A 57,671-nucleotide genomic window follows, 5' to 3' on the forward strand; every position below is an offset into this window, starting at 1 on the left:
GGCAAAGACCATCGCTAGTGCGATCGTAGCGCTGAGTCTGGTGATCATCCCCGTAGCCCACGCCTCTGACTTCGGCGGAGACTTTGAACTGCCTCAGCGCTGGAACGACGACTATACGCCTGGAACGCATTGCGCAACGCCAGGAGAGAACTCCACCTATGTCACCGCGAAGCGCCGGTGGTTCAAACAGACCGATGCCGCCAGCGTGGCAAACCATACTGCTGAACCAGTGCCGGTCAAACACACCGTCTCCAAAGCTCGAACGGAAACCACTGAGGTTTCTGCTTCCGTGCGTGGAGAAGGCGATCTAGCCAAGATTCTCACTAAGACCTATGGCTTCAATTACGTAAACGAACAGCATTGGAAGATTAACCAGGTAGTTGGGCCGTATACACTGCCTGCTAAGTCCAAAGGTAAGTTAGTATGGGGCTTCACCATGCTGGATACTGACGGCCAAGATGTACGCTGTAACCGTGATCAAGTATGGGAAACAGTAGGTAAGCCATACTCTGCCACCGTTCCTGAGGCTCGTTATTCCGAGCTACGTTTAGAGGACGCTCCGGACTGGAGTTAATCCTCAGCAATTCTCAGAATATGAGCCCAGTTCCCCTGTAAAAGCGGAGCTGGGCTCTTTTTGGGTGCATGCACTCTTTTAGGAATGCATCCCTCAAGTACACGCCCCTGCAACTAAAGCGTCCTGGGTTTAGTTCCTCTCCCAACCTGCCTGCCACAGCCTACTGGTTGTCCCACGTACCATTAACCTTCGTAAGTTTTATAGTCGATATAGCCGCGCTCGCCACCGACGTAGAAGGTGGACTCATCCGGTTCATTGAGCTCCAGACCTTCTTCCCACCGGCGAACCAGGTCCGGGTTAGCGATGAGCTGACGACCAACCACAACTGCATCGACGTGGTCCAACTCGAGCTCGCGTTCCGCGTCTTCCTTGGTAGTAACAGTGCCAAACCCATCGTTCATGAGTGCCTTGGTCACGCCATTGGCGCGGGCCTTGTTCGCCAAAGTAGAAATCAGCTCACCTTCTGGCTCTGCGTGCAAAAAGGACACATACGCCAGGTTCAATGGAGCAATCGCATCCAAAAGACCGCCATACGTGGCCACCAGGTCAGCCTCGTCATCTTCCACAATTCCCTGCACAACGTGCGCAGGTGAGAAACGAACACCTACACGGTCAGCGCCAATTTCATCAACGACGGCACGGATAACCATCTCTGGCAGGCGTCGGCGATTTTCCGGGCTGCCACCAAATTCGTCGTCACGCTGATTGGCATTCGGAGCCATAAACTCATGCAACAAGTATCCGTTAGCATTGTGGATCTCTACACCGTCAACTCCCGCGACGATAGCCCGGCGCGCAGCGGCACGGAATTCTTCGACGATGCGTGGGAGTTCTTCTGCCTCCAACGCACGCGGTACTGGCGCCACCATCTTGCCGGAAAAACCACGGACGTCACCGTCCCAATCCAGCGCGCTTGGAGCTTCTGCTTGGGCACCATCGATAAGATCCGGGTGACTCGTGCGTCCACCATGCATGATCTGCATGAACAACACACCATCAGCGGCGTGCACCTCATTGGCTACTTCGCGCCAACCGGCTGTCTGCTCATCATCGACGATGCCGGCCTGGCCCGGGAACGCGCGATTCGTCCACGCAGGGAAAGTCCCCTCCGTGACCACAAGACCGGCGCTGGCGCGCTGGGAATAGTACTTCTTGTGCAGTTCACTCGGTACACCGCTGTGGCCTGCCCGCTGACGGGTCAACGGCGCCATGGTCACGCGGTTCTTCAAGGTATAACGACCAAGTTCCAAAGGACTAAATAAAGTTGCCATGACAACTACAACAGCATGCGTCATAGCTTCATTCCAACCCGCAGGTGTGTTTCTCAACGAACACCTACGGGACCTTCGGGTGGGCTAATTACGCGGGGCACTAGGCCAGGCAGCAGAACTGGTTAGCTAGTGCTGCACTTGCGAGAAAATGAAGCCTAGGCCAGCTGCACGGCAACACTCACGCCGTCGAGCACGCGGGAGACATTGGCACTGCTATCACCACTATTACTGTCGCTGTCGCTATCCAGCGGCTCAGTGACAACCTGCAGATCGGTAGCCAATACCTCGCCCGCAATGTGTTCGCGGTGGCGGTGAGCCCATTCTTCTTTGTCTGCAGGAACCGACAACGTGGCGGTGATGCGATCGCTGACCGCAAAATCAGCAGCCTTACGCGCATCCTGGATACCGCGGATCACATCGGCAGCCCAGCCCTTGGCTTCCAGTTCCTCGGTCACCGTCATATCCAGCACTACCAGGCCTTCCCTACCCGCGATCTGCGCGGTGGAATCCGGATCCGCAGCCACCAGACGCTCGGTGTATTCGCCTTCACGCAGCTCGACACCGTCGGCAAGCACCAGGTCGCCAGAGCGCTCATAATTGCCGGACTTCACTGCTTTAATCGCGCGTTGCACGTCCTTGCCCAAACGCGGGCCAGCCACCTTCGCGTTAACGACGACCTCGAAACGGCCCACCGCATCCACATCATCGGTCAGCTCTACCTCATTGACATTGACCTCATCACGGATGATATCCGCGAAATCAGCCAACTGGCCTGACTGTGGCATCGCGACCAGCAGCTTCGGCAACGGCAAACGGTTACGCAGCTTATTCGCCTTGCGCACCGACGATGCTGCAGAGCACACCGCGCGGGTGTAGTCCATGGCATGCACCAGCTCGTCGTCGGCAGGCAGATCACTGGCAGCTGGGAAATCGGCCAGGTGCACCGAACGCTCACCAGTCAGACCGCGGTAAATGACCTCCGCAACGTGCGGCAAGAGCGGGGCTACCGTGCGGGAAACGATCTCCAACACCGTGTACAAGGTGTTGAAAGCCTCCGGGTTGGCCTCGTCGCCTTCCCAAAAACGATCACGGGAACGACGCACATACCAGTTGGTCAGTGCATCAGCGTAGATACGCACGGCCTCGGTGGCGTCGGCAATATTGGTATTCGCCAATGCCGTGTCGACGGCGTCGACAAGATCGTGGGTCTTAGCCAAGATGTAGCGGTCCCGCACATCGGTAGAATCCACCGACCACTGCGCTGGCTTGCTGGAATACAGCTGCAAGAAGGTATAAGCATTCCATATCGGCAAAATCGCCTGCCGCACACCATCGCGAATGCCCTGCTCAGTGACAATGAGGTTGCCGCCACGCAGGATCGGGCTGGACATCAAGAACCAGCGCATCGCATCCGAGCCGTCGCGATCAAAGACCTCATTAACGTCCGGGTAGTTGCCCTTGGACTTCGACATCTTCAGCCCATCATCGCCCAGCACGATGCCGTGGGCGACGACCTTCTTAAACGCCGGGCGGTCAAACAACGCCGTGGACAGCACATGCAACAGGTAGAACCAACCGCGGGTCTGGCCGGAATATTCGACAATGAAATCCGCCGGGTTGTGCGACTCGAACCATTCCTTGTTCTCGAATGGGTAGTGCTTCTGCGCAAACGGCATAGAACCGGACTCAAACCAGCAGTCCAGCACATCCGGAACGCGGCGCATGGTGGACTTGCCTGTAGGATCATCCGGGTTCGGGCGCGTCAGCTCGTCAATATCCGGGCGGTGCAGCGACGTTGGGCGCACCCCGAAGTCTCGCTCCAGCTCATCCAGCGAACCGTAGACGTCGACACGCGGGTACTCCTCGTTATCAGAGGTCCACACCGGAATCGGTGCGCCCCAGTAGCGAGAGCGCGAAATATTCCAGTCGCGGGCACCTTCTAGCCACTTACCAAACTGGCCATCACGAATGTGCTCCGGGATCCACTCAATCTCTTTGTGGTTGAGCTCCACCATACGGTCGCGGAACTTGGTGACAGCCACGAACCATGCTGGCATCGCGCGGTAGATCAACGGCTGGCCCGAACGCCACGAGTGCGGATACGAGTGAACAATAACCTGGTGGCGCAGCACGCGACCGGTCTGTTTGAGGTCACGAATGATGTTCTTGTTGGCATCAAAAACCAGCTGGCCTTGATAATCCGGCACATCCGCGGTGAATTCCCCATCGGCATCCACCGGGATCACCAATTCGATATCTGCTTCCTGGCACGTCAACATATCGTCTTCACCGAAAGCTGGAGCCTGGTGGACTACACCAGTACCGCCGTCAGTGGTGACATAGTCAGCAGCCAGAATCTGGTAGCCGTTGTTCAGGTTCGGGAAGTAACCAAAGATCGGCTCATAGGTAAAGCCCACCAGGTCAGCACCCGGCAGCGAGAGCACCACCTCATGGTCTGTGCCCAATTCCTTGGCATAAGCATCACGAAGGTCGTCGGCAAGCAGCAACAGCTTGCCGACAAATTCTTCAGAGCCGCTCTCGCCCACCCGTACGACGGTGTAGGTGACCTTGGGGTTGACCGCCAGCGCAGAATTCGACGGCAGCGTCCACGGCGTCGTCGTCCAGGCCACGGCTGCTACGTCCTGGAAGATCGGGTTTTCTGCCAGCGTCTTTTCCGCAGCAGACCCCGCGCGGGTACCCGTCAGCGGGAAAGAAACGGTCAACGAAGGATCCTGGCGCTCCTTGTAGGAATCATCCAGGCGGGTCTCCTGATTCGACAACGACGTGTGCTCTGCCCAGGAATACGGCAACACGCGGAAGCCCTGGTAGATCAAGCCCTTGTCATAAAGCTCCTTGAACGCCCACATGACAGATTCCATGAACTCGATGTCCATGGTCTTGTAGCCGTTGTCAAAATCAACCCAGCGCGCCTGCCGGTTAACGTAGTCTTCCCACTCGTCAGCGTATTTCAGCACCGACGTCGCACAGACCTCGTTAAACTTCTCCAGCCCTATCTCTTCGACCTCATGGCGCTGGTTAATGCCCAACTGCTTTTCGGCCTCCAGCTCAGCGGGCAGGCCGTGGCAATCCCAACCGAACACACGCGGGACATAATTACCAGCCATGGTCCGATAACGCGGGACGATGTCTTTCACATAACCGGTAAGCAGGTGGCCATAGTGCGGCAGACCGTTCGCAAACGGCGGGCCGTCATAAAAGATGTATTCTGGTGCGTCTTTGCGCTGCTCCAACGAAGCCTGGAAGGTGTGATCATTCTTCCAATAATCCTGGACGATGCGCTCCATCGCCGGGAAATTATTGCTGCCGTCGGTCATATCGACCTTCGGGTACACCTTGCCGACGGATGCGGCGGTGTGTTGATCTGGGGTGTTATTTTCTGTGGTGTTATTTTCAGCCACGGTTACTCCTTCACTCACGAATCTTCGCGGTGCAGGGACGCCAATTCGGCGCGGTACCACCCTGCTTGAAAACGTGCCAGACGTTTTCCACTTCGTTGTGGTGAAGGTTTTCACCTTGCGGCCCGGTTCTAATAAGCGCTCAACCTCGCCACAGACACACGAAATGTGAGTGACAATCTCGTGGCAGTTAAACGCCGTTCTTCCGGAAAGCTCCCCGGTGATGGCCGGATCATCGCAACGAAAACTAAGCCTACTATTTTTTACGCACAACGTCGACAAGCAGCAGCAACAACGCCACCCCACCGCCGCCAAACAGCAACGCCAACCAGACGCCCGCGCCAGTCGCCAAGAACAACACGAGACCTAGGAAGGCCAGAAACGCCAATATGAGCACCGCTAGCATCATGGTGTCTGTAATCCCCGCCTTCCTGCTTGCTAAGCATTACCTGTGTGATTTTTTTAGCAATAATTCCATTATGCCACTGGAGACATGATGTGGCACCGTGGAATTACACGCGCATCATCGCAGCGTTGTCGACCATCCAGCGGCCATTGCGGCCGTTTTGCACAAATTGGCCCGGTGGTCAGATAATTTTATACAACCGATTTATGCGTCACTGCCTTAGTTTAAGGACAATTCCCATGAAAATTGCATTATTTGCTACTTGCATCGTCGACGCGATGTACCCACGGGTGGCACTGGCGACGGCAAATATTCTGGAACGACTCGGCCACGAGGTCATCTTCCCCGAAGGTCAAGCCTGCTGCTCCCAGATGCACGTCAACAGTGGCTATCTGAAAGACGCTTTGCCCGTGGTTCGCAACCACGTTTCCGCGTTCAGCAAAGCAGACTACGACATCGCCGTGGCCCCATCCGGTTCCTGCGTCGCTTCCCTACGCCACCAACAGCCAATGGTCGCGAACAAAAACGGGGACCCGAAGCTCGCCGAACGCGCCGCCAATATCGCCGGCAATACTTACGAGCTTTCGCAATTTCTGCGCGATATCGAAGGCATCACCAACGCCGCCGAGCAGCTCGGCTCCTATTTCCCTCACACCGTGACCTACCACCCGTCCTGCCACGGCATGCGGCTTTTGCGTCTGGGGAGCCGCCAACCAGACCTGCTGGATACCGTCGGAGGTATCAACGTCGTCGAATTACCAGACAAGGAAGAATGCTGCGGTTTCGGCGGCACGTTCTCCATCAAAGACCCCGGCGTTTCCGGCGCCATGGGTGAACAAAAAGTGCGCAATATCGAATCCACCGGCGCCGAGATGTGCACCGGCGGCGACGCATCCTGTTTGATGCACATTGGCGGCATTTTGCACCGCCAGGGCTCGACAACTCGCACGCTGCACTTGGCAGAAATTCTGGCCTCCACCCGCGACAACCCGTGGAACCCAGACACCGCCGACGAACTTTCCATCCCGCAGGAGGCGAAATAATGAGTACCGTCGCTTTGGGAATGCCGGCCTACGGCCAGGGCAACATCAACCTTTCCACCCCGTTCCCCGCTTCTGCCAAGCACCAGATGCACAACACGCAGATGCGCAAAAACATCCACCACGCCACCCACGCGATCCGTGCCAAGCGCAACAACGTCGTCGGCGAGGTTCCGGACTGGGAAGATCTGCGCAGCGCAGGATCAGCCATCAAATCCAACGTCATGGCCAACCTTCCGGAGCTGTTGGAGCAATTCGCTAAAAACTTTGAAGCTGCTGGCGGCCACGTGCACTGGGCACGCGATGCCAAGGAAGCCAACAAGATTGTCACCGAGCTGATCCGCGAGACTGGCGAGACGGAAGTGAACAAGATCAAATCCATGGCCACCCAAGAAATCGGCCTGGATGAATACCTGGAAGAACAAGGTATCACCGCCACCGAGACGGACCTGGCGGAACTGATCGTGCAACTCGGCGAAGACAAACCCTCGCATATCCTGGTGCCTGCGATCCACCGAAACCGCGATGAGATCCGCGAGATCTTCAAAGAAAAAATGCCGGAAGCCGGTGATGACCTGACCTCTGAGCCAGCCGTTCTGGCCGAAGCCGCCCGTCGTCACCTGCGCAAGCGATTCCTGTCACGCAAAGTCGCGGTTTCTGGCGCGAACTTCGGTGTGGCCGATACTGGCACCCTGTCCGTCGTGGAATCCGAAGGCAACGGCCGCATGTGCTTGAGCTTGCCGGAAACCCTCATCACCGTGATGGGTATCGAAAAACTCATCCCGACGTTTTCTGATCTCGAGGTCTTTTTGCAGCTACTGCCGCGCTCTTCCACCGGAGAGCGCATGAACCCCTACACATCTTTGTGGACCGGCGCATTCGACGGTGATGGTCCAGAAAACGTGCACGTCGTGCTGCTGGACAACGGTCGTTCGGCCGTGCTGGACGACGAGGACGGCCGGTCGGCATTGCACTGCATCCGTTGCTCGGCTTGCCTGAACGTCTGCCCCGTCTACGAGCAAGCTGGCGGTCACTCCTACGGTTCGGTCTACCCCGGCCCTATCGGCGCCATCCTGTCGCCACAGCTAACAGGTATTACCTCAGAGCAAAACGCCACGCTGCCGTTTGCATCCTCGCTGTGCAACGCTTGCTACGACGTCTGCCCGGTGAAGATCAATATCCCGGACATTTTGGTGCACCTACGCTCCAAGGCCGTCGACGAGCAATCCGGACCTTCGCAGATGGCTGCGCTGATGAAAGCCGCCAGCTTCGTCATGGGCTCCGGCCAAGTCATGAAACTCGTCGAACGCGGCCTACCACTGAGCCGCATCGTCGCCGGACGCTCCGGAACCATCGGCTGGCTACCAGGCATCGCGGGCGCATGGACGTCGCAACGCGATATCCCGAAGCCACCGAAGCAGGCCTTCCGCCATTGGTGGGCGAAAAACCGCAAAAACACAACAGAGGCGGAATCCTAATGGACCAGACATACCAGTACAGCGACGCGAAAACGGAAATCTTTGCACGGTTGCGTAATTCGCTTAGCGACCACCCTGCCCCGCCTGCCGTACCACGCGAATACCGCCGCGTCGGCGAGCGCACTGGGGCCGAGGTTGTCGACGTGCTCATTGACCGCTTGGAAGACTACAAAGCCAATGTGTATCGCGATGATCTCGCGTCCTTGCCGAACCGCATCAGCGCATTACTGGAAGATCGCAGCTGTGTGATCCCGGCCGGGGTATCAGAAGCGTGGCTGCCGGATCGCGACTTCATCGTTGACCACGCCGATCAGCCGCTGACCATCGATGATCTAGACTCCATCGACACCGTATTGACCGGTTCCACCGTCTCCTGTGCAGACACCGGCACCATCTTCTTGTCCGCGCAGCCCAACGAGGGCCGCCGCGCAATCACGTTGGTGCCCGACCACCACATTTGCGTCGTGTTTGAAAAAGACGTCGTCGATCTGGTGCCGCAAGCACTGGAAGCTATCGAAGGCACCCGGCCGATCACCATGATCTCCGGGCCTTCGGCGACCTCCGATATCGAGCTGGAACGCGTTGAAGGCGTGCACGGACCACGTCGCCTGGACATCATCATCGTTGCCTAACTAGACCGGTGCACTGGTACGGCCCTCTGGGGACTTGGGCACCTGAGGCGACCAGGCTGCGGGCCACAGGTTTCCATTGGTATCACCTACGGCTCCGGGCAAGACATCGTGGGTCTGTTACTCGCGGTACTGATCCTGGCACCGCTATTCGACGTCGACGAAAAATTCAGCGCGTTGATCGAGATCGCCTTCGAAGGTGGCCACGGCGGCGTTATTGTACAGCTGTTCTTGGACAAGACCAGACGCACCGAACTGATCGACCACGAAATGATGAAGCGTATCCAGGGCTTAGACTTGGACCTGCTGATTGCTTCTGCCTTGGCGACGATCTCCCTCTCCGTCATCGCGGACTACTGGCTGGCCTTCGTATTGCTGTCTGTCGCTGGCGTCCTGTTTAACGTTGGCCCCTGTTTAACGTCGCCATTCTGTGGTTTTTACCCCGCGCTCTACCCAGAATTCTGGGTAGAGCGCGGGTTCGGCGACTTCGGCCAGTCCATGGCTGTCAGCGCAACTGGATTGGCACTGCTGCGCGTAGCCGACCCAGACGAAAAGTCTCCAGCGCTTGAGGCCTTCGGCTACAAACAGCTGACGTTTAAGCCATTCTTTGGTAGAGGTTTGGTCACCATATTGTGTATCCCAGTGATGTTTGCCGTTGGAAACGTCTACGTCATCCTGATCCCGATGGAAACCGTATTTATCGTTGCGCTGGTCTCTGGCCTGGTGTACAAGAAAGGCGTGGACAAAGGTAAATGGAGTGATCCCGCGGTAGAAGAGCTACAGGGAGAAAACGCCTAACACACTAAGCAACGCACGCCCAGTGCGGGGCACGTCCAAGTTCAGAGACTATTCACCGTGACTATTCACAGCCACAGTTCACAGTGACAATTCGTAGTGCCAATTCAGAGCGCTGAAGACAAAACACTGAAGACAAAGCGAAGGTGCCTGCAGGAAAACCTGCAGGCACCTTCTGGTTCTCACCAATTCCTGGCCGAAGAGCTGGCTAATATTCTATGGCCAGTATGGCTGGTCATTATTTATTGTTGGACTTGATGTCGCCGCTTGGGGCTGCAGAGCCACGCGCCTCGAGCTCTTCCAACTGAGATTCCAGCAGGGTGCGCAGACGAGTGCGGTATTCACGCTCATAAGTACGCAAGTCCTCGATGCGGGCCTCCAATGCCGTCTGCTGCTGCTTGACGGTATTCATAACCTCAGTGTGCTTCTTTTCAGCATCCGCACGCAATGCGGCAGCCTTCTCGTTGGCTTGACGCAGCTGTGCTTCCGCACGGGATTCTGCATCCGAGGTGGTCTGCTCTGCCTTCTTCTCAGCATCCTGCACCATGGTGCGGGAACGGGTCTCCGCGTCATTCAGCTGCTTCGTAGACTTCTGCTGGGCGTCGTCAACCAAACGCTTCGCCTCAGCTTGTGCCTCAGACAATTGCTTTTCGGAGCTCGAACGAGCATCATCCAACATTGCCTTGGACTCAGCCTGAGCATCGGCAGTCAGACGGTCCGCCATCTCCTGCGCCAAGCCCAAGACCTTCGCGGCCTGCATGTGGGTAGCAGGGGTAGCCATGCCACTCGCGTCTGCCGTGGCCTGTGCTGGCGCGTCGGCCGCAGGAGCCTGCTTCGAGGATGCTGCGGCGTTCGCTGGCTTCTCCGCAGCTGCGGACTTGGAAGCATTCTCTGCCGTCTGGCGAGCCTGTGCCAATTCTTTTTTGGTAGCTTCGTGCTCCGCTTTAGCCTCGTTTGCAGCAGACTGCGCCTTATCGGCAGCCTTATGGGACTCGTTGAGCTTTTCTTCGTATTCTGCGCGAATTTTTTGTTCGATCTTCGAACGTAGGTCAGCTTCGATCTCTGAGCGAAGCTTGGACTCATCAACCGAAGAAGACTGGGAAGCGGCAGCACCTGCACCAGCACTCGCCGAAGACTGGTTATCAGCTTCATCGAGAAGCGCGCGCAACTCGTCATTTTCATCCTGCAGCTGAGCCAGAGTGTCCTCAACTAAGTCGAGGAACTGGTCGACTTCGTCCTCGTTATAGCCTCGCTTGCCAATGGGTGGCTTGTTAAACGCGACGTTGTGGACGTCTGCTGGTGAAAGTGGCATTGGCACTCCCCTTCTTACTTAAGTGACGGCCCCGCGAATGCGGGCGAGACCTAGTAGTTACGAAAATCTCATGCGTTATATTAACGGTATTAAATTTATCTGACTCGCCTGCTTCTATCAATCTTACCTCGCCGGTAATCCCTTAAGAATACCTTTGCTAGTGATTGCAGAAGCAGATTCGTCGCAGCTTATCATTTGCTGACTTGTCATTTGCTGACTTGTCATTTGCTAGAGCAGTAGCGCCCGCACCAGCATGCTGGCCACCATGAGCAGCAAGAACAGCACCAAGACAGACATGTCGACGGCAACACCGCCGGTACGCAATGGCGGGATAACCCGACGCAACGCTTTGACCGGCGGGTCCGTCAGCATAAATAGCACTTCGGCGATCATGATGAACCACCGCGATGGCTGGAAAGTCCGGCCAAAGGACTGGATCATCTCAATGATGATGCGCCCAACCAGCACCAACGTGTACAGCCGAATGGCAACGAGAAGAATTACTCCGAGCATAATCACGGGCGCCTACTTTACCTGATCACTAGTGGATTGAAACCTGGTTCTAGCTTTCCGACGCCACCGCTGCTGAACGCAACGATTCACGAACAACGATTCAACGAACACTGCGGCAATCATCAACAGCAGTTACCGCAAGCCTGCGACACGCTCCAGATCAATACTGGTGACCTGTGCTTGTTCCGGAACGATCGCGAAAATCTTACGATCCGTATCCAATTTAGCAGTGACGTTTTTCATCTGTCCGCGCAAAGCGAAACACAAACCTGCCGAGAAATCAATGATGCGCTTGGCCACACCACGTTCAGCATCCGTAATCTCGAACACGACGACATCACCATCGCGGAATGCCTCACCCATCTTCCGGGCTTCGTCATAGCTCACCAGCGACAACGCCACCACGTTTGGGGTTGGATTTACCGCCGGAGCTACAGCCGAGGCAGCTTGGTAGCCGTCATAACTGCGCGCACGGCCAGGCGCAGGTACCGTTTCGGGTTCCCGCAACCGCTCGCGGTCATACCCATAATCGCGACCGGCAACTTCTCGACGCGGTGACAAATCACGGTAACCGCCATCGCGGGCGTCGTCACGCATGGGAGCATCCCGGTAGCCGTCGCGACGGTCATAGTCGGCGGCTTCTTCATATTCATAATAAGCATCGTCTTCTGGCCCAAAGAAGAATTCTTTGGCAGAGCGCATGATAGACATTGGCTTTCCCCTTGTGTATTAACTAGTCATCTAAATTTTTTCGAAGCCGTACGAAGCCGCTACTGTACGTATCCACTGCTTAAAAAGCTACTGGTCGCGGGCCCATTATACCGGTACCGACACGCACGATGTCACTGCCAGCGGCGACTGCTTTATCCAGGTCAGCTGACATTCCGGCGGACAAATACAACCTTCGACCGAACCGTGCAGCAAGTTTGTCGCACAACTTCCGGGCATCGGTAAATACCGCAGCTGCATCAGCATCTAACGGCGGCACCACCATAACGCCAGCCAGCAATAATCGATCCAGCTTTTCAACGTGCGCGGCCAGTGCTTCTAAGTCCGCGGCAGGTACCCCGCCACGAGAGATGTCACCATCGGCAGAAAGCTGCAAGTATACGGGAAGCACAAACTCTGGATCGCGCTGCTCACGCTCGATTGCCAGCCGGACACCGCGATTGAGGGCGTCGGCAAGCTTATGTGAATCAACCGAATGCACGCTGTATGCCCAACGTGCCACGGAATTTGCCTTTTTTGTCTGTACCTGACCGATCATATGGAACCGTACATCCGGCAACTTTTCTGCCTTCTCACGGGCTTCTTGTTCCCGATTTTCTGCCACGTCGAATTCTCCGAGCTCAGCCAAAGCGGCGATGGCTGCAGTAGGGTGAAACTTCGTTACGGGCAACAGTGTGATTTCTTCCGGATCGCGGCCATGTGCACAGGCTGCCTTCGCGATCAGTTTTCGGGTTTGTGCAAGATTCGCTGCAAGCTGTGCCTGGTCTAGGGCCGAACGTGTGTACTCGGTGTTATCACGCATAGTTAATTTCCTGTCAACCAAATCACGCCAGCTTGCCGTCCCGTGCGGCCTTCCCTGCGGTATGAGAAGAATTCTTCCTCATCGATCGTGCACCGTGGATCCGCTTCAATCGAAGTGACGCCTAACCCCATGAGCTGGCACACCAACCCGGCACGAATATCCAGTCCGGCAGTGCCCTGCGTCGTCGTCGAGCGCGCGCCCGGCAAATGCTTTTCCACATCTGCCGCCATGGCAGGCGGGACTTCGTAGTTTTTCCCGCTCGCCGCCGGGCCCAATAAAGCCTGAATAGCGTGCGGCCTCGCACCAAGCTCACGCATCTTTTCCACGGTGCGCGATACAATCCCGTTGCGCGCTCCCATCCTGCCAGCATGCACGGCCGCACAAACGCCAGCGTCCGGATCAGCCAGCAGAACCGGCACGCAATCGGCCACCAGCACCCCCAAACCCAAGCCGGGCACCGTCGTCACGACAGCATCGGTAACGGCAATCGGTTCCGCGCTGGGCTCACGCACCACGGTGACAGTATTGGTGTGTAGCTGCTCCATCCACTGGATATGCTCTAGCCCCAACACGCGGGCAAGCCGTGCACGATTGTGCGCAACAGCGCACTCGTCATCACCCACGTGGTCTGCCAGGTTGAACGAGTCAAATGGCTGCTTTGATATCCCGCCTTTGCGCGAGGTAAACACCATGTGCACCGGGCGCTTGGAAACGTCGACGGGCGAAAACGCAGCACCCGTACCAGATTCGGATGAACCATGAGAAGCCATAAACAAGTCTAAGCCTTAGCGCATGAAATCTGGCACGTCGAGATCATCGTCTGGCTCAGCAGCGTGCTGCGGCTGACGAGGCTCTTGAGAATCTTGGAACCGCTCGTTGGAGGTAAACAGACCGCCAGAACGGCTGGTTTGCGTCCGCGGTTTTTCCCGCTCACTGAACAAAGACCCACGTTCTGGGCGTGCTGGCTGCGGCTGGGAAGCCTGCGCTTGCGAGCGAGCAGCATTGTCAGCGGCCGGGCCGCGCTGCACCTGTGCACCAGACTGCGCGGTTACTTCCTGCTTGCCGTATTCATCCTGCAGATTCGCTTGTGCATCGAAGCCGGTAGCAATGATGGTCACACGGACTTCATCACCCAAATTATCGTCGATGATGGTACCGAAGATGATGTTGGCATCTGGGTCCGCCTTTTCTTCCACCATGGTGGAAGCTTGATAGACCTCTTGCAGTCCCAGATCCGAGCCACCAGCAATGGACAACAGCACACCCTTGGCGCCTTCCATCGTGGATTCTAAAAGCGGAGAGTTAATTGCTTGTTCCGCAGCAGTCATCACACGTTCATCCCCGCGAGCAGAACCCACGCCCATCAGAGCAGAACCGGCCTCAGCCATGACGGAGCGCACGTCGGCAAAGTCGACGTTAATCATGCCCGGAATGGTGATCAGGTTTGTAATACCCTGCACACCGTTGTGCAGTACTTCATCGGCCGCCCGGAAAGCTTCCATCATGGACAGGTTGGCATCACCCAACTGCAGCAGACGATCATTCGGAATGACGATCAAGGTGTCGCAGACTTCGCGCAGCTCAGCGATACCGGCCTCAGCCTGGCGGGAACGGCGAGCTCCCTCAAATTTGAACGGGCGGGTAACGACGCCGACGGTCAGCGCGCCCATCTTCTTCGCAATATTTGCCACGACTGGTGCAGCACCGGTACCGGTTCCGCCACCCTCGCCTGCGGTGACGAACACCATGTCGGCGCCGCGCAGGGTCTCTTCCAATTCGGACTTGGAATCTTCTGCAGAGCTGCGACCAACCTCTGGATTCGCACCGGCACCCAAACCACGGGTCGCTTCACGGCCGATATCGTGCTTGACGTCAGCATCGGAAAACAGCAGTGCCTGCGAGTCTGTGTTAATCGCCACGAATTGGACCCCTTTGAGTCCCTCTTCGATCATGCGGTTCACTGCGTTGACGCCGCCGCCGCCAACGCCAACGACCTTGATATCAGCAAGGTGATTGTTAGGTGAGGTCATAAGAGGTTTTCCGGCCTTTCAGGTTCTGCTTTTCGTCTTGTCGGTCGTTACTGCGTGCGAGTTACTTGACTATCTTGATTGACACTTATGTAATTTTGGCGCATATTTCCACGCGTGTCGTACACCTAAACCTTTACTTTAGGGTACTGAACTGGGCTTTTAAGCCAACCCGACAGGTGATCACCCCCTGTGATCACCCCCGAAAACTCCGGCGTGCCAACCACACCGCAACGCTAGCGAACAGTCACCAAACTAGGGTTGGAAATATCCCAGTGCTCGCCCTCCCGGTGAATCACGTGTTCTAACGCTGCTGCCTTTTGCTCGTTCGCATCATCGACACCCCAGTAAATCGTGCGGCCATCATACAGCCGCAACTCCATGGCATGCGAAGATTTCACTTCCAGAGACGCGATCTCTCGACGAATCGGCTTCGGCACAGTTGCGATCGCAGCAACCGCAGCATTGACCGCGGCCTCATTATCTACTTCACCGGTGATCTCCACGGCCTCGTCCGGCGGCGTATCAATCAAAAAGGCATGCCCTTGGTGATCGATCAGGTGCGCACCATTATTATGTTCGACGAAGCCAACGACTTCGCGTTCGGTGACCGCAATATCCACCGTCGAAGGGAAGTGCCGGGACACAGTCACCCCCCGCACCCATGGCTGCTTCACAATGCGGCTCGCCGCACCCGAAGCATCAATGCGCAAAAGATTATCGCCTTCGACAATTCCGCTGTCTGCAAGCACCGCCTCCGCACTCACACGCTCAGTGCCGGAGACCTCAATGGAATTAACCCGAAGTACTGGAAAAATCCAGACCACCACAGCAGCTAGCAGCACAACCGCCACCACCGCAACAACAGACAATGTCAGTGGTTTCTTCCGCACAACTAGCTACCGGCCCGTTCCGTGTTCTCTCGCAGATGCTGCACAATCTCGGGTGCTACCACTGTGACCGAGCCCGCGCCCATCGTCAACACCAAATCATGCGGGCCAGCAAGCGAAGCCACCGTCTCTGGAACTGCCGACATGTCCGGCTCATAGCGTACGGTGACAGACTCCTCCATCGCGTTGGTGATAATCCGGGAGGTCAACCCCTCAACCGGGGTTTCTCGGGCACCGAAAATATCCAAGACCACGCAGGCGTCGGCAAGCGAAAGCACCTGGGCAAACTCCTGATAGAACTCCTTGGTGCGCGAATACAAATGCGGCTGGAAACAAGCAATCACCTTGCCGCCTTGGGCTTCTGCCAACACCTGTTCACGCGCTGCCGTCAGCACGGCCATGACTTCCGTCGGGTGATGGGCATAATCATCGTAGACCTTCACCCCGTCAAATCGGCCGCCGCCTACCGAGCCGTGATACTCAAAACGCCGACGCACCCCGGCGAAACTAGCTACCCCCTCGGCCAATTTCTCGGGATCGACACCAGCGGCAGTGCCCGCCAAAACCGCGGCCACAGAATTCAACACCATGTGATAGCCCGGGATCTGCACCACATAATCCAACGAAACCGCACGCTCTTCGGTGCTTGCCACTCCATGCGGCACACGCAACTGCAGCCACACGCGAGTACCAGCTGCCAAGACTTCCGTGGCGGTGACCTCAGCTACCAGGAGCCTGTCGACCTCCGGCGAACGTGTCTGCGAAGCCGTGCCGTAGCCCAACACGGTAATACCGCGCTGCGCGCACGCTACCGCAAGCTCCGCGGTGTGGGCATCATCCAGGCATGCAACCAGCACACCGTCGTCGGCAATAAGCTCAGCGAAATCACGGAACACCTGAAAGTAATTTTCCGCAGTGCCGAAATAATCTAAGTGGTCCGGCTCGATATTGGTCACCACCGCGATCGACGGGCGGTAACGCAAAAGCGATGCGTCCGACTCATCTGCTTCCGCAACGAAGATATCCCCTGTGCCGTGATGCGCATTGGTACCAGCGCGGTTCAACTGGCCACCAATAGCAAAAGATGGATCCACACCCGCGCCCTGCAATGCGGTAACCGCCATCGACGTCGTCGACGTTTTCCCATGGGTACCAGCGATCAACACTTGGGTAGAACCATCCATCAGCTCCGCCAATAAATCCGATCGACGAATCACCGGGATGCCGTGCTCAGCCGCAGCACGCAATTCCGGATTATCTTTCGGGATTGCCGCAAACGACGTCACCACAACCGTCGGCAAGCTCCCCGACAACTCCAAGTTCTCAGCCCGGTGCCCGATGGCAATCTCCGCACCCATCGAACGCAGTGCGCGCACCGGGCGGGAATCTTTCATATCCGAGCCAGACACTGTGGCTTCCCGCGAGAGCAAAATCCGGGCTACACCCGACATTCCTGCGCCGCCAATCCCGACTAAATGCACGCGCGACAGATCGACGGTGTCGGGGTTCGTATTCAACTCTGCATGCATGTCTGACACGAGTGCTCTCCTAGCTCGTAGGTATCGGGTGTTCGTAGCTATCGGGTGTTCTTATCGCCCGGCATAGTTATTACCGGGCATAGTTATCGCCGGACGTAGTTATTTTTGTGCATTCTTAGTATCGTTCGCGGACGCAGTTTCTTCCTCCGGGTGCTCGGCAGAAGCACGACGCAATGGATTGACCGAACGATCGAAAATGATGCGCTCAGCCAGCCGCCACGCAGCATCTCCGTGTTCACTCGCGGCAGCTGCACTACGCATCTGCCGATAAGTGGCATCATCACCGAGAATCGAGGTCACAGCGTCATACATCACGTCCGGCGAGAATTCCGCATCATCGATTTTGCGCGCGGCCCCCTCGGCGACGACGGCCTCACAATTCAGCCCCTGCTCACCATTACCATGTGGCAGAGGAACATAAACTGCGGGCAACCCGGAGGCAGACACCTCGGCAACGGTCATCGCACCGGAACGGCAGACCACCAGATCCGCAACCGCCAAAGCTGCCGCCATGTCCTCGATATACGGCAATGACACATAATGCGCATGTTCACGCGGTGGCTCATTCTTCTTTCCATACGCATGCAGTACCTGGTAGCCGGCGTCGACAAGCCGGTCGATGCTGCCAGCCACCGCAGCATTGATGGACGCTGCCCCTTGCGAACCACCCGTCACCAAGATGGTCGGGCGGTCTGCTACAAGACTAAACAACTCCCGGGCACGGGCAGTCTTCTCTCCACTGGGGTCCCCGCCAGCCAACTGCGGGCGCACCGGAATCCCGACAATATCGCCTTTCATGCCAGAACCTTCGATAGCGTTAAAGCCAGTACCACCCAAGCGCACACCCATTTTGTTCGCCATACCAGCCAACGCGTTAGTCTCCAACACATAAAACGGGATACCCAAAGACTTTGCTGCCAAATACGCCGACGCGGAGACATACCCACCGGTACCGAACACGGCATCGGCGCGGTTTTTCTTCAGAATCTTTCGTGCCTGCCGGATTGAACGCAGTATCTTAAACGGCAACGCGAACAAATCTGCATTGATGCGACGCGGCACTGGCACTGGGGTAATCAGTTCTAAGCTAAAGCCACGGGCCGGAACAATATCGCTTTCCAGTCCACGGGAAGTTCCCAACGCCAGAACTTGTGCGCCGTAACGGTTGCGCAGCACCTCGCCGACGGCCAAGGCTGGCTCAATATGTCCGGCCGTGCCACCTCCCGCAAGGACAACGGTCAGTGCCGTATCGGTCGTTGACGCCATGTTCCTGGTTGGCCTTTCTGGTTCGGGTGCGAGTGCGAATGATGGTGTGTGCTACGCGCGCTAACGGTGGAGGCTGCCCGCGACCGGGACGTCACCGCGGTGCCGAAGCGCTGGTCCGCTCGCCGCTGCTCCGGACGCGTCTGCAGCGGGCGCCGCGCCGGCTGCCGCCGACCATGACGCTCCCACGAACGCTGGCCACCGGCTGCCGCGCGGGCGGAAGAAACGGCGACCGTAGGCTCAGGAATCATCAGCACCCGGTCGAACAGCGGGCGGCCGTAACTTTGCATATACGACACTGCCTCTGGTTCATGCCGGGCCACCGACGCCAACAAGCCCATCGCGCCGAGCGTAACCACGGTAGAGGTACCACCGGAAGAAATCAGTGGCAGCTGCACACCGGTCATCGGCATCAAGCCGATCACATAGGAGATATTATAAAACGCCTGTGACGCCACCGTAGCGGTCAAGGTAGCCGCCAACAACGACTGGAATTGGTTTTGTGCGCGCATGGCGGTGCGCAAACCAAAAATTCCCAGGATCACGAACATCAGAATGACCAGCACACCACCGAATAAGCCAAGCTCTTCGCCAATGATGGCGAATACGAAGTCATTTTTTGCCTCTGGCAGGTAAAACCACTTCGCGCGTGACTGGCCGATGCCGACCCCCGTTAGCGACCCGTCCGCCAAAGATAAAAAGCCCTGGTAGCTCTGGAACGCTGAACCTCGGGTGTCGGTGAAGTTTCCGGTAAACGCTCCGAAAAATGTGGTAAAGCGTTCCCCGCGGTAGCCACCGCCCAAGAATACAAAGATCAATCCGACAAAAGCACCAGTGACCGCCAGCGCAATCACGCGCCAATTGATGCCTGCAAAGAACAGGGTGAATCCAACAACCACGGCGAAAGTCATCGCCACACCCAGGTTGCCTTCGGCGATCATCGCACCGAAAAACACCATCGAGAGCAAAATATAGATCACGAACGGATTATTGAGCCGTACTTCGTTCAGAGTGCGCGGCGGGCGTTTGTTAGCCAGGCTCAGTGCGCCAAACATGGCAACCGCGATGCGAGCGATCTCCGAAGGCTGCAGGCGAATCGGCCCAAGGACAATCCAGGATTGCGAACCGACCTCGTTGCGCCCCACACCGATACCGGGGACGAAAACCAGCATGGTCAAAATACCCGCGAAGGCAAGAAACCACGGGGTAAGTCGCTTGACGGTACTAAACGGAGTACGCAGCGCCAACCAAAATGCCACTAATCCCAACACAACATAAAAGGTTTGCCGGAAAGCTTGCGCCCACACAGTATTACCTTCGATGACAGACCAAGTCATAGTTGCCGAAAACGCCATGACGACACCGATGCCGACTAACACAAAAATGGCGATGCGCAGCATCAAATAATCCAAACCAGGGTGGCTGGGCATACTCAGCTTCCAGTTACGCACGGGGCGTCGGCGAGGTTGCGGGGTTTGTGTGGCCATGGTTAACCAGAGTAGTCGGATGTGGCCCTAGCAAACAGATCGCCACGCTGGGCCATGCCAGAAAACATATCGAGAGACGCCGCCGCCGGCGCCAACAACACCGTATCGCCTGCGGTTGCCAGCCTGTGCGCTGCAGCAACCGCAAGCTGCATGCATTCGCGCGGTGCTACAGAGTCGATAATTTCCACCGGGATCTCTGGTGCCTGCTCCCGCAGGGTTTCGGCAATAATATGCTTGTCGACGCCGACCAGCACCGCGGCTTTGATGCGGTGTACTTCCGCACGCACCAGCTCTGTAACGCTTGCGCCTTTCAACTGGCCGCCTGCTACCCAGACTATGGACGCCAGCCCCGCCATGGCCGCCTGCGCGGCATGCGGATTGGTGGCTTTGGAGTTGTCGATATAGTCCACCCCGCCGATGCTCGCGACCACTGCCCCCCGGTGCGCCGCGACGCGGTAGCGTGCCAGCCCCGCTGCAATATCACTCGGATGCACGCCATAGTCATAAGCAGCAGCTGCTGCTGCCCCAGCATCCAAAATCCCAGCCGCACCCGGTGGTTGTAGTCCTTCAGTGCGCGCGAGTTCTGTTGTTTCGTGGTCTGCATCGCCAGCGACCACCAAATCGCCATTGACCACACCGACCTGCCCGGGCTGCGGAGCATACTGCGTAAACCCCCGCGAACTAAGCCCCTGCTCGCTGACAACAAGCTTGGTTTCTGCATCATCAATACCCACCACGCGCTTCGGTGCACGCAAAACCGCGGCCTTATCCGCAGCATAAGCAGCAAAGCTACCATGCCAATCAATATGGTCGTCGGCAATATTCAACAGCACCCCGACATCCGGGGTGAGGGTCGGCGCCCAGTGCAACTGGAAACTCGACGCCTCCAGCACCACAATATCCACCCGTGGTGTAGCCGCCAGCGCCGCAAAAACCGAAGCACCGATATTGCCTGTGGCCAAGGACCGCTTGCCGACGCGCTCCCCATGCGCTTCCAGGATTGATGCCAACATCCCCGTCGTGGTGGTCTTGCCATTGGTCCCGGTAATAACCAGCCAATCGCGTTTCGGTCCATATACTTCGGAGCGATCCAGGCGATAGCCCAGCTCGACATCACCAATGACTTCCAATCCTGCATTCTGCGCAGCCACGAGTAACGGCGCGTGCGGCGGCCAGCCGGGGCTGGTGACCACAAGGTCTAGCGCAGAAAACTCGGAATTGGGTGCAAAATCAACCTCACTGGCCGCCACCGCAGTCACCCGGGGTATCGAATTCTCGCGGGCACCCGCAGTATCGGCTTGGGTGTGCCGACCCGCCAATTCGTCGGCAAGCTGTGTTGCGGCCGCCAGGTTGTTATCGGCAATGATCACGTCCACGCCGAGATCCACCAAGGCTTCCGCACACCCTGCCCCAGAAACACCGGCGCCGGCTACGAGCACGCGGTTGAGTTGCATATCCACAAGCATTACCACCTATCAGTATTATCCCGGCAGAATGAGCAGGCCAGTATTATGCGATCAGTATTATCAGGTCAGTATTATCCGGTGAGTAGCAGCCATTCGCCATAAAACAGCGAGGTACCGAAGATCACTGCCATGGCAGAAAGCAACCAGAAGCGGATTACCACCGCGGTTTCGGCCCAACCACCATTTTCGAAGTGATGGTGGATCGGCGCCATCCGGAAAAAGCGCTTGCCACTGGTGCGGTAAACAGCAATCTGAATAACCACCGAAGCCGCCTCGATGACGAAAATGGAACCGATAACGATCATCAGCAGCTCGGTGCGCGTCGTCACGGAAATGCCCGCGACAAGACCACCGAGTGCCAACGACCCAGTATCGCCCATGAAAATTTTCGCTGGTGCAGCATTCCACCACAAAAATCCCAAGCTGGCGCCGAGACCTGCAGACGCCAAAATGGCAATATCCAGCGGGTCCCGCACCTGATAACACGCAGTATCAACGGCATGGGAACACGAATTCCGGAACTGCCAAAAGGTAATCAGCGTGTAGCCCCCCATAACCAGCGCGGTCGATCCAGCGGCCAAACCATCGAGCCCGTCGGTAAAGTTGACTGCATTCGACCAGGCCGAGATCAGAATATACATGAAGATGACGAAGATGATGGTGCCGATAATCGCGCCACCAGCAGCGATATCAAAGGTCTCGATATCACGGATAAACGACAAGTTCGTCGATCCCGGCGTGAGCCCTTGATCATTAGGAAACTGCAGCACCAAAATCGCGAAAGCGATGGCCAACACCAACTGGCCGACGAGTTTGCCTGTCTTATTCAGCCCCAAGTTGCGGGACTTAAAGAGTTTGATTGAATCATCGGCAAAGCCCAGCGTTGCCAACCCGAGAACCAGGCCGAGCACCAACAAACCAGAGGCGGTAAACGAGCCCGCGTTCGTCAGCAAGCCGAAAATGTTGACCAAGACGTAGGCCACCGTAATGCCCAGTACAATCGCGATTCCGCCCATGGTTGGGGTGCCGCGCTTCCGCATGTGCGAACGGGGCCCATCTTCGCGGATCTCTTGGCCCCGGCCCACGTTAGTGAAGTACCGGATCAGCACCGGAGTCGTGAATATCGCGACCAGGAAGCTGATAACGCCGGAGAGAATAATCTGAGTCACTGGTTACTGTTCCTTATGCTTTGCTCAATGCTTCTTGTCTAAGCTACTTCTGATCGCAGCCTGGTTTATGCAGTCACGCTGGTGTGCCCAGCAGCTGCTCGGCAACCCGCCACAGGCTCCACGCGTTGGAGGCTTTTACCAAGACCACTGCGCGCTGCTGTGCCGGACGAAGGATCTCTTCCACTGTACGCGTCGCACCATTCACATCTGCAACATGGCGGGTGCTAATCCCAGCTTGGCGTGCACCATCAACCAACGCGGCGATGTTTTCGGTCTTGCCGACGGCTACCAGCGTGTCGACGCCAAACTGACCTAATTGAGCGCCTAATTCCTGGTGCACAGCAGCTGCATCATCCCCCAGCTCGCTCATTTCACCGAGCACCGCAATCGCCTGCACCGGCGCAGGCGCGGCAGACGCCAACGCCGCAAGCCCTGCCCGCATCGATTCTGGATTAGCGTTATACGCATCGTTGATGACGGTGACGTTATCGGCACGCTGACGTACATCCATGCGGTGCGCTGAAACCACAGTGTAATCACACAGCGCGGCGGAGATGTTTTCCAGCGACACACCGGCTTCTGCCGTGACTGCCGCAGCCGCGAGCGCGTTGCTGATTTGGTGGGTGCCCATAACCTGCAGGCGCACTGGCACGGATTTTCCATCCGGGGTGTGCAAGTTAAAAGACGGGCGTGCGAGCTCGTCGAGCGTGGCATCACTGGCATAATAATCCGCCGTGGTTACGCCTTCGGCAGAAAAAGTCACCACCTTCCCCGGGGTCCTCGGTGCCATGTCCGCGACCACCGGATCATCGGCGTTCAGCACCGCGATACCACCAGTACTAGCGGCCGGCACTGCTTCAATCAGCTCGCCTTTGGCTTGTGCAATCGTGTCCTTGGAACCAAATTCCCCCAAATGCGCGCTGCCGACGTTAAGCACGGCACCGATTCGCGGCGGAGCGATTGCTGTCAGCTGGGCGATATGTCCAATACCGCGCGCGGATAACTCGGCGACGAGAAATTCTGTATCCGCCGTACACCGCAATGCAGTATACGGGTGGCCAATCTCGTTGTTAAAAGAGCCCGGCGGGGCGATCGTCGGGCCAGCCGTCGACAAGATCGCCGCAAGCATGTCTTTCGTGGATGTCTTTCCGGCAGAACCAGTCACCCCCACCACCGTGAGTGCACCAGCGTCGGTCAATTCGGTCACCACTGCGCGAGCAAGCGCGGCCAGCGCGGCCAGCAATGCACGTACCGAGCCGTCCTCATCATGGGCGAAAACATAGGCCTGTGAGCCCGCCGCATCGTGCGATGCAGTTTCTTGCAGCTGCGGCAGCGTGGGCACGATGATCGCCGGGGTGCCCACAGGGCGGGCCGCCAGCGTCACCACTGCTCCGGCCTCGTGGGCTTTGTGCGCAAAATCGTGGCCGTCAACTCTGGCACCCGGCAACGCCAAAAATAACCCACCTGGGCTAACTTTGCGGGAGTCAAATTCCACCGAACCTGTGACCCGCACCTCAGGATCCGCGACGTTATCGAGCCGCCCGCCAACAATATCGGCGATCTGGGCGATGGTAAACGGAATCATTATTTCGCCTCTTTTCCAGCCAGAGCTTGGGCAAGCACAGTGCGATCGTCAAATTCATGAACGGTATCACCAACGATTTGGCCAGTCTCGTGGCCTTTGCCCGCCACGACAATGGCATCGCCAGCCCGTGCCCAATCCACCAAAAGCTGAATAGCTTTAGCTCGATCGCCTTCTTCTACTAGGTATGCGGCTTCATCTGCCGAACCCGCAGCCACACTTGTCATGCCTGCTGTGTGCAGCGCTTCACGTGCGCCTTGCATAACAGCCGCGCGGATCAGTGCTGGATCTTCGGTGCGCGGATTATCATCGGTGACCACAACATAATCGGCGTGCTGCGCAGCAATACGACCCATGATCGGGCGTTTCGAGGAATCCCGATCACCACCGCAGCCGACCACTACACCCACGCGGCCACTGACCTGCCCACGCAACGTCGCCAACACAGCTTCCAGCGCGCCCGGTTTATGCGCATAGTCGACTACCGCGACAAAATCCTGGCCTTCGGCTAGCGATTCCATCCGCCCCGGTACCGCAACGTTTTCCACCCCGCGCACAAACGCGGCGAGGTCGGCGTCGGCAAGCCGGGCCATCGCGCACGCCAGCGCGGCATTAGCCACGTTGAAGCTTCCCGGAAGTGGGAGGTTAAATGCTATTTTTTCACCGGCGATTCTCAGCTGTACCTGTTGGTTACCGCTTGCGGCCAGATCCGCTGAGTCCACGATCACCTCGGCGCTTGGGAGGCCTGAATCGGCTGAATCCCCGCCGTTGAGATTCGTCTGCACGCACCAACATTCCTGAGCAGTCTCAGCAGCAATAACGGCCATATCGCGCCCCCAGTGCTCATCAACCACGATTGCAGCTTTGTGTGCTGCCAACTCTCCGCGGAACAACCGGGCCTTCGCCCGGAAATAATCCTGCATCGTCGGGTGAAAATCCAGGTGATCCTGCGATAGATTGCTAAACCCGGCAACCGCAAACTGGGTGCCGTTCACTCGCCCCAACTCGAGCGCATGCGAAGAGACTTCCATGACGACGTGGGTAACGCCCTGGCCAACCATCATCGCGAAAAGCTCCTGCAGTTTCGGTGCTTCCGGAGTAGTCAGGCTGGTAGGAACCTTGACGCCATCGATACGCGTACCCGTCGTGCCGATGATGCCGACCTTCGAGCCAGTAGCGCGCAATCCGGATTCCAGAATATAGCTCGTCGTGGTTTTGCCGGAAGTCCCGGTAATGCCGATGACCTGCATTTTCTGCGATGGGTGCCCATAAATCTCGGCCGCAATAAAGCCCAACACACCACGCAGGTTTTGAACGACCCAGACCGGACGATCCTCATGATGATTCGCCAATATCCCAGCACCTGCAGCATCCGTGAGAATTGCTGCAGCTGCAGTACTTTCGGCAAATTCCGCACCGTGGACCCGGTTGCCCGGCATAGCAGCAAACAACTCACCGGATTTCACAGCTTTCGAGTCCAAGCTGATCCCGGTGATGGGACGCGCGGTGCTGGTATGGGAGGCGCTTACGGTGTTTTCTGCACCAGGGCTGCTGATATCACCGGCAAGCTTTCCGCCGAATTTTTCTAGCAGTGCGTCCAAAGAGGTACTCATCGGGGTAGTGCTCCTTTTCGAAAACTGGGACGGTCTGGGCCGGCCTGAGCCGGTAGTGAAAACTACTGGGCCGGTGTCTTCTAGGGGTGTGCGTAAATCGCTTCTTTATCGGTTCAGCCACCACTTTACGGCGCTTGCAGAGTCAAATCTGGTGCAGCTGGCGACGGCGGAACGTTGTCACGATCCAGCAACCACGAGGCGATCTGATGGAACAGCGGTCCGGCACTAGTTCCGCCGCCCCCACCATCGAGGACACCGCGTTCTGGTTCATCCAACATGATCGCGACGACGAAACGTGGATCATCCACGGGCGCAATGCCTGCGAAGGTAATCCAATAAGCTGAATTGGAATACGCCCCGGTGTTCGGGTCGACCTTCTGCGCAGTTCCGGTCTTGGCGCTGATGTTGTAGCCCTCAATATTGGCGTCCGGCGCAGTCCCGTTATTGACGCCCGCCGGATCTGCCTGCACAGTAGCGCGGAACATATCGACCACGGTCGCTGCTGTTTCTTTGCTGACTACGCGCGTCTTTTCTGGTTTATCGTCGTTGGCGGAAGCAGCAGTCTTCTGTTCATTCGCACGGTTGCCATCATTCCCGCCAGTGCCGTCGGCCGCATCTTCTGCGTTGCTAGCGGGGTCGTCGCGATTGTTCTTATCGCTGGCGCCCTTATCGCTGTTGTTCTTGTCGTCGCGGTCGGATTTGATGATGCGCGGTTCAACCCGTTCACCACCATTGGCCAGCGTTTGGAAAACCGATGCCATCTGCAACGTGGTCCACGACATGCCTTGCCCGATCGGAAGGTTCGCAAACGTCGAACCCGACCATTGCGAGCGCGGCGGCCGCAACCCCGACGACTCATTGGGCAACTCGATGCCTGTGGTTTCACCGATTCCGAATTTATTCAGGTATTCGTCGAACTTGTCCTGACCCAGCCTTTCTGCAAGCTGCAGCGTGCCGACGTTGGACGATTTACCGAAGATACCAGCCGTCGTATACGGCAGTGGACCATGCGGCCAAGCATCATTGACCGTGACATCCGCGACCTGGATACTGCCTGGTACCGTGTGTACCTCATCTGGGGTGGTCACCCCCTCTTCAATCGCAGCAGCTGCTGTAATAATCTTTGCCACAGATCCAGGCTCATAAGGGAAAGAAATCGATCGGTTATCGAAGTGTTTTCCTTCTTCTAATTGCTTTCCGATATCACCATTTGGGTCAATGGTATCGGTATTCGCCATAGCCAATACTTCACCCGTTGTGGCATCAAGCACGACAGCTTCGGCAGATTCCGCCAAAGAATTACGCTTGGCCTGTTCCAACTGCTGCTGCACATACGTTTGCAGATCCAAATCCAGGGTCAATTCAATATCTTTGCCATCGACAGCCGGGGTCTCGTCACGCAAGGTACCGGGAATGACCTGCCCATTGGTGGAGACATCTTCTGTCGATCTGCCGTTAATCCCGGACAGCTTCGAATCACGCGAAGCTTCCAAACCAAACTGGCCGGTACCATCCATCGAAACCCGCCCCACAACGTTTTCGCCGATCGCACCGTTAGGGTATTGCCGAATATCCTGGTGATCTGCTGCTACACCATGGAATCGCTCGGAAATTTCGGCGGCAACATCCGGGTCCACATTGCGCACAAGCACCTCATACTGAGTGTCCGCGTTGAGCTTATCTAGCAGGTCTTTCGACTTTAAATCCTGCTCATCAGCGGAGGCTGCTTCGATAATCTTCGGAATCTCTCGAGACATTTCGCGCAGCGTTGTACGGACGTGCTCGTCCTTTTGCTCGTCGTCAAGACGCTCATCAGATTCTAATTGCGCCTGCTCCCGTAGTTCTTTGCGCAGTGTGGTTGGCGAAACTGTCAACGAGCGTGCCTGCATGGTGTAGGCAATCTGCTTGCCTTCCCGATCCAGCACTGCTCCGCGTCGAGCCGGGTCAACATAAATCCTTGCGCGCTGGTCTTCAGCACGCGCCGATAAGTCTGGCCCCCAGACCACCTGAACCCACGCGAGGCGCCCAGCCAGTACCACGGCAAAAACCAGTAATAGCGCCGCGATCAGCCGCAAGCGCTTATGCATTAGCATGCGCTGCGCTGGTTGCGGCGTGCGCGAAGAACCTAGGCGTGCCGAACCATTCGGACTATGAGGGCCACGCTGCGCAGAAGATGTCACGGTGGAAATGTCACCTTCCTAATTAGCGGAAATTGGGCTGATACGGCGTCTGTACTGGAGCTTGATTGTCGTGGGTGTCTGCATGCTGGCGTGGCTGAACATTGTCTCCGCCTTGCCCCGTTTCCAGGTTTTCTGGGTTTTCTGGGTTTTCTACACCTGCGCGAGCCGCACCCGCGTCGTTGGTACCAGGCTCGTTAGGTGCTGGTTGCTGGTTGCCTGCAACTTCCGCGGCAGCTCCTTCTGGAGCTTGCGGGGCACCAGCCTGCGGATACGGGATGCCACGACGGCCTTCCGGAATTGACTCCAATCGCTCACGCAACTGACCGATGCCGTCTGGGTCGCTAGATGCTTGCCCCGGACGAACAGGCTCACCGTTGACATCAATAATAGGACGAGTCTCTGCCGAAGCCGGGCGATCTTCCACAATGTCGCCATTTTCATCCCGACGCAGGATACCTGGCAACTCCGGAATCTCCAGACCCTCTTCAACCGCGTGCCCCGCGATCTCTGCCGCGGAACGCACGTTTTCCAGATCACGATGCAGCGTTTCTAATTCATTATTCAGCTGGCTTTCTTCCGCGGTCAACACCTGCACACGGAAAGTCTGCTGCGTAGCAATACCTGACAGCCAGATCGCGAAAACGATGCCACCAACCATCATGGCGATGGCAACTATGGACAGGCGGGCGCGCGTCGTCACGCGCTTGACCGGATTTACCATGCGGCCGCGTACGCTCACAACCTGTTGCGAACCCAACCGACGCGGGCCCTTGCCAGCTTGCGTAGTATTCTGCCGTCCACCAGTGCGAGATGGGCGTGACGGCTCAGCATAACCTACTGCCCCAGCACCTGCCTGGCCGCTGCGAACGCGGATACCAGCCTGCCGGTTGGCTCGGGTATATTGCGCCCGGCGCGGCAGCGTCGCCGTGCCATTGCTAGAGGAACGATCCGCGGTGCTACGCCGGCGTTCATCAGTACTGGTATACATCTCTAGACACGACCTTCCGGGTCCACCGCAGCTGCGGCTGGTTGATCTTGCAGCGTGGGTACTTCCGAATTTTGTTGCTGCGGGTTGTGCTCCGGTAACTTTTCGACAGCGCGCACTCGCACCGACGCTGCGCGTGGATTTTCCTCGATTTCTTGCTGGCTAGCTTGTTCCGCCCCACGAGTAACCACCCGGAACTTCGCGGCTGTCCCCGGTAAGTCCATTGGCAGACCCACCGGGGTTTTCGACTGCGAAATATCACGGAAATGCGACTTGACTAGACGGTCTTCCAAAGACTGATAGCTCATGAATACTGCTCGGCCACTATCCCGCAGCATGCTGGTAATCATCGGCAACGCGTTTTCGATGGCGGCCAGCTCCTGGTTCACTTCAATACGCAGCGCTTGAAACGTGCGCTTTGCAGGATGACCGCCACTACGACGTGCCGGCGCCGGGATGGTGGCATACAGCAGTTCTACAAGACGCCGTGAAGTAGTAAACGGTTCCTTGTCTCGCTCACGCAGCACCGCCGAGGCGATCTTGCCAGCAAATTTCTCATCGCCATACGTTTTCAAGATACGTGCGAGTCCGCCGTGCGAATAGGTATTAAGGATATCCGCCGCAGTCGTCGGCGCCGAAGCATCCATACGCATATCCAACGGCGCATCTGTCTTATAAGCGAAACCACGCTCCAGCTGGTCCAGTTGCATCGACGACACACCGAGATCAAACAACGCCCCCGTGATTCCCTGTTGGGCGGCGTCGACAAGAAGTTCAGGATTGCCCGCATAATTCGCATCCGCTGCGGCGGCTTCCGAAGCATCCGTTGTGAGTGCGGCGAGATTGTCGCCAAATTCGTCAAAACGGCACTGCACCGCACACACACGATCCAGGTACGGCTGCAGACGTTGCGTGGCCGAGCGTAAAGCATTCGTGTCACGGTCAAGACCGATCACGCGCAATTGGGGAAACTGCTCGAGAAAAAATTCTGTGTGCCCACCTGCACCCAAGGTGCCGTCGACAAGGATTCCGGTGCCACCCGAAGCACCGATAGCAGGGGCCAACAATTCCGCCATCCGCTCACGCATCACCGGGACGTGTCCGTGGTCCCGTAACGGCTGCGCCGAACTCGATCCCGCGGAATTAGCTGAATCAGATGGGTGTGCCATGGCAACTGTCCTCCCCTCGCGCGATAAACGTCGTGATGATGGGGTGCATACAGGGCTCTGTTCGAGGCAGGTTTCTGATGTCGGGGAAGTACACCAGAGGCATCCGCCTCAAACAGAGTCCTTATACACACTCCGTGCGCTGCCTTAGAGAAGGCCAGCCAGCACTTCGTCAGCGTCGGCTGCGGAATACGCAGCTTCGGTCTGTTCTTGGTATGCGGCCCAGGACTCTTTATCCCAGATCTCGAGAAAGTCCACAGAACCTACGACCACACATTCCTTGGACAGGTTTGCATACTCGCGGTGCGCTGCTGACAAGGTAATACGACCATTGCCGTCCGGACGTTGCTCATCCGCGCTTGCTGCCAAGTTACGAATGAACGCGCGTGCCTCCGGGTTAGTACGTGAGATCGTTGCCGCTTTGCGTGCGCGAGCAGCGAACTCTTCCCGGGGATAGACCGCCAAAGAGTGGTCCTGCCCCTTCGTTACCATCAACCCACCGGCGAGTTCGTCTCGGAATTTCGCCGGTAGTGTCAGCCGCCCTTTGTCGTCGAGCTTGGGAGTGTATGTGCCGAGAAACATTCTCGGTAACCTCCTGTCACTCAACTCCTCCGGTACACGGGTTTTCTCTGACCGTCACTTCCTTGTTCGTGCATACAGAATCACTCGTCAATCTCTGACACAGATGTCTGACACATCCGCGTATACACAAGACTGGTCGTGTCGGCTAAGCCCACTGTACCCCACTTTGCCCCACAATCAACCCCAAACACGTCAACAACGTACGCAACAGCTCTAGTGCGAGTCTATTCATGCAGGTAAATGGCACTAAATTCGGTGGGGGACAATTCCTCATACCCGCTTGAGAACACCGATAAACACCACCATCGCTTCGGGGTTGAGGCAGCCGCAACGCGGAACACAACAACAAAGCAGAGCACAGCAACACTGAGGGCCTTAACACTTGGGGCTCTGCCAGGAAGTTTTAGCGGCGGCTACCGCTTGAGGGACTGCACACCAAACCAACAGCGTGGGGCAAAGTGGGGACGGTGGGGCAAAGTGGGGAATATGGGCACAATTCCGACCTTGCGGGGCGAAATGGGGGCCACAGCACGTAGCAAAAACAAACAGGCACAAAAACCCCACGGTGACCGTGCAGATCACCATGGGGTTAAGCCCGCTTAACGCAAGAAAAATCTTAATTCTCGTCAAAGCGAGAGCGGAAGCGCTCCTCCATCTTGTCGCCCAATGTGCGCTTACCATTAGCAGCGTTGTTATTGCGCACAGATTTTGCAGCCTTCGACCTCCCACGCGGAGACCCCAAGGAAGAATTCGACAGCGAAGCCGCAGAAAGCTGGTTGTCGGAGTTCCCATTACCACGCAACATCCATACACCAGCGCCGAACATCACCAAGAAACCGGCGATGCTAATGGCGATATACCAAAGGCTAAACTGCGCGGTGGCGGCGCCACCGATGACAGCAACCAGGCCGACTACTGCTAGCGCGACGCCACGGAGTGTCAACCCCCCACCCTCACCAAAACCAGTGAAGGACGAATCATCTTCGGAAACTGAAGAGCCAAACTTAGGGTCCTCAGCAAGCAGCGACTCCTCAATCTCACGGAGTGCTTGCTGCTCTTGCTCAGACAGCGACACGGTGGTTCCTCCTGGTGGGGCAATTGGCATCCCATACGGCTTGCCGTCGGCGCGCATGGACACTTCTCACTAGCTTTCAATCTAGTTAACGCCCAGACTATCGCTATTGTTCCCAGAATTTCTACTTTTTTGCGAGACCCCATCACACCAAATCGCACCTGACATCACACTTGCCACTACATTAGGCCGCAGTACGTTCCACCAGCGTCTGCGCAGCAACCTCAACTAAGAATTCTTCCACTAATTTGAATAAAGACATTACTTGCAGGTCCGAAATTTCCGCACCCAGCCCAAGTTCAATATCCCGAGACAACCTGGAATACGGCTGAAACCGGTGGACCCACTGCTTACCTGCGGCATCAATCAGCGCTAGCTGCTCCCATGCACTTGTCGGCTTCCGACGACGTTTGTCCACCGAAGAAACTGCAACCCGCGCACCAGCCAAACGGAGGCCAGCCCAGTAGGCAAATTCCAATGCTTGACTAGCATCGCCATCGCGCAAGTAGGCACGTGCCTTACCCATCAACATTTCTGCGCTAGCTACCAGCTTGCGGTGCCGGGTTAGCGCTACAGCATCCACCCCAGAACGATTCACCCTAGAACGGTCCACCCCGGCACGAGAAGTAACAGCTCCAGAACGGCGCGTACGTGGCCCCATTCCACCCCGACGCGAACCGGCAGTGTGGTTAAATTTAGTGGTTGCAGAAATAACCTGCGGCATAGTGCTCAACCTCGCTCTATATTTCACTGCTACATCGTGTGAAATTGAGACTATGCCCGGTCGCTCACACCCACCCTGCCGGATACGAAAATCTGTTCGAAAGAATATCGTCAGCCTCATGAAGATCGAATACCGCCGCCTATCGCCACAAGAATTTTCCCTGCTAGCACCCGAATTAGTCGGCATTTACCTTGACGCAATGGAGTATTCGCCAGGTGTCGCAAGCAACCGGATTAAAGCCTGGCGGCGGGATATCTTCCACCCAGGGTTTAGCGCCATTATTGCGGTCGTTGGTGACACAATCATCGGGGTGGCCTACGGCTTTTTGGGTTACCGAGGTTACTGGTGGGACAACCATCTGCGCACATTTTTAGAACAGGCTGGTACCACCAACAAATACCGCCCGCAGCTCAGCAGCTACGCCGAGCTCGCGGAATTGCACGTGCTACCACAAATGCAAGGCCATGGCGTCGGCAAGCGCCTCTTAAGGCAACTAGCCTGGAATATGCCAGCCAATTACCTTCTGCTTTCCACACCAGAAGTCGCACACGAATCCAACCGCGCATTTGGCTTATACCGCTCACTCGGCTTTCGTGACATCATCCGTGACGTGCACTATCCAGGTGATCCCCGCGCCTACGCGATCTTATTTGCCCCGCTCCCCTTACCCGATACGCCCAACCAGTAGGCTCACAGGTACTGAAAGTATTGAAAACCAGCCAAGCTCAGCCAAGTCAAACCAAAAACGACGCTGAAGCCCTGGCACCGACCCACCCCGCAAGGATTTTCCGTGGCATTCGAATTGCGTGATCAAAACGAGCCATTCTTAGCACTCGAGCAACTTCCCGACGCCGTGCACAGCGCACTCGAAGACTTTTTTGCTTCGCGACGCCGCGAGCTCAGCCGCATCGGAGCACCGGTAACACAGGCAATCGACTACCTAGAACGCTTCGTGCTGGACGGCGGAAAACGTATCCGCCCGCTGTATCTCTGGGCGGGTTTCTGCGGCGCCCAGGCCACAGGATCAGCCGCACACTCCGGCGCAGGCGAAGACCACGATGCTGTCATCCGCGCCGCAGCCTCCCTCGAACTCATCCAGGCCTGCGCACTTATCCACGACGATATTCTCGACGCCTCCGAAACCCGGCGCGGCAAACCAGCTGTGCACCGGCAGGTCGCAGATGCACACGACGCACAAGGCTTGCTCGGTGATGCCGGACATTTTGGCACCTCCGTGGCGATTTTGTTGGGAGATATAGCACTAGCCTGGGCTGATGACATGTTCCGCGAATCCGGAATATCCCCACAGGCACTGCTTCGCGCGCAGCAACCTTGGCATCATATGCGGCAAGAAGTCATCGGGGGGCAAATGCTTGATATTTCCATCGAAGCTCATGCCGACGAATCCCGCACGCTGGCGGCCAATGTCAATCGCTTCAAAACCGCCGCGTACACGATTGAACGCCCCCTGCACTTGGGCGCGGCAATTGGCGGCGGATCCGAGGAACTCATCACCGCTTTCCGTGGCTACGGCCGGGATATTGGGATTGCCTTCCAACTTCGCGACGACCTACTGGGTGTATTCGGGGACCCCGAGGTGACCGGCAAACCAGCTGGGGATGATTTACGCGAAGGCAAGCGAACCGAACTGATCGCACTGACATTGTCGCGGGCCGACGAACGTAACCCACACGCCGCAGCTGATCTCCGACGCCTGTTGGGCAACACGTCCGATCAGGCAGAGATCGATCGCATGCGAGAAATCATCACTGCTTCTGGTGCCGTCGATGAAATCGAGCACAATATCGACCAGCTGCGTGAATCCGGTTTGGCCCTGCTACGCACGATCAGCCTGCGCGACGACGTGCGCGCCAATTTGGAATCACTCGCGATCAAAGCCACGAGGCGTCACAGCTGATGACTGTTCGACTACCCATTCCGCGCCCACTGTGGCTCGGGCTAGCAGCGACCGTATTGCTCACGGCCTCGTCATTTGGTGCAGGAGCCGTGCGCAACCGGGGCGGTATCCTCCACGAACTCGGGTGGAGCTTTTTAACCTTCGGCCACGCGCGTGGGCTCGCCAGCGTGGTTTACTGGGTAGCACTCTTCTTGCTGGTTTTCGCGTGGGCACTGCTCGGACGGCAGATCGTCGGCAAGCCTTCGTGTGGTGACCAGCACAGTAAAGCGAAACAACCGGGTACCGCCTCCGTCGGCAAGCATATTACGGTGTGGGTGGCCCCGCTGTTATTAGCAGGTCCATTGGCATCCCGCGATGTCTATTCGTATCTGATGCAAGGCGCGATGCTTCGCGACGGCTTCGACCCCTACAACGACGGTGCGGCGGTTAATCCAGGACCGTATTTGCTGGAAGTCTCCCACGATTGGCGCAACACCACCACGCCGTATGGGCCCCTACATTTATGGACCGGTGAGATAATTACCAGCATCGTCGGCGACAACGTCACAGCCGGAATTATATTTTACAAGCTGCTCTCGATACTCGGCTTTGCCGGAATTGTCTACGCCGTGCCCAGGATCGCCCGCCGTCTGGGTGGCAATGCAGAACTCGCATTATGGATGGCTGCGGCAAACCCCGTGATGATCCTGCACCTGATCGGCGGCATGCACAACGAATCCGTGATGGTCGGGCTGGTCTCCCTCGGGCTATTGCTGGCACTGCGGAAAAAATTCGTGCTCGGCATCGCACTGATCGCGGTTGCGGTCTCGCTCAAAGCTACCGCAGGCATCGCCCTACCATTCGTGGTGTGGATGATGGTGCGGCACTACACCGCGCTACACGACCCACTGTGGCGGCGGCTGCTCAGCCTGCTGATCACCGGTGTGGTTGCCGTGGCTGAAACCATCCTCGTGATCGCGGGCGTAACCGTAGCTTCTGGGTCATCGTGGGGCTGGCTGACTGAAATCACCGGAAACTCCAAGGTAGTCAACCCACTAGCCCTGCCAACCCTGGTGACGGACCTGCTTGTCGGCGGAGTGCTCGGCTTAGCCGATATCGAGCTCACGTACAACCAGGTGCTCACATCAACGCGCACAGTCAGCTCACTGCTGATGCTTGCTGGGCTCGTCATCGCATGGATGGTATTCCGGAAAACCCAGCGTGCAGCCGTCCAAGGCATCGTCGCTGCATACTCGGTTGCCTTTGTGGCCAACTCCGTGACCTTGCCCTGGTATTACGCCTCACTGATTTCGCTAGTAGGAGTCGCGCGCCCACCGATGTGGGTGTGGAAGTTGGCGACCGGCGCTTCAGTGTTTATAGGGTTGGGTTTCGCCGCTGGCGGCAACCACCAGTTCTACAACCTGGTATGGGTACTGGTAACCGGCGCGGTGGCTTGGGCGCTGACGGTGCTGGTGTTCCCGATTGGTGCGCGGGTCAGTTACCCAGCGGCCACGGTGCAGCACAATCAGAACAAATTGCAGACAGTTACAGAGCCAGCGCCTGCGCACGGCGAATAACTTCGCGCGCCAAATGCCCATGCAACGCATCAATCGGGCGAGACGGCAAAGTCTCATCAGGGGTAAACAAATGCTCGAAAATCTCATCACTGCTGAAACCACCATCGGAGAGCACAGTGATTATGCCAGCAACGTGCTTGCTGATCGCACCCTTGTCGTTGAAAAATGCCGCAGGCACATAGCGCTTACCCGAAAGTTCCACAGCGATGATGCGCTTGGCCGACAACAAGTCGTGTACCCGCGTGATACGCAAACCGAGCTTCTCGGCAACCTCCGGAAGCGTCAGCAGCGTCTCGTCGGCAAGCAAAGCAGCTAATGTTTTCTCGCTCAATTGTTTTTCGTTATCCAACACGCCACTACTCTACTACCGCCGCCCAACCACCGATGGTCTGCTACCGGTGCCCTGCTACACACTTCGCACCGCTTATCAGCCATACTGGAGACCATGACAAGGCTGGAACAAGGCGAGATACTGGAAGATCGCTACCGCATAGATCGAGCAATCGCACGCGGCGGCATGTCCACGGTGTACCGCTGCCTCGACCTTCGCCTGGGGCGCGCAGTAGCCGCGAAAGTGATGGACGGCGATTACCTGGATGATCCCATCTCCCGCGACCGTTTTACCCGGGAAGCGCGCGCAATGGCACAACTGCGCCACCCCAATATCCTGGGCGTATATGATTTCTCGTCCGCAGGCGAACACGTCTATCTCATCACCGAGCTGATCACCGGCGGCACCCTCGGCGAGTTACTAGCAGAAACCGGCCCGCTGGATCCCGCCACCGCCACCGTGATGCTGCGATCCGTGTTACAGGGGCTTTCTGTCGCCCACGCGAAAGGCTTGGTACACCGGGATATCAAGCCACACAACGTGCTGATCGACGCCGATGGTGGCATTAAGCTTGCCGATTTCGGGTTGGTGCGCGCGATGAACAACACGCAAAAAACCTCGAATCAGATCGTCGGCACGGTCTCGTATATTTCACCGGAGCAGGTCGACGGTAGCCACATCACGCCCGCTACCGACGTCTATTCCGCGGGGATCGTGCTCTTTGAGCTGCTAACCGGGCAGGTGCCATTCGTTGGTGAGACTTCCCTAGGGCGCGCACTCGCCCGACTGCACAATGATGTGCCGGCCCCCTCAGATTTGATCGACGGTGTGCCACCGCTTTTCGACGCCTTGGTGGCTTCCGCAACCACCCGGAACCCAGATGAGCGTTTTCGGGATGCCCGAGAATTTTTGGATGCGCTTGACGACGTCGCCAGTGAGCTGCAACTTCCACATGTTGCTGTGCCAATACCCGAAAACGCTGCGGCACACCGAGCCGCGGTGCACACACCATTTGCGGAATCTCCTCTACCGGAAGCCACGGCACATTTGCCTCTCGCCGCCGACGGGGACACACCCGCTGACATGATCCCAAACAGCGCCCCAGACGGCACCCACAACGACAGCGAGCCCAACGACAGTGCGCAACCACGGGAAACGCTTGCCGATGGCACCGTCGCCGATACCCCGGCAACGCCTACTCCTGCAGCTGCGAGGCCTGCAGGTTTCGGTGCTCCAGTAAGCCCCGCAGCGCCACCGGTTGCGCCAGTACCACCGCGGGCGCATAACGAAACACGGCTGGAAGGCCCATTTGCAGAAAAACCGCAGCCCCCGGCTCCACCGGCAGCAGCAAGTCCAGCCCCAAAAGAAAAACCACTCAGCAACCGCTCCACAGTGAAGCTGTTGCTTGTGGTTTTGGGAATGGCCGTAGCAACCGGCGCTGTCGCCGTTGCCAGCTGGTGGTTCGGCTCAGGCGGTTACGGCTACATGCCGCAGCTCTGGCTTTAGCAGAAATTGGTGTGCGCAGTGGTAGAACCCCCTTTAGAGTTGCCTACTGCCGGTGAGTAGTAACTGCCGTGGTTAATTACGCAGCATCTCCGCAACCAAGAATGCCAGCTCAAGGGACTGCTGGGTGTTCAACCGCGGATCCACTTTAGACTCGTAGCGGCCAGGAAGATCAATATCTGTGATATCTTCCGCACCGCCCAGGCACTCCGTAACATCCTCGCCAGTCAGCTCGATGTGGATACCACCTGGATGGGTGCCCAGTGCGCGGTGTACCTCGAAAAAGCCCTGGACTTCGTCGATGATTTTGTCGAAGTGTCGGGTCTTATAACCATTCGACGACGTGAACGTGTTGCCATGCATCGGGTCAGACTGCCACACCACTTTATGGCCTGATTCTTCCACGGCTTTAATCACCCCAGGCAAAACGCTGCGGACTTTGTCGTGTCCCATACGCGCCACGAAGGTCAGGCGCCCTGGTTCCTTATCCGGATCCAGTTTGTCGGCGTACGCCACGGCCTCTTCCGGCGTGATCGACGGGCCGATTTTGATGCCGACCGGGTTGGCAATCAAGGCACAGAAGTTAACGTGGAAGTCATCCAAACCACGGGTCCGCTCACCAATCCAAACCTGGTGCGCCGAGAGATCATATAGTTTGGTCTCATCATTTTCGTCTTTGCCTAAACGCAGCATCCCACGCTCATAATCGACGAGCAAGGCCTCATGCGAACAGTAAATATCGGCGGTTTTCAGCACAGAGTCGTTAACTCCACATGCGTCCATGAAGCGCAGACCACGTGAGATCTCATTCGCCAATGCCTGGTAGCGTGCGCCTGCAGACGATGTAGCGACAAATTTCCGGTTCCACTCATTCAACCGGTGCAAATCAGCAGTTCCGGAAGAGGTCAACGACCGAACCAAGTTCATTGCGGCTGATGAGTTAGCGTACGCACGAATCATGCGGGCGGGATCATGGCGGCGAGCTTCTTCCGTCGGCTCCACACCATTAACGATGTCGCCGCGGTAATTCAGCAGCCCATTACTGTCGTGATCAGCAGAACGTGGTTTGGCATATTGGCCAGCAATACGTGCAAGTTTGACCACCGGAGTGGACGCACCATAGGTCAGGACCACTGCCATTTGCAGCAGCGTTTTAATGTTTCCGCGGATGTGCGGTTCAGTATTGGTCTCAAAAGATTCTGCACAGTCTCCACCCTGGAGCAAAAAGGCTTCCCCATTAGCAACCTGGGCCAACTGCGATTTCAAAGAATAAACCTCAGGTGGCAGCACAATCGGTGGAACCGATTCCAAAATCTTCCGTACGTTATCTGCTTGGGCGCGATCCCACGACGGCTGCTGACCAGCTGGACGAGCAATGACATCTTCAAACCGTTCACGGATGCCATCCGGCAGGGGTGGAAGATCAGGGAGCACTTCTTTGGGGATATCTACTGTCCAACTCACACTTCCATTAAAGCAGACGCACGTGAAAACGGCTAAGATATGATCCTTTGCACACGATTCTCGCGATCCAACGCGGCCACGTTCTGGCATACTTTAAACTTTTCCAAGTTGTGCCGTGCGTCGACAAGCGCGTCATGGTTACCCCTTGGCACATCCGGCAGTTTTGGCCGGCCCACCATTTCCCAAAGCTGCTTTAGCTCATGGGTAAAGCGCGGGAAATTTTGCGGTAGGCCACTCATATCACCCCACAGTTGAACCAGCACAACATGGTCATATGCACCTACCCAAGCCCACAAGTCAGGCCGCCCGTCGGTAGTGAGAAATCGCAGAACTTCTCGACGGATTTGAGCATTCGACTTCCACACCGACGAAGAACGCGGGGGCAATTTATTCAACACATTCTTGCGCACCCAAGCGTTAGCGCGGTGTGGATCAAAATCTGTCGATACTGCGTAGTACTCCTCGCCCCGTTCGGAAACAATCCCGATCGAAACTAACTGAATGGTATTGCCGTCTTCGATAAATTCGGTGTCATAAAAATAGCGCACGAATGGTTTGCTTTCTTCCTCGGTCCGGTTCGACGAACAGCTTAACGACGGCGACGCAACGGCACGAATAGCAGCAAGACGATGAGCAGAACTGAGATCGGTCCGACGACAGTGGCATCAACACCAACTGACGCCAAAACCACGTAACCAATGATAGCGATAGTGACCGCGACCAGCCGGAATATGGTGAGTTTATCCACGAAAGGCTTCCTTCTTTCTCAGCATGCTGCGCACTCGGCGGTAATCCTACTCCCAGCGACGATCTTACTCACGGCGCAGCAACGCCGACAATGGGGGCGGATACAGCAACCAGCGTAAAGATTGGATACGCGTGAGATATTTCAATAACGCCCCCGCGGCCAAGGCACCGAGCACTGCACACACGCACCAAAAATAAGTGTTACTCAAGGGAAAACTACCAAATCGGCTAATATCATCCAGCTCCACGTCCACAACCCAGAGGCGTTGATAATGGAACATAGCCATGATGCCGAAATGATGGCCGACGTAAAGTGGCAAAGTATTGCGCCCAAGTTTGAGCAGTACCGCGCTGACACGAGGAAGCAAGGTCAGCACAACGGACAGCACAATAGCAGCCGGGAGGGACAACACGTGCTGAACAATGCGAAAGAGCAGATCAAGTTCAAAATCGCCAAACTTAATGATTCCCGGGCCGTCCCAATAGATCGTGGAGCTGCGCATACTTCCCCACATCTCCCCACCTATATAACCCATGACGTACGCCGCAGTGACCCCAACGACAACCGGCATGCGTTGAACGTGTGCCGTAAATCGATGCACCGAGGCTGAAAAGTACGCAGCAAAAACAAATACGGGAAGATAGATGACTGATTTCGCGATCAGGTGCCAATGCTCATGGAATGGCAACAGCGCAACGGGACCGAGAAAAGATACCAGAACAGCTGCCCACCCAGGAAAAGAACGCAACAACCACAGGACAATATTGAACACGACTAACGCGTATAAAAACCAGATCATCGTAGACCCAGTAACGAGCTGCAGCAGAAAATAAGTCGCGGACGGCCACGCGGAATCATAGTCTTTCATGATGATTACCTGGAAGGCAGACAGCTCGAGTGGCACCCAAATAATATAGGGAACCAGTAGGAACCAGAGTCGGTGGGCGAAAAGCTGCCAGAAGCTATATCTGAATATTTTCGCAGCAAAAAGCCCGCTGACTAAGAAAAACAGAGGCATCCGCAAGGGGTCGAGGAATTCATTTGCTTGCGAAAGCCAGGTATCGCGAGCCTCGGGAATCGCCAGCGAGACGTGAAGGACGATAACGCCCAAAATTGAAATCCCGCGGGCGATATCGGGCCACTTCAGCCGCTGCTTAGCCACTATCCTCCTGCTACTGAATTACGCGGGGTTGGGCTCGGTGCCCTCTGGATAGCCATTGCCTGCTTGCAAGGAATCCTTAACTTCCGATGCGTAACGATCGACATATTCGGTACCGGTCAGTAACGCCAGTTCGCGCATCACAAAATCCGTAAATTTCCGTATTGTCTGATGGTCTTCCGGGTTAAGCCCCTGCTCATCCGCCCATTGATGTGGCGAGATCGCCTTACCAAAACGCACACCAACTTTGGCAGGGCGTGGAATCCATGAACCAATTGGGTTGGCTTTGGCGGTATTTATCATCGCCACGGGAATTACGTCGACGTTCGTGGTCATCGCAATCCGCGCCATGCCCGTGCGTCCCCGGTAGATACGACCATCAGGACTACGCGTACCTTCCGGATAAATACCAAAAATATCGTCGCGAGCAAACACAGTTTCTGCGGTATCGATCAGTGCATCACCAGCATCTTTTGCAGTGCGGTCAATGGGAACCTGCCCCGCAGAGGTAAAGAAAAATCGCTGGATAGCCCCGACGAATCCGGTTCCGGTAAAGTATTCTTTTTTCGCCGGGAATGTTAGCTGACGCGGGCAAATCAGCGGGAGGTAAAACGAGTCCATCACTGCCTGGTGGTTGGACACGAACATAGCGGAGCCTTGGTTCGGAACGTTTCCTAAGCCTTCGGTGAATGGACGATTCCATACCCGCAGCCACGGGCCGATTAGCACATACTTAAAAAAGCGGTACCAGCCATTGTTCATGCCCTTGGTATTTGCCCTCGCCACAGCTCGGATCCAGCCTTTCTAGCTAATTTTTGCGGATTCTTCAGCATATCGTGATAAGTGTGCAACCCCAACCATACCCGCCGCGGACCCTAGTTTTGTAATAGAAACCTGCGGGTGTGGCCTATGAGTTGCTGCGACCATGGACTCGCCCATCACCTCGTGGGCACGAGGCAAAAACAGGTCATGATTACCCATTACACCGCCACCAAGCACAATCAATTCCGGATCGATGACATCTGCGACAAAAGACAAGCCAATACCAAGCCATCGAGCAAATTCCGCTACCACCGCTTGCCCTAACGGATCGCCTTCGCGTGCTGCAGCCATGATTTCTTCACCGGTAGAAGCGGTATGTAGCAAAGAACTGCGACGATATTCAGGGCATTCGTCGGCAAGCTCTAACACGGTATCAGCCAGTGCAGTTCCCGAAGCATAGCGCTCTAAGCAGCCTCGCTTACCGCAGGAGCACTTACGCCCACCAGGGACCACTGTGACATGCCCAAATTCTGGAGCCATGCCAAAGGACCCACGGAAAATCTCGCCCTGGTGCATGATGGTTGCACCAATTCCAGTACCGACAGAAAAATAAACCCAAGTTTCTGCCTGCTGCGCCTGCCCAAACACGTATTCACCCCACGCAGCGGAATTGGCGTCATGTTCCAGGCGTACCGGGATTCCGAGGCGTTGAGTCATGATGTCGCGAACCGGAGCTTCGCGCCACGGTAAATGCGGCGCGAACCGAACCTTCGTGCATTCGGGGTCAAGGAAACCTGCGACCGCAAGACCGACAGCGGAGATCTCATGGCGATCCCGCAAAGTATCAACCAGTGCCACCAACTTGTCGACGAGCACGCCTTCGCTGTTTGGAGTCAACGTTGCAGCGCGGTCCAATATCTGTCCATGCGCATCGACGACGGCAGCACGCATGTTTGTGCCGCCAATATCTACGCCGATCGTCAAGGAATTCGAGGCAATTGACATAACCATCTCACTATACTCCATCCACTCGCCAAATCCGTTTTATGTACGGCGATCTTCCTGTGAGCTCGCGTGCTACCGCAGCGCAAAGAACCCGCGTCTTCTTGGAAGACGCGGGTTCGAAACAACGAAAGGATTGCCGTTAGTTAGTCGTTAACTAGTAGCGGGAAGCTCCAGTAATCGGCATGGAGTCATACGGAACGACCTGGACGGGAACACCATAGGTAGAGGCATGCACTACCTTGCCGTCACCGATATACATACCGACGTGAGTGGTACCAGGGTAATAACCGATGATATCGCCGGGTTGCAGTGCATCGAGTGATACCGGGGCACCTCCGGATAGTTGTGCCTGAGAGGTACGCGGGATGCTCTTGCCCTGCTGTTGATAAGCCCAATGCATCAGGCCAGAACAGTCAAAGGAGTCAGGGCCTGCCGCACCCCAGTTATAGGGCATTCCAAGTCGAGTCAATGCAGCTCCGGAGGCCCCAGATCCTGCAGCGCTCAAAAGAGCTTCGCCGGCAGCTGTGAGGTTTGCCGAGCCACCACCGCCAAGAGCTGTCCGCTCCTCCTCACTCAGAGCGTTGACACGCGCTTCCAAGTCTGCGATGTCAGATTCCAAAGCGTCGCGCTGCTCTTGCAGCCGACCGCGTTGGATTTCCAGATCAGTCTTGTGGAAAATCGCTTCCTGGAGCTTAGCATTAGCCTTGCTGGCGCTCCGAGCGGATGCTTTCACTTCGTCCTGCAGTCGTTGAATCTCATCGGTGGCTCCACGAGACAAAGAATTCAAGAACGCTTGACGATCAATCATTTCCTGGGGGCTTCCTGAAGCCAACACCGCTGAAGCGTCATCGATGGAAGTTCCGGTCTGCTTTGCTTGCGCAATCCGGTCTACTGTCTGTTGCAGTGTTTGGCGTGCGTCCGCCGCCTGAGCTGCCTTCGCAGCGGCGTCGGCACTAAGGGAATCAAGCTGCGCGACACGCAAGGAACGCTCCTCTAAAACGCCCTCAAGATTTTTCAGTTCCTCGTGCTTGCGGGAAAGCTCGAATCCCTTCGTTTCGATGTCATGTTTGACGGTTTCAATGTCGTCTGCAGACGCTGACGGAGTACTGAATGCGCCTCCCCCGAGAATAAGGGCGGAAGCAGTTGCGATGGCTAGGAGGCGCTGGCGTGACCGGAAAGCACTAGAAATCATGCGTTGAGTAACTTTCTTTATGATTCGAGTAGACCAACGGCAATACTAGCGCTATGCACAGCGCAATGGCTAGTCCTGCCTTCTGCTTAGAAACGTACGGCTGAGTGGATAGGCTGGAAGTGCAGTGGACGCTCGCCAACCGGACTGCCGGAGTTCAAGGCGTCAATGATGGTGCCGTGGCCGGTGTAGATACCAACGTGCGAAGCGCCACCGTAGTACGCAATGATGTCTCCGGGTTGCAGAGCGTCCAAGGATACTGGAGTTCCACCTGCAGCCTGAGCCTGCGAGGTACGGGGAATGTTCACACCTGCCTGCTGGTATGCCCAGCTAGTAAGACCAGAGCAGTCGAAAGAGTTAGGACCTGCAGCACCCCAGGCATATGGGCTACCGACTACGGAGCGTGCCGCGTCAACGATTTGCTGACCTTTCGAACTTACAGCATTCTGCGCAACCTGAACCGGGTTGGTTCCGTGTGGAGCTGGGGCCGGGGCGTTGTTCAGGAACTCCTGAGCACCGGGGATGTTTTCAACGCCAGGAACATCCACAGTGAAGTTGGTGTACGGGATAGTGAACTCAGCAGCGGTTGCCATTCCTGGCGCCATCATGGTTGATCCGACTACAACAGCGGATGCAGCAGCTACACGACGCTTGGTGGACAGGGTCTGCTTACGGTGTTTAGCCACGAAATATTCTCCAAAATCGGTTGAGTGTGCACTACAGTTTTCGGTAGTTTCTGCTCAGAGCATCTTCTGTCTCGGCGTTGAGAGCCGGATGCCTGACTTAATGTCACAGATAGGTTACGAAATGACAACAAACGTTGTCTAATCGAGTACCGAAATTACAACCGTTATCGACCTGTTATCTAGACGTTGCAATATTGACATCGCAACGAGCACGACTGCGTCGCACTGAAACGAACGTGGAAAATAAGGGAAAAACAATCGAATAAGCAGGGGTTTCAGTAGCTGAGAGCAGATCGCTACGATAAAACCACCAATAGGCAAAGAGCATGCCATTTAAAAAAATTCAATTGGGATGACATTAGTCACATATGTAGTTATTGCAAGAAATTCTTGCCTTGAGCGCTATTAGCAACGTGTCATTATCATGTCGACAAAACTTCGGTTGACGCTAAACCGCACCGTCTCGAGATGTAATAGCTGCGGTCATTTCGTCTGAAAACTGGGTTAAGTCAAAACAGTCAAGGGCCCGCACCGGTGTGGCAGCCAACTTCGGCACTGCGTTGTTGGCGGGTTTTGCCCGACTTGATACTCCATAAACACAACACTCCCCGCCTCTAGAAGTCCTAGAGACGGGGAGTGTTCGGCGTATTTGGCGATAAGCCTAGGCGCGTTGAGGTTTCACCCGAAATTATGAAATCGGGTTACTTAGTCATCGAGAAGTCCCTTCCGACGATCGGTCTCACGGTTGGCCTCATTGAGGCGGCGAAGCATTTCTGCTTCTTCCTCGTGATTGTCGTGCTCGATGCGACGCCTACGATCAGCAACGTCATCCGGGTCCGGGCTGAACACACCGGAAGCGTTTTGGTCTGCGTAGCCAAGCTTGTTTAATTGCTTTGGAACAGCGGCACCAGCGTACTCCAGCGGGATTGGGTCACCATGCTCGTCAACAGGACCCAGCGGTTGGTGCACCTCAATAAATGCACCGTTAGGCAGCTGTTTAATAGTCCCGGTCTCGATACCGTGTTCAAGTACCTCGCGGTCGGATCGCTGCAATGAAACGCAGATGCGATAGGTCACGAAGTAAACCAGTGGAGGGAGCACCACCAAACCGATGCGGCCAAACCAGGTCATTGCATTCAGCGAAATATTGAAGAAGTGTGCAACGTGGTCGTTACCACCGGAAATGGTGACCAGCAGGAAGAAAGTGATGGCCATTGCACCGATCGCCGTGCGAGCAGGGACGTCGCGGGGACGTTGCAGAAGGTTGTGGTGGGCATCGTCGCCCGTAGCTTTCTTCTCCAGTGCTGGGTAGGCAAAAAGCAAGATGACCATGACGCCACACATGAGAGCAACCCAGAATGCGGATGGGATTGTTTTGCCACCGATGTAGAGCTCCCAGGCGGGCATAATACGTGCCACACCGTCAGTCCAGAGCATGTAAACGTCCGGCTGCGACCCTGCAGATACCTGCGATGGGTTGTACGGTCCAATGGTCCAGAAACCGTTGATAGTCAACAAGCCTGCCATCAAGGCCAATACACCGGCGACGATCAAGCCCATACCGATGGCCTTAGTTGCAAAGACCGGCATGATGCGCACGCCAACGACGTTGTTCTCAGTGCGTCCGGGCCCTGGCAACTGCGTGTGCTTCTGGTACCAGACGAGCATCAGGTGGGCGGCGATCAGTGCCAAGATAATTCCTGGGATGATCAAAACATGCAGGATATAGAACCGGTCCAGCATCAGCTCAGATGGGAAGTCGCCGTCGAAAATTGCCCAGTGAATCCAAGTGCCGATGATTGGGACACCAAGAATGATGGCGGACATGATGCGCAGGCCGACACCAGACAGCAGGTCGTCCGGCAGGGAGTATCCCATGAATCCTTCAACCATGCCCAGCATGATGAGAGCACAACCGATGATCCAGTTCGCCTCGCGAGGGCGACGGAACGCACCGGTGAAGAACACGCGTAGCATGTGCGCAACCATAGCCATCATGAACATCAGCGCTGCCCAGTGGTGCATTTGGCGTACAAACAGACCACCGCGTACTTCGAAAGAAATATCCAAAGCCGTCGCGTAGGCGCGAGACATCTCGACACCGTTGAGCGGCAGATAGCCGCCGTCGTAGATAACTTTAGTAATTGATGGGTCGAAGAACAAGGTCAGGTACACGCCGGTCAGCAACAAAATAATGAAGCTGTACAGGGCGATCTCACCCAGCATGAACGACCAGTGGGTAGGAAAGACTTTGTTGATCTGGGTGCGGACCATCCCAGAGATCGTGTAACGCGAATCGACGTTGTCCGCTATTTGTCCAAGTTTATTGCTCATTAGGATTCACGCTCCCAGAAAGCCGGGCCAACTGGCTCGATGAAGTTACCGCGGGCGATGAGGTACCCCTCTTCGTCAACGGTGATGGGCAACTGTGGCAAGGCACGAGCCGCAGGACCGAATACGGGCTTTGCATACTGCATTGCGTCGAACTGCGACTGGTGGCACGGGCACAAAATGCGGTTGGTTTGTGCCTCAAAAAGCGAGGTTGGGCAACCGACGTGGGTACAAATCTTTGAATATGCATAGTAATCGCCGTAGTGGAAGTCTTCCTGATTCTCCCGTTCGACAACCGCTTTAGCATCGTCATGGCGAAGACGAATTAGCATGACTGCGTTCCGTGGTCCGTGAATGGAATGCATATGGTTTTCATATACATCGCGCTGTGGATCGTAGCGATCTCCATCGTTGACGTCGTCTTCAGCTAATGGGAATACAGTCTCCATCGCAGCCGCAGACAGGTCTTCCGGGCGGACACGTACCAGGCGGGAAACACCTTTGGTCTCCCAGTGGTTTCCGGATTGCCCCTCATGGTGTTCAGCAATCGCACCGGTGTCACGCGCCAAGTAAAGCTTTACGCCCTGATCGTGAAGAGTCCATCCAGAAGTCCACAAAGTTCCATCGCCGTTGTAATTCATCTCATGCCGAACGGCCCAGGGGTTACGAATCGCACCGCTAAGAGGAGCGATGACAACAAGTCCCGCAAGGATTCCTGCACCGCCAAGCAATCCCTGCAATGCTTTTCGGCGACCAAGGGTCGAAGTTTGCCAAGCGTCGTTGAGCAAAGCGGTAACCGTCTGCCGATCAACTTCGTCCGAGGGGCCATCGTGCCGGTTTTGCACAGCAATTTCTTCCGGCACCATCTTTTTAACGATCATCACCACACCGATGCCAAGGCAAAGAATGGCAAGACCAGAAGTGAGGCCAAGCAATGGCGTGTATACGGCGTGCAAGAACTGACCGGATTCGCCATGTCCCTTGTAGCCCCATGGCCAGAACAGGTAAACACCGAGGAAAGCGATTGCAGCGACGATGGCTACAGCGAAGAAGACGCCGACAGAAATCGATGCGCGCTTCTCTGCTGGGTCATTTTCTACCGGGAACCGTTCTTTCCGATATGCGACGGTGACTTCATCGAGTTCCGTACCGAGTTGAGCCAATTCATCTTGGCTCATACCCCGAAGCTCTTGTTCCGTGTAATTCTTTTTCTCGTTCGACATTAGGTACGCGATCCAATCCACATAGCTGCACCAACCAGAGCGGTGATGCCGATGATCCACATGGCCAAGCCTTCAGCAACCGGGCCCAATCCACCTACAGACCAACCACCCGACGAAGGTGACTCTTTCGCGTCTTTAATGAACGCGATGATGTCTGCCTTCTCGTCGTGGGTCAACTGCCGTTCAGAGAACTTAGGCATGTTCTGCGGACCAGTGAGCATAGCCTGATAGATCTCTTGCTCGTTGGCAGGGTCCAAAGGAGGTGCAAACTTACCGGACGAGAGCGCGCCGCCGCGACCAGTGAAGTTGTGACACGATGCACAGTTCATCCGGAACAACTCCGAACCGCGCGCTATATCTTCTGGCTGAATCTGGCCGTTATAAGAAGAACCGCGAAGTTCCTCCATCGCAATAGTGCCGTCGTCGTTATAGACAAGGTCAGGTCCCCCACCGTTAGCTGCTACGTACGCGGCCAACGCGAGAGTTTGTTGTTCGGTATAACGCGGGGTTTTCCGCTCTGCCTGTGCGTCGTTGGACATCATAGGCATACGACCTGAATGCACCTGGAAGTAAACGGAGCCCTCGCCGACGCCAATCAGCGACGGCCCACGATCAGGAACACCCTGCAAGTTGGTTCCGTGACAAGTAATACATGCAACTTCGTAGATGTCCTTGCCTTCTTGAATCAGAGCTTGGTCATCACGTTGTGCGGTAGCGACTTGCGCTTCCGGGGTCAAAGCGCTGGCAAGAATACCGGCGCCGGTGAGCCCTACAGACAATGCAGCTGCGCCGGCGAGCGTCCGACGCATCTTGCGTTTACGGCGCGAAGCGCTCGCTTTGCCGACAGTCGGGTTTTCCCGTTGCGGCTCTGTGTTCGGGTTGGTATCCATCATTTCCCTTTAAAATGTCGAGAACGGAAAGTGAAGGGCTGTAGACCGTAATACGGCTAGCTACGGCCTACTGAACGAGATAAATAACGATAAAGACGCCAATCCAGATGACGTCAACGAAGTGCCAGTAATACGAGACTGCCATCGCTGCGGTTGCCTGAGCGGGGGTGAATTTTGACTTCCAAACCCTAGCCAGAACAATGGCGAAAGCAATAAGACCTGCAGTCACGTGAAGCATATGGAAACCGGTGATAATGAAGAACACCGACCCAAACACACTTGCCTGAATGGTCACGCCATGCGAGATCATCTCGTAGTACTCGAACGCGACCATGCCCAAGAACACAACGCCCAGGGCAATAGTGACGGTGTACCACAAGCGGAGCTTGAACACATCGCCTTTTTCGGCCGCGAATACGCCGAACTGCGAAGTAACGGACGAGGTAATAAGGATGGCTGTAATGATCGCGCCATAAATCACATTAAGGTGATGGGTTTGCTCACTCCAGTCTCCCGCTTGTCCGTTAGCTCGCGATGTAAACCACATCGCAAACAATCCGGCGAAGAACATCAATTCCTGCGACAGGAACACAATCGTGCCGACACTGACCATATTGGGCCGGTTCAGCGACACGACACGTTGTGGTGCTGTCATTCCTGGGTTAGTTACTGCGCTCGTCACGTTCATTAGTATGCACCGTCCTTTCCTGAATTTCATCTTAGTTCCCACCCATTTTCCCAGGTCACATTAAGCCAACACCCCAGCTTCCCGGTCAACGGGGGTAGCTAAAATACCCATGAGAATCAGGGAACTTTTTCTTGTTTTTTCCGACTACCTCTATTGGCAGGTCACCGGGCAATTATCCTCCGCTAAACACGCAGCGTTAGTGGGAGCGGGATTCACACATAACTCAAATCGGGGGTAAGGCGTCACCATTCCACCCCCATAAAGTGCCGTAACTCACAGCGGGAAAACCACCCAAAATCCCCTGTTCAAACTTTTGTATGCCCCTAAAATTGCGGGAACTTATTCATGATTAAAATCTACCGGAACTCCCAATGTCGTTTCGTCACTATACGAAAACTGGTCGACGGAGAACACAACAGCTTGCCAGTTAATTAATATGTTATATTGCAGACAGCAAAGGCGCCCCTCCCATTCCCATTGCGGAACAGTTGGGGCGCTTAGATTAATGCTGCTAAAGCACTGTCATACTAGTGCTTTTCCTTTGGCAGGCCATATTGCAGGCTCAACATAGTGCAAGCCCAGATCAACATGACGCCACCAACCAGAATCAGCCAATAGTACATGAAAATCACGCCAAGGCCGAAAACGAAGATGGAAATAGACATCCAGAATGGCCACATCGAGCCTGGCGAGAAGAAACCAAGAATGCCGGCGGAATCGGAAATCTCTGCTTCTTCCCAGTCTTCCGGCAACACGTCAGCTCGTGATTCAGTCAAGTGCAGATAGACACCAAGCATGATGGCCATCAGCGCAGCCAACAGCAGCGGGACGCCACCTGCCCAATCGTATCGGTGCACCCAGGCGTCGTCTTCGATCCACACGGTGCCGAAGACGTAGACCACTCCGGAGATTCCGAGGAAGACGGCGATTGCGTAGAACAGTTTCGCACTAGCGCGCATGTCTGTATTCTCCTTTTATTTTACAGAGCGGTATTTGGATCCGCAGCGTTATCGCCATCGGCGGTTTCACGAGCGGAATTGAATGGCTTGGTTGAGGTGGCGTAAGGGGCTTCACCGATCGATGCCAGAGCCTCTGAGTTAGGAGCATCCGGGTTTGCGAGGCGGAACTCCATGTAGTCAGCGAACTTCTCCGGAGATACCGCACGAATTTCGAAGTTCATCATCGCGTGGTAAGTACCGCACATTTCGGCGCAGCGTCCAACAAAGGCACCTTCTTCTTGAATTTCTTCAATTTGGAATGCGCGCTCCTGCTGGTTGTTTTCTGGGTGTGAGTACACATCGCGTTTGAAGAGGAACTCTGGTACCCAGAACGAGTGGGACACGTCGCCGGAAGCCAGACGGAATTCGATTGCGGTGTTGGTAGGCAGAACCAACACTGGAATCTCATCCGTAGTACCCAACGTCTCGATCTCGTTGTAGTTCAGGTACGAATTGTCTCCGCTAGAACGACCATGAACTGGGTTAGCATTGTCCATATCCTCAGGGTCGTGCTTCGATTTTTCAGCAATCGCGGTGCGCTCTTCATCTTGACCGTCGTAGTCCTGGCCGTTTGGCGTGAAGTTTCCGCCAACTTCGGCGTAGCCAAACTTCCAGTTCCATTGGAAGGCCGTAACGTCTACCGCGACCTCAGGCTCTTTATCGTTTGCGACAACCTTCTGCTGCACCTGAACCGTAAAGAAGAACAGAGCCATAACGATGATGACTGGAATAATCGTCAAAACTAGTTCGACCGGAACGTTGTACTGCAGCTGTCGTGGGAACTCCCCCCGACCTTTCTTTTTGGCGCGCTTAGCACTCCAACGGAAAATAGCCGTCAGGAACAACGCCCACATGATAATTCCGATAAACCAGGCCAGTACCCAGATCCAGATCCAGAAGTTGAACATGGAGTTCGCCTCTGGGGTGACTCCCTCTGGCCAACCCATGTGCAGGAAATTTGAAGCCGCAGCTGGCGGCTCGACGTCACAAGCGGCCAAACCGACCGTTGCGAGACCTAAGACGCCACCAAGACCTAATTTCCGGCGCAAGCTGCGTTCATTACGCTGTCCCACGTGTGTTCTGCCTTTCTTTGCACACAATTGTCTGCCTACTGTTATAAGCATTCCTATGTAAGCAGCATAACTCAAATGCGCCGGATTCTTATCAGTTTCGCAGCAGGCTAACTCCAGCAAACTCGCTAACCTTATGCAGGGATAGCTTCATTGCACTCACCTACGGGGTATGCGCTGCACAATGGGTACCTTTTAGGCAGCCCTAGACAGCGCACTCTACCCGTTTTGAGATTTCTTATAACCCAGTTCACACGAAAAGAGCTCGGTATCAACCCAAAGTTTCACTCACTTTGAGGTAAACGGATAAGCCCATGGCGATTGCACGCGCCTTCGTAGCAACTTTCCCCGAATGATTAACCGCTTAATCCCTGTGGGCCGTAAAGTAGTCGGGGCACTACACCACCCAGAGGAGAAATTAACAATGTGTGGACTTCTCGCTATGTTGACGGCGCGTGGCGACGCTACTTCTTACGTCTCTGCAATGGAGGATGCGCTTCCTTGCATGCGTCACCGCGGCCCCGATGCCGCAGGAACGTGGAATGATGATCATGCGGTGCTCGGATTTAATCGTCTTTCGATTATTGATTTAGAGCATTCTCATCAACCACTCCGTTGGGGCCCAGAAGACGAGCCAGAGCGATACGCTATGACCTTTAACGGTGAAATCTACAACTACGTAGAATTGCGTGCAGAGCTGGAGGAGGCGGGGTATAGCTTCAATACCTCCGGTGATGGAGAACCCATTGTGGTCGGTTTCCATCATTGGGGCCCAGCCGTTGTAGAACACCTTCGCGGCATGTTCGCCATCGCTATCTGGGATACACGAAGCCAGCAGATGTTCGTGGCGCGGGACCAATTCGGTATCAAGCCATTGTTCTACGCAACGACGCCCGCAGGCACGGTCTTTGCGTCAGAAAAGAAATCCATTCTGGAGCTTGCTGACGCCATCGGTCTAGGTCTGGATCTTGACCGTAGAGCAATTGAGCACTACGTCGACTTACAATACGTGCCGGAACCTGAATCCCTGCACGCTAATATCCGGCGTCTAGAGTCTGGTTGCACCGCTGTTATATCGCCGGCTGGCGAGGTAGACGCTGAGCGTTATTTCCGTCCACGCTTCCGCACCAAGCCTGTTCCCGCAGGACAGGAACAGCAATTATTTGATCGCATCGCGCATGCGCTCGAGGATTCCGTCGAAAAGCATATGCGGGCCGACGTTACGGTTGGTTCTTTCCTGTCCGGTGGCATCGATTCCACGGCAATCGCTGCGTTAGCAAAACGCCACAACCCTAACTTGCTGACGTTCACCACTGGTTTTGAACGCGAGGGTTATTCAGAAGTCGATGTCGCTGCGGAATCCGCAGAGGCCATCGGTGCAGAGCACATTGTCAAAGTGGTCAGCCCAGAAGAATACGCCGACGCTATTCCGAAGATCATGTGGTATTTGGATGATCCCGTTGCTGACCCATCGCTAGTCCCGTTGCACTTCGTCGCCGCCGAAGCTCGCAAACACGTCAAGGTTGTGCTTTCAGGTGAGGGAGCTGACGAACTCTTTGGCGGCTACACCATCTACAAGGAACCACTTTCTCTCGCACCGTTTGAGAAAGTCCCAGGACCGTTGCGTCGTGGACTGGGCGTCCTATCCCGCGTTTTGCCCGATGGCATCAAGGGTAAGTCTCTGCTCGAACGAGGTTCGATGACTATGGAAGAGCGTTATTACGGCAACGCGCGTTCCTTCAATTTCGAACAGATGCAGCGAGTCATCCCTTGGGCACGAAAAGATTGGGATCACCGCGATGTCACGAAGGATATCTACACACAATCAGAAGATATGGATCCGGTCGCGCGAATGCAGCACCTGGATTTATTTACCTGGATGCGCGGCGACATCCTAGTGAAGGCCGACAAGATCAACATGGCGAATTCGCTTGAGCTACGCGTGCCTTTTTTGGATAAAGAAGTTTTCCGCGTAGCCGAGACCATCCCGCACCAGCTCAAGATCAGTCACGGCACAACGAAATATGCGTTGCGTAAAGCCATGGAACAGATTGTTCCCCCACACGTTTTGCACCGCAAGAAACTCGGCTTCCCGGTTCCGATGCGGCATTGGTTGGCCGGAGACGAACTGCACGGTTGGGCGCAAGACCACATCAAAGCTTCGCACACTGACGATATCTTCGACAAAAACGCCGTCCTGGATATGCTGCACGAACACCGCGCTGGCCAATCTGACCACTCCCGACGTTTGTGGACAGTATTGGCGTTCATGATTTGGCACGGCATTTTCGTCGAAAAGCGCATTGACCCAGAAATCGAACAGCGCGACTACCCAGTGCGGCTATAACCGTCAACGTAGATGCCGGACTAACCCCCTCTCACTGGCCAAGCATCCACGTCGGCTAACCCCGGTGAATGGGTTTACGCCCGCACTCTAGCTGGGGCACTAGCTCCGCAAGAGTTTTTCATACACGATTGCGTGGGTCAGACGATTCGGGCATCATCCGTAAGCACTACACGCCAAAAGCCCCTGAATCCGCAAATTACTCCGGGATTCAGGGGCTTCTAGCATTTCTCAACTCAGTCACCAGCGTCTAGCTAGGCTCATCGTTGTCGCAATAGCTAGGTGGCCACAGCGATTAGAAGGGCACAAAACTCGGTGCTCAACTGTGTCTGGATTTAGATGCGCTTGGGTTAGTTGAACGAGTCGCCACAAGCGCAGGAGCCACCAGCATTCGGGTTATCGATGGTAAAGCCTTGCTGCTCGATTGTGTCGGCAAAGTCAATCTTCGCGCCCATCAAGTACGGCACCGACATCTTGTCGACGACTAAGTTAATGCCACCGACTTCATCGATCTTATCGCCGTCGAGTTCGCGGTCATCAAAATACAGTTGGTAGCGCAGGCCTGCACAGCCACCTGGCTGCACTGCGATGCGCAGGGACAGGTCTGTGCGGCCTTCCTGCTCCAGCAAAGACTTAGCTTTTTCAGCCGCGGCGTCGGTGAGGATCACGCCGGTCGACGAAGTAGGGGCGGTCATAATAGTTCTCCTTCATGGTGAACGCTTGTTTTGCAGTTAGTCTACTCCCCTTTTTCCGATGCCGAAACCCGCCATAAATTACTCCATGTTCATTGTTGTTACTGGCTGGCAGGTTGTACGCTGTAAAACTGTGAAACTACCGTGGCAAAAACCTCAGCAGAATGAATCCAGCGATTCCGCCAACTCCGCTTCCAGCACGGACGGTGCCGGTTCGTATGATCAGGATGGATCAGCTCGGTCCAACTCAAGCCAGCCTGACTCACCCCGGCCTGAGTCAGCCGAGTTTGGAGCACGCCAATCTGAACAACAGGATTTGCCCAAGGGATATACCCCGAAGAAGAACAAACCCACTCCTTCCCGCAAGGAGCAGGAAATTCGGCGCGGGGTAAGGCGCGACCCCAACGGTGCGTCACCTGCACAAGCTCGGCAACGTCGCAAAGAATTAAAGAAGTCCATGTCCAAACAGGAATGGAAAGACTACAAACGCGAAGAACGCCAAGAAAACATGCGTCGCCGCAAAGAACAACAGGAACGTATGGATGCTGGCGATGAGCGTTATCTCTTGGCCCGCGATATCGGCCCGGTTCGCCGCTACGTACGCGACTGGGTGGACTCGCGCGCGTTTTTAACCAACTGGGTCATGCTTATTGCCCTTATTATTTTAGGGGCGACGCTGTTGGGAGGAATCAACCCGTACGTTGCAAATATCATCTCGCTGATCGGCATGGTCGTCATCGTTATTCTCGCTATCGAGGGCGTCATCTTGGGTAAGCGCTGCAATAATGCTGTACGCAAGAAATTCCCCGACACCACCGAAACCGGCCTTCGTTTGGGCTTTTATGCGTATTCGCGTGCTACCCAACCACGCAAGTGGCGTTCGCCAAAGCCCCAGGTTGAACGCGGCGCAAAGGTGTAAAGTAACTGTTTAAAAGCACGGCAACGAGGTAGCTGCACAATGGTTTTTGACGCAGAGTTTGCACGTCCCGCTGAGGTGGATGCGCAAGCCGCAACCGCAGTCATCGCCGCAATGTCGTCGACTGCGCGGGGGCGAAGTTTCGGTCGGCTTACCGACGCTGCGGCGTTCATGGCCGCCTGCCAGGGCAAAGTACCAGCTGAGCCGTTGCGCCAGCCGCGGGTCGTAATCTTTTACGGCCACGAGGACGGCAATGCTGACGCAGCTAATGACATCGCTGCGGGTTCTGCGCCGGTCGCCACACTGGCGCGCACGCACGGAGCAGGGGTTCGCGTCGAAGAAATCCCCACCGATGATTCTGCATTGCAGTTCGGCAGCGCCATTGCCGATTCCGAAATCGATGCCGGAGCAGATTTATTAATCCCCGGCGAACTGGGCGAAGGGTTTTCTACCGAAGCAGCGGCGCTATTCGGCGCGCTAACGAAAACTGAACCAGTTGCCCTCGCCAGCTTAGATACATCACTGACTACACAACAATGGCAGCGCGATGTCGCAGCTATTCGTGATCACATGTTTCGGTGCTGCACCGCCCACGCGGCACCACTGGAACTACTCACTGAATCTGGTACGCCAGCAGCCCAGGCCTTGGTCGGTTTCATATTGCAGGCAACTACTCGCAGAACGCCTGTACTTATCGACGGCTGCTTCGCCACGGTGTGCGGCTTAATGGCAGAAAAAATCGCTCCCGGCACGCGAGCATGGTTGTATTCGAGCCAGCTCTCGCCCGAACCGGCGCACATTCTGGCAGTACAGAAACTTGAGCTAACTCCCATGCTGGCATTTGATCTCAGCACAGGGCAGGGAACCGGTGGTGTGCTTGCCCTTTCGGCTCTTAATGCCGCAATTGAGCTTGTCAGCGACGAAGTGTATGCAATCACCGAGGCGATCAACGCACAGAGCGACAGCAACGCCACCAGAGCCACTGAACCCAAGCCCAGAAGCACTGAGTCCAACGCCACAGAGCTCAGCACCGCTGAGCCCAACTCCAGTGTCGCCAAGGACGCTTAAGCCAATTTGTGGAGCCAGCCGTGCTCATCAGCAACTTTGCCGCGCTGAATCCCAGTCAGTTTCTCGCGCAGGCGCATGGTGAGCTCGCCCGATTCCCCACCACCAATGGTGAAAGTATCGCCGTTAGTTTTCACTGTTCCAATAGGGGTAATTACCGCTGCGGTACCACAGGCGAAAGCCTCAGTCATGGCACCACTGTGCGCGGCTTGCCGCCACTCATCCAAAGTGATGGTTTTTTCCACAATCTCAATGCCCATCTCACGTGCGAGTTGCAGGATCGAGTCTCGAGTCACTCCCGGCAGAATCGTGCCAGACAACTCCGGAGTCACCAATTTGCCGTCGATGACGAACATGACGTTCATTCCGCCCATTTCTTCGACTTTATGCTGGTTCGCCGCATCTAAAAAAACCACCTGGTCAC

52 protein-coding genes (2 of these 52 running past the window's edge) are annotated in these 57,671 nt (G+C 56.0%); 12 read left to right on the forward strand and 40 right to left on the reverse strand.

Going from position 1 to position 57,671, the window contains the following annotated elements:
• On the forward strand, positions 1–574 hold the 3' portion of the coding sequence (locus tag QP888_RS01460) for a hypothetical protein (protein WP_284811685.1). Its footprint begins 5 nt before the window's first position; 574 of the gene's 579 nt are visible here — the last part of the coding sequence; the start codon falls outside the window, past its left edge; the stop codon is at positions 572–574.
• Positions 575–756: 182 nt separating this feature from the next.
• On the opposite strand, the gene QP888_RS01465 is transcribed toward QP888_RS01460, so the two are convergent.
• The 3 genes from QP888_RS01465 to QP888_RS01475 form a co-directional block, all read right to left on the reverse strand.
• The gene (locus QP888_RS01465; RefSeq protein WP_284811843.1) at positions 757–1,845 is read right to left on the reverse strand and encodes an alkene reductase; all 1,089 of its coding nucleotides are present in this window, start codon (positions 1,843–1,845) and stop codon (positions 757–759) included.
• Positions 1,846–2,000: 155 nt separating this feature from the next.
• Entirely contained in the window at positions 2,001–5,180 is a 3,180-nt protein-coding gene (gene ileS, locus QP888_RS01470) for an isoleucine--tRNA ligase (RefSeq protein WP_284811845.1), read from the reverse strand.
• 337 nt (positions 5,181–5,517) lie between these two features.
• Complete coding sequence (locus tag QP888_RS01475) at positions 5,518–5,670, reverse strand: hypothetical protein (protein ID WP_018120517.1); 153 nt, start codon at positions 5,668–5,670, stop codon at positions 5,518–5,520.
• A 236-nt stretch (positions 5,671–5,906) separates the two neighbouring features.
• On the opposite strand from QP888_RS01475, the gene QP888_RS01480 reads away from it, so the two are divergent.
• From QP888_RS01480 to QP888_RS01495, 4 genes are all read left to right on the forward strand, one after another.
• The gene (locus tag QP888_RS01480; protein ID WP_284811686.1) at positions 5,907–6,710 is read left to right on the forward strand and encodes a (Fe-S)-binding protein; all 804 of its coding nucleotides are present in this window, start codon (positions 5,907–5,909) and stop codon (positions 6,708–6,710) included.
• The gene (locus tag QP888_RS01485; protein ID WP_284811687.1) at positions 6,710–8,185 is read left to right on the forward strand and encodes a LutB/LldF family L-lactate oxidation iron-sulfur protein; all 1,476 of its coding nucleotides are present in this window, start codon (positions 6,710–6,712) and stop codon (positions 8,183–8,185) included. Before QP888_RS01480 ends, QP888_RS01485 begins: the two co-directional genes overlap by 1 nt.
• Positions 8,185–8,817, forward strand: coding sequence for a LutC/YkgG family protein (locus QP888_RS01490; protein WP_284811688.1), 633 nt, complete (start codon positions 8,185–8,187; stop codon positions 8,815–8,817). The genes QP888_RS01485 and QP888_RS01490 overlap by 1 nt, the downstream gene beginning before the upstream one ends.
• Before the next feature lie 108 nt (positions 8,818–8,925).
• Positions 8,926–9,612 carry a sodium/glutamate symporter family protein gene (locus QP888_RS01495; protein WP_284811689.1) on the forward strand — a complete coding sequence of 229 codons (687 nt, stop codon included), beginning with the start codon at positions 8,926–8,928 and terminating at the stop codon, positions 9,610–9,612.
• 235 nt (positions 9,613–9,847) lie between these two features.
• On the opposite strand, the gene QP888_RS01500 is transcribed toward QP888_RS01495, so the two are convergent.
• From QP888_RS01500 to QP888_RS01595, 20 genes are all read right to left on the reverse strand, one after another.
• On the reverse strand, positions 9,848–10,921 hold the full coding sequence (locus tag QP888_RS01500; protein WP_284811690.1) for a DivIVA domain-containing protein: 1,074 nt from the start codon (positions 10,919–10,921) through the stop codon (positions 9,848–9,850).
• 228 nt (positions 10,922–11,149) lie between these two features.
• Entirely contained in the window at positions 11,150–11,434 is a 285-nt protein-coding gene (locus tag QP888_RS01505) for a YggT family protein (RefSeq protein WP_502869078.1), read from the reverse strand.
• A 132-nt stretch (positions 11,435–11,566) separates the two neighbouring features.
• Positions 11,567–12,145, reverse strand: a complete 579-nt coding sequence (locus QP888_RS01510) for a cell division protein SepF (protein WP_284811692.1) — start codon at positions 12,143–12,145, stop codon at positions 11,567–11,569.
• Positions 12,146–12,224: 79 nt separating this feature from the next.
• The gene (locus tag QP888_RS01515; protein WP_284811693.1) at positions 12,225–12,965 is read right to left on the reverse strand and encodes a YggS family pyridoxal phosphate-dependent enzyme; all 741 of its coding nucleotides are present in this window, start codon (positions 12,963–12,965) and stop codon (positions 12,225–12,227) included.
• Between the two features lie 2 nt (positions 12,966–12,967).
• Positions 12,968–13,735 (reverse strand): peptidoglycan editing factor PgeF, encoded by a 768-nt coding sequence (pgeF, locus tag QP888_RS01520; protein ID WP_284811694.1) that lies wholly within the window; start codon positions 13,733–13,735, stop codon positions 12,968–12,970.
• 15 nt (positions 13,736–13,750) lie between these two features.
• Positions 13,751–14,995: a cell division protein FtsZ gene (ftsZ, locus tag QP888_RS01525; protein ID WP_284811695.1), complete on the reverse strand. Its 1,245-nt coding sequence runs from the start codon at positions 14,993–14,995 to the stop codon at positions 13,751–13,753.
• A 233-nt stretch (positions 14,996–15,228) separates the two neighbouring features.
• Positions 15,229–15,885: a cell division protein FtsQ/DivIB gene (locus QP888_RS01530; RefSeq protein ID WP_284811696.1), complete on the reverse strand. Its 657-nt coding sequence runs from the start codon at positions 15,883–15,885 to the stop codon at positions 15,229–15,231.
• 2 nt (positions 15,886–15,887) lie between these two features.
• Positions 15,888–17,399: a UDP-N-acetylmuramate--L-alanine ligase gene (murC, locus tag QP888_RS01535; RefSeq protein WP_284811847.1), complete on the reverse strand. Its 1,512-nt coding sequence runs from the start codon at positions 17,397–17,399 to the stop codon at positions 15,888–15,890.
• A 120-nt stretch (positions 17,400–17,519) separates the two neighbouring features.
• Positions 17,520–18,686, reverse strand: a complete 1,167-nt coding sequence (murG, locus tag QP888_RS01540; protein WP_284811697.1) for an undecaprenyldiphospho-muramoylpentapeptide beta-N-acetylglucosaminyltransferase — start codon at positions 18,684–18,686, stop codon at positions 17,520–17,522.
• Positions 18,659–20,170: an FtsW/RodA/SpoVE family cell cycle protein gene (locus tag QP888_RS01545; protein ID WP_350338210.1), complete on the reverse strand. Its 1,512-nt coding sequence runs from the start codon at positions 20,168–20,170 to the stop codon at positions 18,659–18,661. Before QP888_RS01545 ends, murG begins: the two co-directional genes overlap by 28 nt.
• A 2-nt stretch (positions 20,171–20,172) precedes the next feature.
• Positions 20,173–21,636: a UDP-N-acetylmuramoyl-L-alanine--D-glutamate ligase gene (murD, locus tag QP888_RS01550; protein ID WP_284811698.1), complete on the reverse strand. Its 1,464-nt coding sequence runs from the start codon at positions 21,634–21,636 to the stop codon at positions 20,173–20,175.
• 71 nt (positions 21,637–21,707) lie between these two features.
• Complete coding sequence (mraY, locus tag QP888_RS01555) at positions 21,708–22,805, reverse strand: phospho-N-acetylmuramoyl-pentapeptide-transferase (protein WP_284811699.1); 1,098 nt, start codon at positions 22,803–22,805, stop codon at positions 21,708–21,710.
• A gap of 73 nt (positions 22,806–22,878) precedes the next feature.
• Positions 22,879–24,390 carry a UDP-N-acetylmuramoyl-tripeptide--D-alanyl-D-alanine ligase gene (locus QP888_RS01560; protein WP_284811700.1) on the reverse strand — a complete coding sequence of 504 codons (1,512 nt, stop codon included), beginning with the start codon at positions 24,388–24,390 and terminating at the stop codon, positions 22,879–22,881.
• A complete protein-coding gene (locus tag QP888_RS01565) occupies positions 24,390–26,000 on the reverse strand; it encodes a UDP-N-acetylmuramoyl-L-alanyl-D-glutamate--2,6-diaminopimelate ligase (RefSeq protein WP_284811701.1) in 1,611 nt (536 codons plus the stop codon). Before QP888_RS01565 ends, QP888_RS01560 begins: the two co-directional genes overlap by 1 nt.
• Positions 26,001–26,125: 125 nt before the next feature.
• The gene (locus QP888_RS01570) at positions 26,126–28,087 is read right to left on the reverse strand and encodes a peptidoglycan D,D-transpeptidase FtsI family protein (protein ID WP_284811851.1); all 1,962 of its coding nucleotides are present in this window, start codon (positions 28,085–28,087) and stop codon (positions 26,126–26,128) included.
• Between the two features lie 115 nt (positions 28,088–28,202).
• Entirely contained in the window at positions 28,203–29,168 is a 966-nt protein-coding gene (gene ftsL, locus QP888_RS01575) for a cell division protein FtsL (protein WP_284811702.1), read from the reverse strand.
• 2 nt (positions 29,169–29,170) lie between these two features.
• Positions 29,171–30,334: a 16S rRNA (cytosine(1402)-N(4))-methyltransferase RsmH gene (gene rsmH / locus QP888_RS01580; protein ID WP_284811703.1), complete on the reverse strand. Its 1,164-nt coding sequence runs from the start codon at positions 30,332–30,334 to the stop codon at positions 29,171–29,173.
• Positions 30,335–30,478: 144 nt separating this feature from the next.
• On the reverse strand, positions 30,479–30,913 hold the full coding sequence (gene mraZ, locus QP888_RS01585) for a division/cell wall cluster transcriptional repressor MraZ (RefSeq protein ID WP_284811704.1): 435 nt from the start codon (positions 30,911–30,913) through the stop codon (positions 30,479–30,481).
• Positions 30,914–31,529: 616 nt separating this feature from the next.
• Complete coding sequence (locus QP888_RS01590; RefSeq protein WP_284811853.1) at positions 31,530–31,988, reverse strand: DUF3040 domain-containing protein; 459 nt, start codon at positions 31,986–31,988, stop codon at positions 31,530–31,532.
• Between the two features lie 181 nt (positions 31,989–32,169).
• On the reverse strand, positions 32,170–32,709 hold the full coding sequence (locus tag QP888_RS01595; protein ID WP_284811705.1) for an SAV_6107 family HEPN domain-containing protein: 540 nt from the start codon (positions 32,707–32,709) through the stop codon (positions 32,170–32,172).
• Positions 32,710–32,827: 118 nt separating this feature from the next.
• Here QP888_RS01595 and QP888_RS01600 point away from each other — a divergent pair, with 118 nt between their 5' ends.
• The 3 genes from QP888_RS01600 to QP888_RS01610 all read left to right on the forward strand — a co-directional run bounded on the left by QP888_RS01600 (position 32,828) and on the right by QP888_RS01610 (position 36,183).
• On the forward strand, positions 32,828–33,397 hold the full coding sequence (locus tag QP888_RS01600; protein ID WP_284811706.1) for a GNAT family N-acetyltransferase: 570 nt from the start codon (positions 32,828–32,830) through the stop codon (positions 33,395–33,397).
• Between the two features lie 102 nt (positions 33,398–33,499).
• Positions 33,500–34,627 carry a polyprenyl synthetase family protein gene (locus tag QP888_RS01605; RefSeq protein ID WP_284811708.1) on the forward strand — a complete coding sequence of 376 codons (1,128 nt, stop codon included), beginning with the start codon at positions 33,500–33,502 and terminating at the stop codon, positions 34,625–34,627.
• Positions 34,627–36,183 carry an alpha-(1->6)-mannopyranosyltransferase A gene (locus QP888_RS01610; RefSeq protein WP_284811710.1) on the forward strand — a complete coding sequence of 519 codons (1,557 nt, stop codon included), beginning with the start codon at positions 34,627–34,629 and terminating at the stop codon, positions 36,181–36,183. Before QP888_RS01605 ends, QP888_RS01610 begins: the two co-directional genes overlap by 1 nt.
• Here the strand turns inward: QP888_RS01610 and QP888_RS01615 are convergent.
• Complete coding sequence (locus QP888_RS01615) at positions 36,152–36,535, reverse strand: Rv2175c family DNA-binding protein (RefSeq protein ID WP_284811711.1); 384 nt, start codon at positions 36,533–36,535, stop codon at positions 36,152–36,154. The genes QP888_RS01610 and QP888_RS01615 overlap by 32 nt on opposite strands.
• Positions 36,536–36,628: 93 nt before the next feature.
• On the opposite strand from QP888_RS01615, the gene QP888_RS01620 reads away from it, so the two are divergent.
• Entirely contained in the window at positions 36,629–38,020 is a 1,392-nt protein-coding gene (locus QP888_RS01620) for a protein kinase domain-containing protein (RefSeq protein WP_284811713.1), read from the forward strand.
• 72 nt (positions 38,021–38,092) lie between these two features.
• Here the strand turns inward: QP888_RS01620 and QP888_RS01625 are convergent, their stop codons facing one another.
• The 14 genes from QP888_RS01625 to ctaC all read right to left on the reverse strand — a co-directional run bounded on the left by QP888_RS01625 (position 38,093) and on the right by ctaC (position 52,233).
• On the reverse strand, positions 38,093–39,481 hold the full coding sequence (locus QP888_RS01625; protein WP_018120486.1) for a class II 3-deoxy-7-phosphoheptulonate synthase: 1,389 nt from the start codon (positions 39,479–39,481) through the stop codon (positions 38,093–38,095).
• 32 nt (positions 39,482–39,513) lie between these two features.
• The gene (locus tag QP888_RS01630) at positions 39,514–40,029 is read right to left on the reverse strand and encodes a polyadenylate-specific 3'-exoribonuclease AS (protein WP_284811716.1); all 516 of its coding nucleotides are present in this window, start codon (positions 40,027–40,029) and stop codon (positions 39,514–39,516) included.
• A gap of 41 nt (positions 40,030–40,070) precedes the next feature.
• Positions 40,071–40,229: a hypothetical protein gene (locus QP888_RS01635; RefSeq protein WP_284811717.1), complete on the reverse strand. Its 159-nt coding sequence runs from the start codon at positions 40,227–40,229 to the stop codon at positions 40,071–40,073.
• A 64-nt stretch (positions 40,230–40,293) separates the two neighbouring features.
• The gene (locus QP888_RS01640; protein ID WP_284811719.1) at positions 40,294–41,391 is read right to left on the reverse strand and encodes an acyltransferase family protein; all 1,098 of its coding nucleotides are present in this window, start codon (positions 41,389–41,391) and stop codon (positions 40,294–40,296) included.
• Positions 41,392–41,409: 18 nt separating this feature from the next.
• Positions 41,410–42,150: a lysophospholipid acyltransferase family protein gene (locus tag QP888_RS01645; RefSeq protein WP_284811855.1), complete on the reverse strand. Its 741-nt coding sequence runs from the start codon at positions 42,148–42,150 to the stop codon at positions 41,410–41,412.
• Positions 42,151–42,192: 42 nt separating this feature from the next.
• Positions 42,193–43,155 carry an ROK family protein gene (locus QP888_RS01650; protein ID WP_284811721.1) on the reverse strand — a complete coding sequence of 321 codons (963 nt, stop codon included), beginning with the start codon at positions 43,153–43,155 and terminating at the stop codon, positions 42,193–42,195.
• A 154-nt stretch (positions 43,156–43,309) separates the two neighbouring features.
• Positions 43,310–44,347 carry a C40 family peptidase gene (locus QP888_RS01655; RefSeq protein ID WP_284811723.1) on the reverse strand — a complete coding sequence of 346 codons (1,038 nt, stop codon included), beginning with the start codon at positions 44,345–44,347 and terminating at the stop codon, positions 43,310–43,312.
• Positions 44,348–44,433: 86 nt separating this feature from the next.
• The gene (locus QP888_RS01660; protein WP_284811724.1) at positions 44,434–45,030 is read right to left on the reverse strand and encodes a C40 family peptidase; all 597 of its coding nucleotides are present in this window, start codon (positions 45,028–45,030) and stop codon (positions 44,434–44,436) included.
• Between the two features lie 705 nt (positions 45,031–45,735).
• Complete coding sequence (gene qcrB, locus QP888_RS01665; RefSeq protein ID WP_284811726.1) at positions 45,736–47,364, reverse strand: cytochrome bc1 complex cytochrome b subunit; 1,629 nt, start codon at positions 47,362–47,364, stop codon at positions 45,736–45,738.
• On the reverse strand, positions 47,364–48,584 hold the full coding sequence (qcrA, locus tag QP888_RS01670; RefSeq protein WP_284811729.1) for a cytochrome bc1 complex Rieske iron-sulfur subunit: 1,221 nt from the start codon (positions 48,582–48,584) through the stop codon (positions 47,364–47,366). The genes qcrB and qcrA overlap by 1 nt, the downstream gene beginning before the upstream one ends.
• The gene (gene qcrC / locus QP888_RS01675; RefSeq protein ID WP_284811731.1) at positions 48,584–49,477 is read right to left on the reverse strand and encodes a cytochrome bc1 complex diheme cytochrome c subunit; all 894 of its coding nucleotides are present in this window, start codon (positions 49,475–49,477) and stop codon (positions 48,584–48,586) included. The genes qcrA and qcrC overlap by 1 nt, the downstream gene beginning before the upstream one ends.
• A gap of 64 nt (positions 49,478–49,541) precedes the next feature.
• Entirely contained in the window at positions 49,542–50,156 is a 615-nt protein-coding gene (gene ctaE, locus QP888_RS01680; protein WP_026167858.1) for an aa3-type cytochrome oxidase subunit III, read from the reverse strand.
• 533 nt (positions 50,157–50,689) lie between these two features.
• Positions 50,690–51,121, reverse strand: coding sequence for an aa3-type cytochrome oxidase subunit IV (gene ctaF / locus QP888_RS01685; protein ID WP_284811735.1), 432 nt, complete (start codon positions 51,119–51,121; stop codon positions 50,690–50,692).
• Positions 51,122–51,141: 20 nt separating this feature from the next.
• Entirely contained in the window at positions 51,142–52,233 is a 1,092-nt protein-coding gene (ctaC, locus tag QP888_RS01690) for an aa3-type cytochrome oxidase subunit II (RefSeq protein WP_284811737.1), read from the reverse strand.
• 421 nt (positions 52,234–52,654) lie between these two features.
• Here ctaC and asnB point away from each other — a divergent pair, with 421 nt between their 5' ends.
• Positions 52,655–54,577 (forward strand): asparagine synthase (glutamine-hydrolyzing), encoded by a 1,923-nt coding sequence (gene asnB, locus QP888_RS01695; protein WP_284811739.1) that lies wholly within the window; start codon positions 52,655–52,657, stop codon positions 54,575–54,577.
• A gap of 347 nt (positions 54,578–54,924) precedes the next feature.
• Here the strand turns inward: asnB and QP888_RS01700 are convergent, their stop codons facing one another.
• Positions 54,925–55,269 (reverse strand): HesB/IscA family protein, encoded by a 345-nt coding sequence (locus tag QP888_RS01700; protein WP_018120470.1) that lies wholly within the window; start codon positions 55,267–55,269, stop codon positions 54,925–54,927.
• Between the two features lie 130 nt (positions 55,270–55,399).
• Between QP888_RS01700 and QP888_RS01705 the strand changes: the two genes are divergently transcribed.
• Both QP888_RS01705 and QP888_RS01710 read left to right on the forward strand, forming a co-directional pair.
• Positions 55,400–56,185, forward strand: a complete 786-nt coding sequence (locus QP888_RS01705) for a DUF3043 domain-containing protein (protein WP_502869079.1) — start codon at positions 55,400–55,402, stop codon at positions 56,183–56,185.
• Positions 56,186–56,224: 39 nt separating this feature from the next.
• Complete coding sequence (locus QP888_RS01710) at positions 56,225–57,250, forward strand: nicotinate-nucleotide--dimethylbenzimidazole phosphoribosyltransferase (protein WP_284811743.1); 1,026 nt, start codon at positions 56,225–56,227, stop codon at positions 57,248–57,250.
• Here the strand turns inward: QP888_RS01710 and QP888_RS01715 are convergent.
• Positions 57,247–57,671: the 3' portion of a branched-chain amino acid aminotransferase gene (locus QP888_RS01715; RefSeq protein WP_284811744.1), read on the reverse strand. 664 nt of this gene lie beyond the right edge of the window; only the last 425 of its 1,089 coding nucleotides appear in the window; its start codon lies beyond the right edge, outside the window — the gene reads right to left on this strand; the stop codon is at positions 57,247–57,249. The genes QP888_RS01710 and QP888_RS01715 overlap by 4 nt on opposite strands.

Origin of the sequence: Corynebacterium sp. MSK297 (assembly GCF_030232885.1) — a bacterium.
Lineage (GTDB): Bacteria > Actinomycetota > Actinomycetes > Mycobacteriales > Mycobacteriaceae > Corynebacterium.

Bases quoted from the DNA above. Each gene is read 5' to 3' on its own strand.
- asnB (WP_284811739.1), top strand. From the start codon at position 52,655: ATGTGTGGACTTCTCGCTATGTTGACGGCGCGTGGCGACGCTACTTCT.
- qcrA (WP_284811729.1), bottom strand. From the start codon at position 48,584: ATGTCGAACGAGAAAAAGAATTACACGGAACAAGAGCTTCGGGGTATG.
- QP888_RS01570 (WP_284811851.1), bottom strand. From the start codon at position 28,087: ATGCATAAGCGCTTGCGGCTGATCGCGGCGCTATTACTGGTTTTTGCC.
- qcrB (WP_284811726.1), bottom strand. From the start codon at position 47,364: ATGAGCAATAAACTTGGACAAATAGCGGACAACGTCGATTCGCGTTAC.
- QP888_RS01655 (WP_284811723.1), bottom strand. From the start codon at position 44,347: ATGATTTCTAGTGCTTTCCGGTCACGCCAGCGCCTCCTAGCCATCGCA.
- mraZ (WP_284811704.1), bottom strand. From the start codon at position 30,913: ATGTTTCTCGGCACATACACTCCCAAGCTCGACGACAAAGGGCGGCTG.
- ftsZ (WP_284811695.1), bottom strand. From the start codon at position 14,995: ATGACCTCACCTAACAATCACCTTGCTGATATCAAGGTCGTTGGCGTT.
- QP888_RS01475 (WP_018120517.1), bottom strand. From the start codon at position 5,670: ATGATGCTAGCGGTGCTCATATTGGCGTTTCTGGCCTTCCTAGGTCTC.
- pgeF (WP_284811694.1), bottom strand. From the start codon at position 13,735: ATGGCTTCTCATGGTTCATCCGAATCTGGTACGGGTGCTGCGTTTTCG.
- QP888_RS01465 (WP_284811843.1), bottom strand. From the start codon at position 1,845: ATGGCAACTTTATTTAGTCCTTTGGAACTTGGTCGTTATACCTTGAAG.
- QP888_RS01515 (WP_284811693.1), bottom strand. From the start codon at position 12,965: ATGCGTGATAACACCGAGTACACACGTTCGGCCCTAGACCAGGCACAG.
- QP888_RS01700 (WP_018120470.1), bottom strand. From the start codon at position 55,269: ATGACCGCCCCTACTTCGTCGACCGGCGTGATCCTCACCGACGCCGCG.
- murG (WP_284811697.1), bottom strand. From the start codon at position 18,686: ATGGCGTCAACGACCGATACGGCACTGACCGTTGTCCTTGCGGGAGGT.
- QP888_RS01645 (WP_284811855.1), bottom strand. From the start codon at position 42,150: ATGAACAATGGCTGGTACCGCTTTTTTAAGTATGTGCTAATCGGCCCG.
- QP888_RS01565 (WP_284811701.1), bottom strand. From the start codon at position 26,000: ATGAGTACCTCTTTGGACGCACTGCTAGAAAAATTCGGCGGAAAGCTT.
- QP888_RS01510 (WP_284811692.1), bottom strand. From the start codon at position 12,145: ATGTCTATCATGCGCTCTGCCAAAGAATTCTTCTTTGGGCCAGAAGAC.
- QP888_RS01610 (WP_284811710.1), top strand. From the start codon at position 34,627: ATGACTGTTCGACTACCCATTCCGCGCCCACTGTGGCTCGGGCTAGCA.
- rsmH (WP_284811703.1), bottom strand. From the start codon at position 30,334: ATGGCACACCCATCTGATTCAGCTAATTCCGCGGGATCGAGTTCGGCG.
- QP888_RS01710 (WP_284811743.1), top strand. From the start codon at position 56,225: ATGGTTTTTGACGCAGAGTTTGCACGTCCCGCTGAGGTGGATGCGCAA.
- QP888_RS01480 (WP_284811686.1), top strand. From the start codon at position 5,907: ATGAAAATTGCATTATTTGCTACTTGCATCGTCGACGCGATGTACCCA.
- QP888_RS01500 (WP_284811690.1), bottom strand. From the start codon at position 10,921: ATGCCACTTTCACCAGCAGACGTCCACAACGTCGCGTTTAACAAGCCA.
- QP888_RS01595 (WP_284811705.1), bottom strand. From the start codon at position 32,709: ATGCCGCAGGTTATTTCTGCAACCACTAAATTTAACCACACTGCCGGT.
- QP888_RS01545 (WP_350338210.1), bottom strand. From the start codon at position 20,170: ATGGCCACACAAACCCCGCAACCTCGCCGACGCCCCGTGCGTAACTGG.
- QP888_RS01620 (WP_284811713.1), top strand. From the start codon at position 36,629: ATGACAAGGCTGGAACAAGGCGAGATACTGGAAGATCGCTACCGCATA.
- QP888_RS01505 (WP_502869078.1), bottom strand. From the start codon at position 11,434: ATGCTCGGAGTAATTCTTCTCGTTGCCATTCGGCTGTACACGTTGGTG.
- QP888_RS01485 (WP_284811687.1), top strand. From the start codon at position 6,710: ATGAGTACCGTCGCTTTGGGAATGCCGGCCTACGGCCAGGGCAACATC.
- ftsL (WP_284811702.1), bottom strand. From the start codon at position 29,168: ATGTATACCAGTACTGATGAACGCCGGCGTAGCACCGCGGATCGTTCC.
- ileS (WP_284811845.1), bottom strand. From the start codon at position 5,180: ATGACCGACGGCAGCAATAATTTCCCGGCGATGGAGCGCATCGTCCAG.
- murD (WP_284811698.1), bottom strand. From the start codon at position 21,636: ATGCTTGTGGATATGCAACTCAACCGCGTGCTCGTAGCCGGCGCCGGT.
- QP888_RS01600 (WP_284811706.1), top strand. From the start codon at position 32,828: ATGAAGATCGAATACCGCCGCCTATCGCCACAAGAATTTTCCCTGCTA.
- QP888_RS01650 (WP_284811721.1), bottom strand. From the start codon at position 43,155: ATGTCAATTGCCTCGAATTCCTTGACGATCGGCGTAGATATTGGCGGC.
- qcrC (WP_284811731.1), bottom strand. From the start codon at position 49,477: ATGATGGATACCAACCCGAACACAGAGCCGCAACGGGAAAACCCGACT.
- QP888_RS01560 (WP_284811700.1), bottom strand. From the start codon at position 24,390: ATGATTCCGTTTACCATCGCCCAGATCGCCGATATTGTTGGCGGGCGG.
- QP888_RS01490 (WP_284811688.1), top strand. From the start codon at position 8,185: ATGGACCAGACATACCAGTACAGCGACGCGAAAACGGAAATCTTTGCA.
- ctaF (WP_284811735.1), bottom strand. From the start codon at position 51,121: ATGCGCGCTAGTGCGAAACTGTTCTACGCAATCGCCGTCTTCCTCGGA.